This is a genomic window from Arthrobacter sp. 05N425, from assembly GCF_056397125.1.
Genome location: NZ_JBFTMU010000011.1, coordinates 1 through 55523, shown reverse-complemented (window position 1 = coordinate 55523; position 55523 = coordinate 1). Strand labels below are relative to the sequence as shown.

General features: G+C 68.0%; 55 protein-coding genes (1 of these 55 running past the window's edge). 31 read left to right on the top strand and 24 right to left on the bottom strand.

The window, feature by feature from the left end; translation table 11 throughout:
* Both gluQRS and AC1DGE_RS13500 read left to right on the top strand, forming a co-directional pair.
* On the top strand, positions 1-321 hold the 3' end of the coding sequence (gene gluQRS / locus AC1DGE_RS13505; protein WP_476893409.1) for a tRNA glutamyl-Q(34) synthetase GluQRS. 576 nt of this gene lie to the left of the window's left edge; only the last 321 of its 897 coding nucleotides appear in the window; its start codon lies off the left edge, out of view; its stop codon occupies positions 319-321.
* A 9-nt stretch (positions 322-330) separates the two neighbouring features.
* The gene (locus AC1DGE_RS13500; RefSeq protein ID WP_441419255.1) at positions 331-948 is read left to right on the top strand and encodes an HD domain-containing protein; all 618 of its coding nucleotides are present in this window, start codon (positions 331-333) and stop codon (positions 946-948) included.
* Here the strand turns inward: AC1DGE_RS13500 and AC1DGE_RS13495 are convergent.
* From AC1DGE_RS13495 to AC1DGE_RS13465, 7 genes are all read right to left on the bottom strand, one after another.
* Positions 945-2243, bottom strand: a complete 1299-nt coding sequence (locus tag AC1DGE_RS13495; RefSeq protein ID WP_441419256.1) for an ATP-binding protein — start codon at positions 2241-2243, stop codon at positions 945-947. The genes AC1DGE_RS13500 and AC1DGE_RS13495 overlap by 4 nt on opposite strands.
* A 194-nt stretch (positions 2244-2437) precedes the next feature.
* A complete protein-coding gene (locus AC1DGE_RS13490; protein WP_476917624.1) occupies positions 2438-4024 on the bottom strand; it encodes an amino acid permease in 1587 nt (528 codons plus the stop codon).
* 27 nt (positions 4025-4051) lie between these two features.
* Positions 4052-5467 (bottom strand): aspartate ammonia-lyase, encoded by a 1416-nt coding sequence (locus AC1DGE_RS13485; RefSeq protein ID WP_441419258.1) that lies wholly within the window; start codon positions 5465-5467, stop codon positions 4052-4054.
* 8 nt (positions 5468-5475) lie between these two features.
* Positions 5476-6516 (bottom strand): asparaginase, encoded by a 1041-nt coding sequence (locus AC1DGE_RS13480; RefSeq protein WP_476917623.1) that lies wholly within the window; start codon positions 6514-6516, stop codon positions 5476-5478.
* A 70-nt stretch (positions 6517-6586) separates the two neighbouring features.
* Complete coding sequence (locus AC1DGE_RS13475) at positions 6587-7294, bottom strand: FadR/GntR family transcriptional regulator (protein WP_476909654.1); 708 nt, start codon at positions 7292-7294, stop codon at positions 6587-6589.
* Between the two features lie 134 nt (positions 7295-7428).
* Entirely contained in the window at positions 7429-8025 is a 597-nt protein-coding gene (locus tag AC1DGE_RS13470; protein WP_476917622.1) for a DUF305 domain-containing protein, read from the bottom strand.
* Between the two features lie 112 nt (positions 8026-8137).
* A complete protein-coding gene (locus AC1DGE_RS13465) occupies positions 8138-8602 on the bottom strand; it encodes a hypothetical protein (protein WP_476917621.1) in 465 nt (154 codons plus the stop codon).
* Between the two features lie 139 nt (positions 8603-8741).
* Here AC1DGE_RS13465 and AC1DGE_RS13460 point away from each other — a divergent pair, with 139 nt between their 5' ends.
* A complete protein-coding gene (locus tag AC1DGE_RS13460) occupies positions 8742-9077 on the top strand; it encodes an ArsR/SmtB family transcription factor (RefSeq protein WP_476917620.1) in 336 nt (111 codons plus the stop codon).
* A complete protein-coding gene (locus tag AC1DGE_RS13455; RefSeq protein WP_476917619.1) occupies positions 9074-10171 on the top strand; it encodes a cation diffusion facilitator family transporter in 1098 nt (365 codons plus the stop codon). Before AC1DGE_RS13460 ends, AC1DGE_RS13455 begins: the two co-directional genes overlap by 4 nt.
* Positions 10172-10177: 6 nt before the next feature.
* Here AC1DGE_RS13455 and AC1DGE_RS13450 read toward each other — a convergent pair whose 3' ends face one another.
* From AC1DGE_RS13450 to AC1DGE_RS13435, 4 genes are all read right to left on the bottom strand, one after another.
* Positions 10178-11134 (bottom strand): L-lactate dehydrogenase, encoded by a 957-nt coding sequence (locus AC1DGE_RS13450; RefSeq protein WP_476917618.1) that lies wholly within the window; start codon positions 11132-11134, stop codon positions 10178-10180.
* Positions 11135-11155: 21 nt separating this feature from the next.
* Positions 11156-11899 carry a glucose 1-dehydrogenase gene (locus AC1DGE_RS13445; protein WP_476917617.1) on the bottom strand — a complete coding sequence of 248 codons (744 nt, stop codon included), beginning with the start codon at positions 11897-11899 and terminating at the stop codon, positions 11156-11158.
* A 181-nt stretch (positions 11900-12080) separates the two neighbouring features.
* On the bottom strand, positions 12081-12698 hold the full coding sequence (locus AC1DGE_RS13440) for a uracil-DNA glycosylase family protein (protein ID WP_441419267.1): 618 nt from the start codon (positions 12696-12698) through the stop codon (positions 12081-12083).
* A gap of 335 nt (positions 12699-13033) precedes the next feature.
* On the bottom strand, positions 13034-14422 hold the full coding sequence (locus AC1DGE_RS13435) for an HNH endonuclease (protein ID WP_476917616.1): 1389 nt from the start codon (positions 14420-14422) through the stop codon (positions 13034-13036).
* Between the two features lie 107 nt (positions 14423-14529).
* Between AC1DGE_RS13435 and AC1DGE_RS13430 the strand changes: the two genes are divergently transcribed.
* The gene (locus AC1DGE_RS13430; RefSeq protein WP_476917615.1) at positions 14530-15054 is read left to right on the top strand and encodes a hypothetical protein; all 525 of its coding nucleotides are present in this window, start codon (positions 14530-14532) and stop codon (positions 15052-15054) included.
* A gap of 21 nt (positions 15055-15075) precedes the next feature.
* Here AC1DGE_RS13430 and AC1DGE_RS13425 read toward each other — a convergent pair whose 3' ends face one another.
* Complete coding sequence (locus AC1DGE_RS13425) at positions 15076-16626, bottom strand: amidohydrolase (RefSeq protein WP_476917614.1); 1551 nt, start codon at positions 16624-16626, stop codon at positions 15076-15078.
* A 360-nt stretch (positions 16627-16986) separates the two neighbouring features.
* Between AC1DGE_RS13425 and AC1DGE_RS13420 the strand changes: the two genes are divergently transcribed.
* The 9 genes from AC1DGE_RS13420 to AC1DGE_RS13380 all read left to right on the top strand — a co-directional run bounded on the left by AC1DGE_RS13420 (position 16987) and on the right by AC1DGE_RS13380 (position 24753).
* Positions 16987-17367 (top strand): DEAD/DEAH box helicase family protein, encoded by a 381-nt coding sequence (locus tag AC1DGE_RS13420; RefSeq protein WP_476917613.1) that lies wholly within the window; start codon positions 16987-16989, stop codon positions 17365-17367.
* Positions 17364-18419 (top strand): zinc-dependent alcohol dehydrogenase family protein, encoded by a 1056-nt coding sequence (locus AC1DGE_RS13415; protein ID WP_441419272.1) that lies wholly within the window; start codon positions 17364-17366, stop codon positions 18417-18419. Before AC1DGE_RS13420 ends, AC1DGE_RS13415 begins: the two co-directional genes overlap by 4 nt.
* Positions 18416-18865 carry a flavodoxin family protein gene (locus AC1DGE_RS13410; RefSeq protein WP_441419273.1) on the top strand — a complete coding sequence of 150 codons (450 nt, stop codon included), beginning with the start codon at positions 18416-18418 and terminating at the stop codon, positions 18863-18865. The genes AC1DGE_RS13415 and AC1DGE_RS13410 overlap by 4 nt, the downstream gene beginning before the upstream one ends.
* The gene (locus AC1DGE_RS13405) at positions 18862-20568 is read left to right on the top strand and encodes a DUF4389 domain-containing protein (RefSeq protein ID WP_476917612.1); all 1707 of its coding nucleotides are present in this window, start codon (positions 18862-18864) and stop codon (positions 20566-20568) included. The genes AC1DGE_RS13410 and AC1DGE_RS13405 overlap by 4 nt, the downstream gene beginning before the upstream one ends.
* 194 nt (positions 20569-20762) lie before the next feature.
* Positions 20763-21599 (top strand): DUF4397 domain-containing protein, encoded by an 837-nt coding sequence (locus AC1DGE_RS13400; RefSeq protein ID WP_476917611.1) that lies wholly within the window; start codon positions 20763-20765, stop codon positions 21597-21599.
* Between the two features lie 76 nt (positions 21600-21675).
* Positions 21676-22458 carry a class F sortase gene (locus AC1DGE_RS13395; protein WP_476917610.1) on the top strand — a complete coding sequence of 261 codons (783 nt, stop codon included), beginning with the start codon at positions 21676-21678 and terminating at the stop codon, positions 22456-22458.
* Positions 22459-22508: 50 nt separating this feature from the next.
* A complete protein-coding gene (locus AC1DGE_RS13390) occupies positions 22509-23084 on the top strand; it encodes an RNA polymerase sigma factor (RefSeq protein WP_476917609.1) in 576 nt (191 codons plus the stop codon).
* Positions 23071-23877 (top strand): anti-sigma factor domain-containing protein, encoded by an 807-nt coding sequence (locus AC1DGE_RS13385; RefSeq protein WP_476893420.1) that lies wholly within the window; start codon positions 23071-23073, stop codon positions 23875-23877. The genes AC1DGE_RS13390 and AC1DGE_RS13385 overlap by 14 nt, the downstream gene beginning before the upstream one ends.
* Before the next feature lie 96 nt (positions 23878-23973).
* Positions 23974-24753 (top strand): SDR family NAD(P)-dependent oxidoreductase, encoded by a 780-nt coding sequence (locus AC1DGE_RS13380; RefSeq protein WP_476917608.1) that lies wholly within the window; start codon positions 23974-23976, stop codon positions 24751-24753.
* A gap of 46 nt (positions 24754-24799) precedes the next feature.
* Here AC1DGE_RS13380 and AC1DGE_RS13375 read toward each other — a convergent pair whose 3' ends face one another.
* The 4 genes from AC1DGE_RS13375 to AC1DGE_RS13360 form a co-directional block, all read right to left on the bottom strand.
* Positions 24800-25897, bottom strand: coding sequence for a sulfite oxidase (locus AC1DGE_RS13375; RefSeq protein WP_476917633.1), 1098 nt, complete (start codon positions 25895-25897; stop codon positions 24800-24802).
* A 138-nt stretch (positions 25898-26035) separates the two neighbouring features.
* Positions 26036-26890 carry an SDR family oxidoreductase gene (locus AC1DGE_RS13370; RefSeq protein WP_476893421.1) on the bottom strand — a complete coding sequence of 285 codons (855 nt, stop codon included), beginning with the start codon at positions 26888-26890 and terminating at the stop codon, positions 26036-26038.
* 3 nt (positions 26891-26893) lie between these two features.
* Positions 26894-27898 (bottom strand): aldo/keto reductase family protein, encoded by a 1005-nt coding sequence (locus AC1DGE_RS13365; protein ID WP_441419281.1) that lies wholly within the window; start codon positions 27896-27898, stop codon positions 26894-26896.
* 40 nt (positions 27899-27938) lie between these two features.
* Entirely contained in the window at positions 27939-28562 is a 624-nt protein-coding gene (locus AC1DGE_RS13360; protein WP_476917607.1) for a hypothetical protein, read from the bottom strand.
* Between the two features lie 273 nt (positions 28563-28835).
* Here AC1DGE_RS13360 and AC1DGE_RS13355 point away from each other — a divergent pair, with 273 nt between their 5' ends.
* Positions 28836-29264, top strand: coding sequence for a YchJ family protein (locus AC1DGE_RS13355; RefSeq protein WP_476917606.1), 429 nt, complete (start codon positions 28836-28838; stop codon positions 29262-29264).
* Here the strand turns inward: AC1DGE_RS13355 and AC1DGE_RS13350 are convergent.
* The 3 genes from AC1DGE_RS13350 to AC1DGE_RS13340 form a co-directional block, all read right to left on the bottom strand.
* Positions 29261-30205, bottom strand: a complete 945-nt coding sequence (locus AC1DGE_RS13350) for a YrzE family protein (protein ID WP_476917605.1) — start codon at positions 30203-30205, stop codon at positions 29261-29263. The genes AC1DGE_RS13355 and AC1DGE_RS13350 overlap by 4 nt on opposite strands.
* Positions 30206-30372: 167 nt before the next feature.
* Positions 30373-32388: an acyl-CoA dehydrogenase family protein gene (locus AC1DGE_RS13345; protein WP_441419285.1), complete on the bottom strand. Its 2016-nt coding sequence runs from the start codon at positions 32386-32388 to the stop codon at positions 30373-30375.
* Between the two features lie 64 nt (positions 32389-32452).
* Positions 32453-32767: a hypothetical protein gene (locus AC1DGE_RS13340; protein ID WP_441419286.1), complete on the bottom strand. Its 315-nt coding sequence runs from the start codon at positions 32765-32767 to the stop codon at positions 32453-32455.
* Between the two features lie 303 nt (positions 32768-33070).
* Between AC1DGE_RS13340 and AC1DGE_RS13335 the strand changes: the two genes are divergently transcribed.
* Genes AC1DGE_RS13335 through AC1DGE_RS13325 form a run of 3 tightly spaced genes read left to right on the top strand, consistent with a single transcriptional unit; the run spans position 33071 to position 38939 of the window.
* Positions 33071-34519: a DUF3375 family protein gene (locus tag AC1DGE_RS13335; RefSeq protein ID WP_175324001.1), complete on the top strand. Its 1449-nt coding sequence runs from the start codon at positions 33071-33073 to the stop codon at positions 34517-34519.
* 2 nt (positions 34520-34521) lie between these two features.
* Entirely contained in the window at positions 34522-35457 is a 936-nt protein-coding gene (locus tag AC1DGE_RS13330; RefSeq protein ID WP_476917604.1) for a DUF4194 domain-containing protein, read from the top strand.
* Positions 35454-38939 (top strand): ATP-binding protein, encoded by a 3486-nt coding sequence (locus AC1DGE_RS13325; RefSeq protein ID WP_476909635.1) that lies wholly within the window; start codon positions 35454-35456, stop codon positions 38937-38939. The genes AC1DGE_RS13330 and AC1DGE_RS13325 overlap by 4 nt, the downstream gene beginning before the upstream one ends.
* Before the next feature lie 34 nt (positions 38940-38973).
* Here the strand turns inward: AC1DGE_RS13325 and AC1DGE_RS13320 are convergent, their stop codons facing one another.
* Positions 38974-39468 (bottom strand): FBP domain-containing protein, encoded by a 495-nt coding sequence (locus AC1DGE_RS13320; protein ID WP_476917603.1) that lies wholly within the window; start codon positions 39466-39468, stop codon positions 38974-38976.
* Between the two features lie 523 nt (positions 39469-39991).
* Between AC1DGE_RS13320 and AC1DGE_RS13315 the strand changes: the two genes are divergently transcribed.
* The 6 genes from AC1DGE_RS13315 to AC1DGE_RS13290 all read left to right on the top strand — a co-directional run bounded on the left by AC1DGE_RS13315 (position 39992) and on the right by AC1DGE_RS13290 (position 45972).
* The gene (locus AC1DGE_RS13315) at positions 39992-41023 is read left to right on the top strand and encodes an iron-siderophore ABC transporter substrate-binding protein (RefSeq protein WP_476917632.1); all 1032 of its coding nucleotides are present in this window, start codon (positions 39992-39994) and stop codon (positions 41021-41023) included.
* 9 nt (positions 41024-41032) lie between these two features.
* Positions 41033-42109 (top strand): FecCD family ABC transporter permease, encoded by a 1077-nt coding sequence (locus AC1DGE_RS13310; RefSeq protein WP_476917602.1) that lies wholly within the window; start codon positions 41033-41035, stop codon positions 42107-42109.
* Positions 42106-43134 (top strand): FecCD family ABC transporter permease, encoded by a 1029-nt coding sequence (locus AC1DGE_RS13305; protein WP_476893426.1) that lies wholly within the window; start codon positions 42106-42108, stop codon positions 43132-43134. The genes AC1DGE_RS13310 and AC1DGE_RS13305 overlap by 4 nt, the downstream gene beginning before the upstream one ends.
* 1 nt (position 43135) lies before the next feature.
* Positions 43136-44002, top strand: a complete 867-nt coding sequence (locus AC1DGE_RS13300) for an ABC transporter ATP-binding protein (RefSeq protein ID WP_476917601.1) — start codon at positions 43136-43138, stop codon at positions 44000-44002.
* Positions 43999-45069 (top strand): siderophore-interacting protein, encoded by a 1071-nt coding sequence (locus tag AC1DGE_RS13295; protein ID WP_476917600.1) that lies wholly within the window; start codon positions 43999-44001, stop codon positions 45067-45069. The genes AC1DGE_RS13300 and AC1DGE_RS13295 overlap by 4 nt, the downstream gene beginning before the upstream one ends.
* Positions 45070-45147: 78 nt before the next feature.
* Positions 45148-45972 (top strand): SGNH/GDSL hydrolase family protein, encoded by an 825-nt coding sequence (locus AC1DGE_RS13290; RefSeq protein WP_441419295.1) that lies wholly within the window; start codon positions 45148-45150, stop codon positions 45970-45972.
* Between the two features lies 1 nt (position 45973).
* Here the strand turns inward: AC1DGE_RS13290 and AC1DGE_RS13285 are convergent, their stop codons facing one another.
* Positions 45974-46261 carry a YciI family protein gene (locus tag AC1DGE_RS13285; RefSeq protein WP_476917599.1) on the bottom strand — a complete coding sequence of 96 codons (288 nt, stop codon included), beginning with the start codon at positions 46259-46261 and terminating at the stop codon, positions 45974-45976.
* Positions 46262-46352: 91 nt separating this feature from the next.
* Between AC1DGE_RS13285 and AC1DGE_RS13280 the strand changes: the two genes are divergently transcribed.
* Genes AC1DGE_RS13280 through AC1DGE_RS13265 form a run of 4 tightly spaced genes read left to right on the top strand, consistent with a single transcriptional unit; the run spans position 46353 to position 50985 of the window.
* Positions 46353-46841, top strand: coding sequence for a MarR family winged helix-turn-helix transcriptional regulator (locus tag AC1DGE_RS13280; RefSeq protein ID WP_476917598.1), 489 nt, complete (start codon positions 46353-46355; stop codon positions 46839-46841).
* Positions 46842-46886: 45 nt separating this feature from the next.
* Positions 46887-48704, top strand: a complete 1818-nt coding sequence (gene glsA / locus AC1DGE_RS13275) for a glutaminase A (RefSeq protein ID WP_476909631.1) — start codon at positions 46887-46889, stop codon at positions 48702-48704.
* Between the two features lie 56 nt (positions 48705-48760).
* Positions 48761-49522 carry an SGNH/GDSL hydrolase family protein gene (locus AC1DGE_RS13270; RefSeq protein WP_476917597.1) on the top strand — a complete coding sequence of 254 codons (762 nt, stop codon included), beginning with the start codon at positions 48761-48763 and terminating at the stop codon, positions 49520-49522.
* A gap of 50 nt (positions 49523-49572) precedes the next feature.
* Entirely contained in the window at positions 49573-50985 is a 1413-nt protein-coding gene (locus AC1DGE_RS13265; protein WP_476917596.1) for a GH1 family beta-glucosidase, read from the top strand.
* A 52-nt stretch (positions 50986-51037) separates the two neighbouring features.
* Here the strand turns inward: AC1DGE_RS13265 and AC1DGE_RS13260 are convergent, their stop codons facing one another.
* From AC1DGE_RS13260 to AC1DGE_RS13250, 3 genes are read right to left on the bottom strand one after another with little or no spacing between them, the layout of a single operon-like run.
* On the bottom strand, positions 51038-51844 hold the full coding sequence (locus AC1DGE_RS13260; protein ID WP_476917595.1) for an FAD:protein FMN transferase: 807 nt from the start codon (positions 51842-51844) through the stop codon (positions 51038-51040).
* On the bottom strand, positions 51828-52325 hold the full coding sequence (locus AC1DGE_RS13255; protein WP_476893433.1) for an FMN-binding protein: 498 nt from the start codon (positions 52323-52325) through the stop codon (positions 51828-51830). The genes AC1DGE_RS13260 and AC1DGE_RS13255 overlap by 17 nt, the downstream gene beginning before the upstream one ends.
* Complete coding sequence (locus AC1DGE_RS13250; protein ID WP_476917594.1) at positions 52322-53764, bottom strand: ferredoxin reductase family protein; 1443 nt, start codon at positions 53762-53764, stop codon at positions 52322-52324. Before AC1DGE_RS13250 ends, AC1DGE_RS13255 begins: the two co-directional genes overlap by 4 nt.
* Positions 53765-54237: 473 nt before the next feature.
* Between AC1DGE_RS13250 and rpmB the strand changes: the two genes are divergently transcribed.
* Genes rpmB through rpsN form a run of 3 tightly spaced genes read left to right on the top strand, consistent with a single transcriptional unit; the run spans position 54238 to position 54951 of the window.
* The gene (rpmB, locus tag AC1DGE_RS13245) at positions 54238-54474 is read left to right on the top strand and encodes a 50S ribosomal protein L28 (RefSeq protein ID WP_011693744.1); all 237 of its coding nucleotides are present in this window, start codon (positions 54238-54240) and stop codon (positions 54472-54474) included.
* On the top strand, positions 54474-54641 hold the full coding sequence (rpmG, locus tag AC1DGE_RS13240; RefSeq protein WP_056737121.1) for a 50S ribosomal protein L33: 168 nt from the start codon (positions 54474-54476) through the stop codon (positions 54639-54641). The genes rpmB and rpmG overlap by 1 nt, the downstream gene beginning before the upstream one ends.
* A 4-nt stretch (positions 54642-54645) precedes the next feature.
* Positions 54646-54951 (top strand): 30S ribosomal protein S14, encoded by a 306-nt coding sequence (rpsN, locus tag AC1DGE_RS13235; RefSeq protein ID WP_043485315.1) that lies wholly within the window; start codon positions 54646-54648, stop codon positions 54949-54951.
* The last annotated feature ends 572 nt before the right edge of the window (positions 54952-55523 follow it).

Here is a 55523-nt window from a genome sequence, read left to right as displayed (position 1 = left end):
GTGGTCCGCGGCGATGATCTGTTGCCATCCACTCCGCGGCAGGCCTACCTGGCCTCCCTCTTGAATATTCCCGTTCCGGAATATGCCCACGTGCCGCTGGTGTTGAACGCCGACGGCGCCCGGCTGGCCAAGCGTGACGGTGCGGTGACGCTCGCGGATCTTGCTGCCGTGGGGGTCGCCGTCGATGAGGTGCGGGACGCGCTGCTGGAATCCCTGGGTTTGCCTGCGGGATCCCTGCGGCAGGCGCTGGCCGTGTTCGATCCCGCGGGCCTGCCGCGGGAGCCGTGGGTGTGGCCGGGGATGGGCGGCCCCGACGCGTAGGCTGGAAGCATGTCAGAACCAGAGTTCATGGAAGCGGCCGCGCCGAAGACCGGGTTTACCGTCGAGACGGCCAGGGTCCTCGCCGAGGTGGCCCACAACCGGCAGAAGGACAAGCTCAAGCGGCCCTACCGCGAGCATGTGATCGCCGTCGGCGATGCGCTGGCCGACTTCGATGACGACATCCGGATCGCCGGATACCTGCACGACATCGCCGAGGACACTCCGATGACGCGGCAGGCGCTGCTGGAGATGGGGGTCCCCGAACGGGCCGTGGACATCATCGAGCGGGTCACGAAGCGGCTGCACGAGAACCCGGACGACTACCAGGCCGGCATCCGCTATATCGCCGAGGACCACGATGCCACCCTGGTCAAGATCGCCGACAATGCGCACAACTCCCTGCCCGAACGGGTCAAGGCGCTGGCGGAGAAGTGGCCGGACAAGCCGCCGGTCACCCGCTACGACGAGGCCCGGCCGGTGCTGTACGCCGCGGTTCCGGTGGAGGAAACCCGCAAGATCCTGGCCCGGATCAACCCGTGGTTGCTCGAGGAGCTCGATGACATGCTCGACGAGGCCGACGACACCGACTACGAGAACCTCTCCTACGACGGCAACCCGGAGGGCTAGACCCGGCCCAGCAGGTCGATGTCCTCGAGGAACTCCTGCTGTACTTCCGCGCTGACGGTGGTCCGGGTGTCCGCGATCGCGTCGAGGTAGTCCTGCGTCGCCGGGCCCTTCCGGACCGCCTCGCGGACGGACGCGCCGCCGTCGTCGTACACGGCTTTCTCAAGCGCACGCTGGGAGGCGCTGCGGGCGGCGTATTCGATGTCGGCGGGAGAGAAGCCCTCAGTGCGATCCACCAGCAGCTCCACGTCCACATCGTCCACCACGGTGGCGGGGATGAAGCGCTGCCACATGGCCTCGCGGGCCAGGCGGTCCGGCAGGCCGATCGGGATGACGTAGTCGAAGCGGCCGTGGCGCAGGAACGCGGAATCCAGGGCGCGGATGAAGTTGGTGGCGCAGACCAGCAGCCGGCCGGGCTGTTCGCGGAAGGCCGGAATGATCTTCAGCAGCTCGTTGGTGACGCCCTGCAGCGGCGACGGCGGCTCGCCGGAGCGCTGCGAGGCGATCTCCTCCACCTCGTCGATGAACACGACGGCATGCTCCAGCTCGGCAATCTCCAGGAAGGTCTCGCGCAGGGCCCCGGCCAGTCCCAACGGGTCGGCGGCGAGCCGGGAGGGGAAAACCTCCACAAAGGGCCACTCCAGCCGGGACGCAATCGCCTTGGCGAAGGTCGTCTTGCCGGTGCCCGGAGGGCCGAACAGCACGACCGCGCGCGGTGGGACGACGCCATACTCGTCGGCCAGGTCGGCTTCGGCCAGCGGCAGGACGAGGCGGCGCTCCAGGAGTTCCTTCTCGTTGCGCATGCCGGCGACGTTTTCCCAGAGGTCGCGGGCCAGGATCCGCCCGCCCAGCTGGCTCAGCGGCTCGAGTTCCTGGCGCTGCACCGGGATCTTGCGTTCAAAATAGCGCAGGTTCTTCTTCAGCACGAAGCCGCGGCTCAGGAAGGCCTCGACGCGGGTTTCGGACTCCGGCATGAGGGCGGAGAGCTTGTTCAGCCCGTGCGGGGCCATCCGGTTTTCCACGGAGGCCAGCAGCGAGGTGCCGATTCCGCGGCCGCGGAACTCGGGCAGGGTGGCCAGGAAGACGATCCAGCCCTGGTCGTGCGCGGCGCGGCCGACGGCGGCACCCACCACCTGCTCGCCCTGCACCGCGACGACGGCGTGGTCCTTCTCGCACGAGGCGAGGACCTCGGAGAGCGCGTAGACCGGCTCGACATTAGTGGCCTTGAGGGATTCCCAGAGGTGCAGGATCCCGTCCAGGTCGGCCGAATGGAAATCCCTGATCCGCCAGTTGGTCATGAGGTGTCTCCCGGGTGGTTCGTCGCTGAGCCAAGTGGAACTGTTGTTCCGAGCTTAGGCGACAGGCACCCGGCGGGAGCGCTCCGGTACTCTCCGTTACGCCGCCCGTCCACCCAACTAGCTCGCAGTTGTTGTCGTTTTGAGCCCTGAAAACGACAACAAGTGCGAGCTAGTTGGGCGGCGGCGGCCCGGTTCTATTCGTTCCCGGAGTTCCCGGAGTTCCCGGAAGGCCGGTTGGCCACCAGCGGGTACGGCCCGGTGAAGCCGTCGCGGACCGCGGCGATCTCCAGGATGCGGTGCCGGCAGAGCCGCCACCCGAGCATCAGAAGCGGGACGATGACCACAAGGGACGCTATGGTCCAGGTCCCCACCGGCGAGTCGAACGCCATCAGGACCAGCACCGCGAGCAGGAACGCGAGCGTAATCCAGCCTGTGACGGGTGCGCCGGGCATCCGGAACGCGGGCCGGAGCAGTTCCCCGCGGGCTGCCAGCCGGGCAAGCTGCATCTGGCACAGGACGATCATGGCCCAGGTGCTGATGATACCCAGCGACGCCACGTTCAGGACGATCTCGAAGGCCTCGGACGGGACCACGGCGTTCAGGATGACGCCCAGCACGGCCACGCCGGCAGTGAGGGCGATGCCGCCGTAAGGCACGCCTGCCTTGTTCATCCGGGCGGCGAACTTCGGCGCGGACCCTGAAACGGACATGGACCGCATAATCCGGCCGGTGGAGTACAGGCCGGCGTTGAGCGAGGAGAGGGCCGCGGTCAGGACCACCAGGTTCATGATGGCGTCCACGCCGTCCACACCAATGGAACCGAAGAACGTCACGAACGGGCTTTCACCGGCCTTGTAGGAGCTGTAGGGGAGCAGCAGCGAGAGCAGCACGAGTGAGCCGACGTAGAACACGGCGATGCGTACGATCACGGTGTTGATGGCGCGCGGCATGATCTTTTCCGGGTTTTCCGTCTCGCCCGCCGCCGTGCCGATCAGCTCGATCGATGCGTAGGCGAACACAACGCCCTGCATCACCACGATTGCCGGCAGCAGGCCGTTGGGGAACAGGCCGCCGTTGTCCGCGATCAGGGTGAAGCCGACCTCCTGGCCGGCGACGGGGGTGCCGAAGATGACGAAGTAGATGCCGACTATCAAAAAGGACACGAGCGCCACGACCTTGATGAGCGCGAACCAGAATTCGAGCTCGCCGAACACCTTCACGCTGATGAGGTTCAGGCCCAGCACCAGGATCAGGGCGGCAAGGGCCCAGGTCCATTGCGGTACATCTGCGATCGGCGCCCAGTACTTCTTGAAGAAGTTCATGTACAGCGCGACGGCGGTGATGTCCACGATCGCGGTCATGGCCCAGTTCAGCCAGTACAGCCAGCCGGTGACGAACGCGGCCTTCTCGCCGAAGAATTCGCGGGCGTAGGAGACGAAGGAGCCTGATGACGGCCGGTGCATCACGAGTTCGCCGAGTGCGCGCAGGATCATGAACGCGAAGAACCCGCAGAGGGCGTAGCTGATGATCAGGGCCGGTCCGGCGGTGGCGAGTCGGCCGCCGGCGCCCATGAACAGGCCGGTGCCGATGGCGCCGCCGATCGCGATCATCTGGACCTGCCGTGGTTTCAGGCCTTTGTGGTAGCCCTGGTCTTCGGCATGGAGTGCGGCCTCGGAGGCGTGGGCATGCGCCGGAATAGTGTGGTCGGAGATGCCCTGCTGCGGGGTTGGCTGTTCCTGGGCCGGCGGTTTTTGGGCGCGGGCAGTTTCTGGATAGGTCATGGGGGTCCTTCGGGGTTCGAGGGGGCGCTACTTGCTCAGGTTGGCCAGTCGCTGCGGGCTGAGCAGTTCGGTGAGCTGCTCGGCGGTGAGCAGCCCGTGTTCGAGTACGAGTTCCGCGACTCCCTTGCCGGTGGCGAGGGCTTCCTGCGCGATCGCCGTGGCGGTCGCGTAGCCCAGCTGCGGGTTGAGGGCGGTGACGAGGCCGATTGACTGTTCCACCGTCAGGCGGAGCCGTTCGGTGTTGGCGGTGATACCCCGGACGCAGCGGGCCGTGAGGGTGCGGCAGGCCGCTTCCAGGTGCGAGATGCTCTTGTGGAGGCTGTGGACGATGATCGGTTCGAAGGCGTTGAGCTGGAGCTGGCCGGCTTCTGCGGCCATGGTGATGGTGACATCGTTGCCGATGACCTCGTAGGCCACCTGGCTGACCACCTCCGGGATGACCGGGTTGATCTTGCCGGGCATGATGGAGGAGCCGGACTGCACGGCCGGAAGGTTGATTTCGCCGAAGCCGGCGCGCGGGCCGGAGGAGAGCAGCCGGAGGTCGTTGCAGATCTTGGACAGTTTCACGGCCACCCGCTTCAGCACCCCGGAGAGATGCACGAAGGCGCCGACGTCCTGGGTGGCCTCGATCAGGTCCGCCGCCGTGACCAGTGGCAGGCCGGTGATCTCGGCAAGGTGCCGACAGGCGGCCTCTGCATAGCCCGCCGGGGCGTTCAGGCCGGTGCCGATCGCTGTGGCGCCGAGGTTGATCTCGTGGATCAGCAGGTCGGCTTCGGCCAGGCGGAGCCGGTCCTCGCCGATCGTGACGGCGTAAGTGCCGAACTCCTGCCCCAGCGTCATGGGGACGGCGTCCTGCAGCTGGGTGCGGCCCATCTTCACCACCGTGCGGAATTCGACGGCCTTGGCGGCGAAGGCCTCTTCCAGCTCGGTGAGGGCTTCCAGCAGTTCCCGGGCGGCGAAGATCGTGCCGAGTTTGACCGCGGTGGGGTAGACGTCGTTCGTGGACTGGCTGAGGTTGACGTGGTCGTTGGGGTGCAGCCGTGCGTAGTCGCCCTTCGGGTGTCCAAGGATTTCCAGGGCCCGGTTCGCGATTACCTCGTTGGCATTCATGTTCGACGACGTTCCGGCACCGCCCTGGATGACGTCCACCACGAACTGCTCGCTGAGTTTGCCGCTCATGACATCGGTGCAGGCGTCCTCGATGGCCCGGGCGCGCTCGGCGTCGAGCAGCCCGAGCTCGTGGTTGGTGCGGGCGGCAGCCAGCTTCACGGCGGCCAGCCCCCGGACCAGGTACATGTTGGAGGACAGCGGCTGGCCGGTGATGGGGAAGTTCTCTACGGCCCGAAGGGTGTGGACACCCCAGTAGGCGTCAGCGGGAACATCCCGGTCGCCCAGGAGGTCATGTTCGGAGCGGAAGTCGGCGGGTTCGTCGAGCGGGGTCATGGCGGTCCTTATAGGGCGTGGGGGTCGTTGAAAGTTACGGGGGCGGCGAGGAAATCGGTGACCTGCAGCAGTCCGACGGGCCGGCCGCCGCCCAGCACAGCTGACGTGGCGAGCCCCGTCAGAGGCGAGGTGTCGACGTCGAGCGCCTCCAGCAGGCGCACGGTGACAGGCATCCGGGCGCGGTCCCCGCCGTCGGAGATTTTGACGGCGACGGCGCGGCCGTCCGGAAGGCCCACGAGCTGGACGCCCTCAAAGCCGTCCTTCGCGAGGAGGCCGGGGACCAGGCGCATCAGCGCGGTGACATCCCGGTCCTCGCCCGCCACCATCCCGGGGTGGCAGCGCATCGCGTGGGCCACGGCAGCCTCCGCGCTGTCGGATCCCTTTGCCGAGGCCAGCTGGCCGAAGGCGCGGGCCATGCCGCGCAGGGTCAGGGCGAACAGCGGGGTGCCGCAGCCATCGGTGGAGGCGCGCTCCGGCTGCTCGCCGGTCAACTCCGCCACGGTCCGGGCCACGAGTTGCTGCAACGGGTGCGCGGGGTCCAGGTATCCCCGGACGGGCCAGCCGTTGACGAGGCAGGTGGCAACCATCGCGGCGTGCTTTCCGGAGCAGTTCTGCGCCAGCCGGGTGGCCTGGCCGCCGCCGCCGAGCCATTCCTCGCGTTCGCGGACGCCGTAGGGGAGGTCGGTGCTGTTCTCAAGGTCAGCGGGGTTGAGGCCGTACAGGTCCAGGATGCGCAGCGCGCCGTCGCGGTGGACGGTGGCTCCGGAGTGGCTGGCGGCGGCTAGCGCGAGGAGCTCCTCCGGGAGGTCGAGGCCGGCGCGGACCATGGCGACGGCCTGCAGGGGCTTAAGGGCGGAGCGCGGGTAGAACGGGGCGAGCGGCTCGCCGGCGGCCAGGAGGGTGCGGCCGTCCGCCGCGGTGGCGATGGCCGAGCCGTAGTGGACGCTCTCGGCCACGCCGTTGCGGGTCTGGACCGCAAGTGGGACATGCTGCGGGAGCCTCGCGGGGGCCGCTGGAGTTGGAATGTGCGCGACGGCAGGGGAAATCATTGCGTCCTTAGCAGTGGAGGTGTTCGTTGCTGGTCAAGGTGCTGTTGCTGGGTCTGCCCGCTGGGCCGGATCACACGCCGGCGTGGGGATGCAGGATCGAGGCGAGGGCAAGACCAACGGCGTGCAGGTGCTGGCTCATGGCGATTCGCGCCGTTGCTGCGTCGCCGGCCTCGATGGCGGCCAGGATGCGCCGGTGCTCTTCATCCGAGGCGTGCTGGCGGTCCGCCACCATATTCAGGGTCTCCGACTGATGTGCCAGGGCCTCGCGGATGTCCGCGACGACGTTCTCGAAGACCTTGTTCCGGCTGGCCTTCGCGATCAGGGCATGGAAATTCGAATCCAGGCCAACCCACACCTCGGGGTCGTCCTCGGCGGTCATGGCCGCGACGATGTCCCGCATGGTGTCCAGTTCCTCCGCCGAACGGCGTTCCGCGGCGAGCCCGGCGGCCGGAACTTCGATGTGGGGGCGGGCCTCGGTGAGGTCCAGGGCGGAATACTGGCCCAGGACCAGGTCTTTGGCCACATGGTCGGCGACGACGAAGGTGCCCCGCCCGGTCCTTGTGACGGTAAGCCCCAAGGCGTTGCAGGAACGCAGGGCCTCGCGGACCACGGAGCGGCTCACGCCGTACTGCTGGGCGAGCGTGGCTTCGGAACTCAGTTTGGCGCCGATGCCGAGCTTGCCGGATTCGATCTCGGAGCGCAGGACGTTAAAGACGGCCTCGGCCGCGCTGAGGCGGGCGAGTGGTTGTCCGGCTGTCCGGCTGTCTGACAGGTTCACCCCTCAAATATGGCAGAGGTCACACTGGGGTGTCAACCGGCTCCCACGCCCGGGAGCCGGCCGAGCGGACACTTGGGCACACTCCGAGGGCCCGGTCAGGGCTACAAGTGTCCGCTCGGCCCCGGCAGCTGAGCCTAGAGGCCGGCCAGCAGTCCCTTCATTTCCTTGATTTCGTCCGTCTGGGAGGCGGCGATGTCCCTGGCCAGTTTGATCGCGTCCGGGTTCTTGCCGCTTCGGACCTCCGCGTTGGCCATCTCGACGGCGCCCTCGTGGTGGGCGATCATTTGGGTGAGGAACAGCTTCGCGGCCTCGGTGCCCGTGGCGGCGTCGAGCTGGCGGATTCCGTCATCGCTCACCATGCCGGACATGACGTGGCCTCCCGGCATTTGGGTGGATTCGTTCCAGCTCCGGAGCCAGCCGGTCATCCGTTCGATCTCCGGCCCCTGGGCAGCCTTGATGCGGCCGGCCAGGGCGGTCACCTTGGGGTCGATGCCCTGCTCCTTGAGCATCATCTCGCTCATTTCGACAGCCTGGGCGTGGTGCGGGATCATCCCCTGGGCGAACATGGTGTCCGTGCCGTTGTGGTCCGCGGCTGCGGGCGCGGAACTCGATCCCGCGCTGCCGTGGTCCATGCCGGGCATGCTGCTGCCGGAGCCGGTGCTGGCGGAGCAGCCGGCCAGGGCGATGATCGCGGAGAGGGCGGTGGCGGAGATTGTCAGTGCTTTGTTCATCAAAATTCTGTCCTTTGGGAATCCGGCGTGCGCCGGCGGCGGACGATGCGAGCCTAAGGGGTGCGCACCGTGTGGGGGCGTGGGTGCCGGCGAAGCGCGGCACGGATCCCCTTTACGTCCGGCTAATGGACAGCTCGTTCGGCGTTGGCGTGGAGGGGAGGTAGGAGTTGGCGGCGAGCTGGTCCACTTCCGCCGCGCTCCGTGGCCGGAACGTGAGCAGTGTTGTCCCGGGCAGGGGCGCGCTCAGGGACGCGCCCGAGGGGGCCGGGGTGCACGACGTGTGTGCCGCGTGCTGTTCGCCGCAGCCTCCACCGCAGACGCACGACGGCGGCGTCGGAGTTTCGTGATGGATCGCCTGGCCGGTGTGCGCGGGTGCAGTATGGTCGGCAGCTGCGTGGAAGGATGCAGAATGGCCGGACGCTGGGGCGGTCTGGACGTGCTCAGCCGAGGCGTGCGCTCCCTGGGTGCCGGCGAGGACGTGCATGCCGAGAAGCCCGGCAAGCACGGCGAGGATGCCGGCCAGCAGGGCGAAGCGGAGGAGGCAGGCGGCCGGATCATGCTTCGATGCTTCGGTCACGTCGCACCTCCTTCCAGGCTGATGTCCCGCAGTTCAGGCTACCGGTGTTCAACGATGGCTCCGCTGATTGTGTTCCAGCCACCCGCGGCGAGCCCGGTTAACAGTTGGACCGACGCGGCGGGTGTGAAAGTATCTGCGTATGAATGCAGATATGCGGGTTGATGTCGACAGCCCCCACGTGGAGCTGGCCGTCGAAGTATTTTCCATGCTGGCCGACGCCACGCGGGTCCGGCTGATCCTCGCTCTGGGGAACGGTGAGCTGCCGGTAAAGGCCTTGGCGGAGCAGGTCGGGAAACCGGCCTCTGCCGTCTCGCAGCACCTGGCCAAGATGCGGCTGGGCGGTATGGTCGCCACCAGGCAGGAAGGCACCAAGGTCTTTTACCGGTTGCAGAATGATCACGCCCGCCAGCTGGTGATGGATGCGATCCACCAGGCCGAGCACGCGCTAGGCACTGCCCCGGGACACGGCGCATGAGCGGGCCGGGGAACGCTGTGGGCCACAACCGCCACGGGGAACACGACGGCCACGATCATCCGCACGATCACGACCACGAGCACGACCACCCGCACGATCATCCGCACGATCACGACCACCCGCACGATCACGACCACCCGCACGGCCACACCCACGCCCCCGGGCTGAAGGGTTGGCTGCACGAGCTCTTCGTCCCGCATTCCCATGACGCCGCGGACTCCATCGACGAGGCACTCGAGTCCAGCGCCCAGGGCATCCGCGCAGTTAAAGTCTCGCTGCTGGGCCTGGGCGCCACCTCGCTGTTCCAGCTGGCGATTGTGCTGATCAGCGGATCGGTGGCGCTGCTGGCGGACACCGTGCACAATTTCTCCGATGCGCTTACCGCGGTGCCATTGTGGATTGCGTTCCTGCTCGGCCGGCGCAAACCGACGCGTACCTACCCGTACGGCTTCGGGCGCGCCGAGGACCTGGCCGGACTCTTCATCGTCGCCATGATCGCCCTCTCCGCGGTCGTGGCCGCCGTCGAATCCATTCGCCGCTTCTTCGAACCGCAGCCCGTGCAGAACCTCGGCTGGGTCCTCGCTGCAGGCCTCGTCGGCTTCGCGGGCAATGAGCTGGTGGCGATCTACCGGATCCGGGTCGGCCGGCGGATCGGGTCCGCGGCGCTGATCGCCGACGGCGTGCACGCCCGGACTGACGGCTTCACGTCCCTCGCCGTGGTGGCCGGTGTCATCGGCGTCTGGCTCGGCTTCCCGTTGGCGGATCCGATCGTGGGGCTGCTGATCTCGGTGGCGATCATGGTGCTGCTCTGGGGCACCGTGCGCGACGTCGGGCGGCGACTCATGGACGGCGTCGACCCCCAACTGAGCGATGCGCTCGCTGGCGTCGTCCGGGAGCACTCGCCACTGGGCGGGACCTCCCGGCTGCGCTGGTCCGGCCACCGGCTGCACGCCGAGATCACGGTCCCCCTCAGTCCGGACGCCCGGCTGGCCGATCTTTCCTCGGTGGCCGCGGACCTGGAAGAGGGCGCCAAGGCGGCGCTGCCGCACCTCGGCTCGGTGACGGTGGTGCCGTCCATAACGCAGTCCGCTTAGCCGGGGTCAGATCCCCAGGGAAGCGAGGCTCTGCCGCAGGGTCTCGGCCGAGTGGTGGAGGGAAGCGAGTTCGCCCTCGTCCATGGGTGTCTCCAGGACCGCGCGCACGCCGCCGTTGCCCACGATGCTGGGCAGTGAGAGGGCGATTCCGTCGATCCCGTACTGCCCGCCCAGCACCGTGGAGACCGGGAGCACCGCGTTTTCCGAGCGCAGCAGCGCCTCCACGATCCGGGCACCGGAGAGGCCGATCGCGTAGTTCGTGGCGCCCTTGCCGGCGATGACTTTGTAGGCGGCCTGCGTGACTTCGCGGGCGGTTTCGGTGAGGTACCCGGGGGTGAAGATGCGCTCGCCGTCGACCTTCCAGTCCCGGATCGGCACCGGGCCGATGGTCGCACCGGACCAGACCGGGAATTCGGTGTCGCCGTGTTCGCCGACCATGCTGGCGTGCACGCTGGTCACGGACACGCCCGCGCGGTGCGCCAGCAGCCAGCGCAGCCGCGAGGTGTCCAATACGGTGCCGGAGGAGAAAACCCGGGCGGTCGGCAGCCCGGTGATCTTTTGCGCGGCCACGGTCAGCACATCACAGGGGTTGGTGACAAGCACGTAGACCGCGTCCGGGGCGTGTTCGAGCAGTTGCGGCATGAGCTGCTCGAGGATGCGGACGTTGGTGCCGGCCAGGTCCAGGCGGGTCTGGCCGGGCGCCTGTTTGGCCCCCGCGGTGATGACGACGACGTCGGCGCCTTCGGTGACGCTGATGTCCCCGCCGCCGTTGACGGTTGCCGCCGCCGCCGTGAACTGGGTGCCGTGCGCCAGGTCCAGGACCTCGGCCTCGGCCTTGGCCGCGTTGACGTCAAAGAGCACGACGTGGCTGGCCGAGCCGCGGATCAGGGCGGCGTAGGCCAGCGACGTGCCGACGCTGCCGGCGCCGACGACGGCCAGTTTGGATCCGGAGCGTGCGGTCATAAGCCTCTCCATCTTGCGCGGTCAGCTACCGGGCGGCACGACGGTGCCCGCGGTTTCGCCGCCATCAATGACGAATTCGGCACCCGTGACGAAGGAGGATTCCTCGCTGGCCAGATAGACGGCGAGCTGCGCGATCTCGGCGGGTTGGCCGATCCGGTGCAGGGGCACATGGCCGGTGTCGAAGGTCATGCCCTCGGTCATGGGGGTCTGGATGACGCCGGGGTGGACGGAGTTGACCCGGATCCCGTCCCGCCCAAGGTCGAGTGCGGCCGCCTTGGTCAGGCCGCGCACGCCGAATTTCGACGCGGTGTAGCCTGCGAGGTTCTCGTAGCCGCGCATCCCGGCGATGGAGGAGACGTTGATGATGGAGGAGGAGCCCGCCCTGGCCAGCGCTGGGGCGGCGGCCTTGATGCCGTTGAAGACCCCGGTGAGGTTCACCTCGATGATCCGGGCCCATTGTTCGTGCGGGTAGTCGTCGATCCGCCCGAAGTTCACGATGCCGGCATTGTTGACCAGGATGCTCAGGCCGCCGAAAGCGGACACGGCCTCGTTAACTGCTGCGTCCCAGTCCGCCGGGCTGGTCACGTCCAGGTGAACGTAGCGGACGCCGTCGCCGAGTTGAGCCAGTAACTGGGCGCCGTCGTCGTCCAGCACATCGCCGACGACGGCCGTCGCCCCTTCGTCAAGGAAGCGCTGCGCGATCGCGGCGCCAATGCCGCGGGCGCCGCCGCTGATCAGTGCGACTTTGCCGTCCAAACGTCCCATACCGTTGTCCCTTCGAGCTGCACCAGTCAGCGCTGTATCCGTCTGCGCTGCATCCGTCTGCGACGGGCCGGCCGTGATGCGGTCAGCTATCCCAGCTTGGCTGGGGGAGACGTGGTTGGGCAGGGCCGTTGGGCCCAAGGGCGACGTCGGCAGGCGGCGGCGAGCCGGCGTCGTGTGGCGCCTAGAGGTGCTGGATCCCCGCCCGCTGCATGGCGTCCTTGTAGACCGCGACGTTCTTGGCCAGGAGTTCTTCCTGCTTGGCCGGCGATACGGCAAAGGCGCGGCCACCCAGCGCGGTGGCTTTGTAGATTTTCACGCCGCGGTTCTTCAGTGAGGAGTGGTAGGTCTTTTCGAACAGCGTCAGGAAGGCGTGGGCGTCGGCACCGTGGGCGATGATCGCGGAGGTCCGCTTGTTGATCTTCATGAACTGGCGGAAGGGCCGCAAGCCGTCGGTCTTTTCCTGGACGTTCAGGGCTGACGGGAGCTCCGGGTCGCGGACCCAGGGATAGGCGTTCCACGGCATCACATAGCGCGGGTCGAGTTCGACGGCTTCGTAGATGGAGGTGGCGCGGCGGGCTGCCTCGTCCTCGTTGAAATGCGAGACGAACCCCGATTCGCAGCCCTTGCCGGGCGCAATATGGAGGGTCACGATGCGGCACTCGTCCTCATCATGGACGGGGTCGATGTACGGGACCACAGATCCCGGCTTCTTCTCCATCAGTTCGTCGCAAAGTTGGGTCACGGCCGCGATGTTCGGTTCCTGCAGCAGAGTCTTCTTTTCGTCCCAGTCAATCGTCACGATTTCTCCCTCAGCACTCGGCGTCCAGAATCAGGCGTCTTGTTCCACTCTACGCTTCTGTGCCGGAGGGTGTTTTCGTGCGGCCCGGAAGAGGCGACGGACCCCTAGCCTCGGCTTCTGGGCAGGCGTACGCTTAAAGCGCCTGCAGGTAACCACTTGATTAAGCCGGGTCGTTCTGGACATGAAAATGTCCGAGCCGTCTCATAGCGAGATCGCGAAGGTACCTGCAGGTCCTGTGTTTAACGGATTTTTGGCGTTTAGCGGATACATGGCGGCCTGCCGCCCTCCCCGAAGTCCCTCAGCAGGCCGCGGACGGCCAACCTCGTCCCTAAGTCTCAGGCCGCAGTCCTGACCCGCCCGAGCTTCAGCACCTTGACGAGGTGTCGAATTTCCCGACGCTGGCCGAATGTCGCAGTCGATCCATATGCCCCTCCCGGCAGCGGCGGGGCGGTGGAGTGATAGCTGTGGCCGGTGGGTGTGGTGAGTTGGAGGGTGTGCCGGGGTCCGGGGCGTGGGTGTGCGTTCCAGCCGGGGGTTTCTTTGGTGTGGTTGCAGGCTTCGCAGAGTCCGGCGCCGTTGTCTGCTGTGGTTGCGCCGCCGGTGTGCCAGGGGATGATGTGGTCCAGGTGTCGGATGGGTGCGTCGCAGTAGGGGGTCCGGCAGGTGTGGTCCCGGGCCTGGATTAAGCGGCGCAGCCCGGGCGGGAAGATCCGGGCGCGGGAGTCCATGGCCACGAGTTCGCCGGTGGCCGGCGCGGTGTAGAGCCTGCGGACCCAGAGGGCGAAGGCGCGTTCGGCGCCGGAGCCGCCCGCAGTGCCGGTGCCCGCGTCCCTCAGCAGGGCCCTGGCCCAGCCTGCGGGGACGATGCCGTAGCCGGGGAGGCGGGCGGGTTCGCTGTCGGCCTGGAAGAGGGTGCGGTCGGTCATGATGAGCTGGATGTCGATGCCGCTGATCCCGCCGGCTTTGCCGGTGGTGCGTTGCACCAGGGCGTCGGCCATCAGCTGGCCCCGGGAACGGGGATCCCCGGCGGCCCGGGCAGCGTCTGCGTGCCGGGTGAGGGCGGCGTGCACGGCCACGCCCTGGCCGACCGGCAACAACGCCGTCAGGTAGCACATGGTGTCGGGGGCCGGGCGGAGGCTGACGTGGCGGTCGGTTTCGGCGTGGCCGGCGCGCTGGGTGATGGAGCGCGGGTCCCGCCGGTACGCGGCGGCACGGGCCGCGGCGATGATGGCGCGGTCCCCGGCGCCGGTGAAGGTCTCGGCGTCGGGGGCGAGTTCTTCGTCGACGGCGGCCCGGTCGGCGGGGGACAGGACGGCGGTTTCGCGGGCCAGGAGGGTTGCGCGCCATTCGTTGAGCTGGCCGGTTTCCAGGGCGGCGAGGGTGTGCGGCATTTCGGTGACGAGTGCCTTGGCGAGGCCCAGGAGTCTCCCGCCTTTGGCCGGGGATTCGCGGCGGGCGAGGGCGAGCTGCGCAGCAATGCCGGTGCCGAGCTGGTCGGCGGGAACCCCGGCCAGGGATTGTTCGCGGCGCTGGGCCAGGTCGAAGGCGACGGCGTCCCGGGCCTGCCGGGCGGCCAGGACGGACTTCAGGTCCTCCAGCTCGCGTGTTTCGTCGATGAGGGCCGCGGCGCTGGCCGGGGCCGGGATCCCGGCCAGGATCCGCGCGAGGTCCGCGACCGTTACGCTGTCCGCCGGAGCCACGTAGGGCCCTTGCTTGCCGTCCATGGAATCCAGTCAATCAGGCACCTGTGACAATTAAGGCGGCCGAGAAACCGCCGCCTCCGTAGGCACCAAGAGCACCGCCACGCCCAAAAGCCCAAGCCAAGGAACCCATGCCGATCAACAGACAGTCACTGAAGCAGGACGGCTTCACCGGGTTCCGGGCGCTAACGGAGCTGGACATCAACCGGATCCCCCAGAAACCCGGCATCTTCGCCGTGCTGCTGCCCGAGAGCCCCGGGCCGGGCAGCGCCCGGCCTCAGTTCCTCGCCAAGAGCACGGCTGGCATCTTCAAGAAAAAGGATCCAACCCTCAAGCCCGAGGCGCTCGACGTCGAATGGGTCGACGGTGCCGACGTCCTCTACGTGGGCAAGGCCGGGCCGGGCAGCAAAGGCAACCGGGGGCTGCGCCGGCAGATCCAGGAGTTCGTGGACTTCGGCAAGGGCAAGCCGCCGGGCCACTGGGATGGGCGGCTGATCTGGCAGCTCGCCGCCGCCAACAAGCTGATCATCGCGTGGAAGGAGCTACCCGTGGACCAGCTAGCCGCGGCCGAAGCCGGCTACCACGCCGCGTTCATCGCAGACCACGGCAGGCTGCCTTATGCCAACCTGGTCCAGGCCCGCGTCAAGGGCGCCTAGCCGGTTGCGCCGCGCGCCCAGCTAAAACCCGCCGCGGTGCGTGAACCGCCCCGCCACCAGCGTCGCGGCCACCGGCATCGCGGCAAACTCGGCGTCGGAGGCGGCCAGCGGGTCGGCGTCGAGCACGACGACGTCGGCCGGGTCGCCGACGCTGATCCGGCGCCGTCCGCGCGACGACGCAGCCAGCGCCTCCTGCCGGGTCAGCGCCTGCTCCGGGTGCCACGGACCGCGGCCGTCCTGCCGGGCCCGGGTGGTGGCCGCAGACATGGCCGTCCAGGGTTCCAGCGCCGCGACCGGAGCGTCGGAGCCAAGTGCCAGCGTGGCCCCGGCGTCGAGCAGGGAGCGCAGCGGGAACGCCCGCTCCGTCCGGCCGGCCCAGTTGGAGTCGGCCGCGTCGCGGTCATCGAGGGCGTGGGCGGGCTGCACGCTGGCGGTCAGGCCCAGTTCGCCGAACCGTGCGAAGTCTTGCTGCCGGACAAACTGGGCATGCTCAATCCGGCCCCGTACTCCGGCCGCCTCGAAGGCGTTCAAAGCCACCTCGTTGGCGCCGTCGCCGATCGCGTGTACCGCGGGGACGAACCCGGTGTCGCGGGCCCGCACCAGCAGCTCCAGCAACTCCGGCTCGCTGACCGTGAGCAGGCCGCGGCCGCCGTGCGGGTAGGGGTCCACGCAGTACGCCGTGCGCGTGTTCAGTGAGCCGTCGATCAAGACCTTCAGCGGACCCACCCGAAGGAGTCCGCCGCCCTCCGGAACCTGCTGGCCGGTCCGCATCCCCGCGCCGACGGCTCGGTCCAGATCCTGCGGATAGACCCCCGCATCAACGCGGAAGGAATCGAACCCCGCCGCGATCCGCCGCAGCCACGTATCCCGGTTCCAGACCATCTCGAAGTCGACAATCCCCACGATGCCTCGCGCAGCGGCTGCCTTCCCGGCGTCGCGGACCATGGCGTCGACCGCGACGTCGGGCAGTCGGCCCAACTCCCTGGTGAGTTCAAAGGCCGGATCCTCGCGGAGCAGTCCGTCCGCACCCACGGCCACGCCGTAGCGCCCGGCGGCCGCGGTGTTGAGCCACACGCAGTGCAGATCGTGGCTGATCAGCGCCGTGGGGACGCCGGCGGTTGCGCCGTCGAGCAGTTCAAGACTGGGCATGTCCGCCCAGACAGCGTCGCGGAATCCGACGCCGACGAGCGTCCGGCCGCCGGCCGCGGCGCCGCCGTAGCCTCTACCTTCCGCCGCCCCGGAACCCTTTTCATTCAGCTGGGATTGCACGACGGCGGCCGCTTCCCGAGCGGAGCCTGCGCCGGAAAGATCGATCCGGCCCGCGGCCAGGGCCCACTGGGTCATGTGGACATGCTCGTCCCACAGCCCCGGCATCACGAAGCGCCCGTCCAGGTCCACTACGTCGAGACCGCCCGCCGAAGCCTCCGACGACGGACCCCGCGAGCCCGCGGGCACAATCCGAGCAACAATGCCGTCCGTAATGAAAATGTCACACAGCGTCATTTCCCCCGGCTGCCGGACCGAGGTGAGGGCAAGACCCGGCTGAGCGGCGGAAACGGCATTTTTCGGCATAGGAACAGGCTAGGGCCACCTGGGGGTGGCAACAATTCGCGCACCACTGGTCACTGCCAACACACGCCTCCCAGTCGCCCGAGCCCCGGCGCGTGCAAGGGACTTTCGCCCCCTTGCCCGCGAACAGCACGGAGGTCATTCTGGAATTGGGGCGGTTCCTGCACGGCCATGGGGGATGAACCGCCTGCAAGCATTTTCGGTCTCGCTAGGACCCTGGGGTGAGGAAATGGCATTTGCACTTTCCAGCTTGGGCAGGAAAGGCAGGAGACCATCCAACATGTCTAGTCAATATTCTGTCGCAGCCGATGCGCACACGACGACCGCCACCACGGCTGCGCAGCGGGGGAGCTCTGAGAACGCATGAGCCCGCTGCGACACTTGAACCAAGCCAGCCGCGCCCGGTCTTTCCACGCACACCCCTCCCACGGCGATCCGCGGATTAAGGTGGTCATCCGGATCGACCCCGCGGAGGAGTCCGCGCGCGTCGAGGTGCGCGGCGTCGTCACGACCGCCAACATCCGGGCTCTCTACGTGGTGTGCCGCCGGGTGACTTCCAGACTCGCAGGCTACGAGATCATCGTGGACCTGGCGCACGCCCGGGTCACCGCGGCAGCTTTCGAGGAACTCCGCGAGCACGCCCGCCAGTCCATCGTTTCTTCCGGCATTGACTCGTCTGTCACCCCCTGCCGCCTGCGGATCGTCGATCCGCAGGTCATCCTCAGAACCAAGGAGCTCGCATGAAAGCCCTCGTGTACGGCGGCCCCGGCCAGAAGTCCTGGACGGACGTCCCGGATCCGAAGATCCAGAATCCCAGCGACGTGATCGTCAAGGTGGATACCACCACCATCTGCGGCACGGATCTCCACATCCTCAAGGGCGACGTGCCCGCCGTAACCAAGGGCCGGATCCTCGGCCACGAGGGCGTAGGAACCATCACCGAGACCGGGTCCTCCGTGACCGGACTGAAGGTGGGCGACCGCGTCATTATTTCCTGCATCAAGTCCTGCGGGCACTGCGCTAACTGCAAGACCGGGCTCTACTCGCACTGCATGGGCGAGGAAGGGCAGTCCGGGATCGGCTGGATCTTTGGACACCTGATTGACGGCACACAGGCCGAATACGTCCGCGTCCCCTACGCTGAAAACTCGCTCCATCTACTGCCGGAGGGTGTGAGCGACGAGCAGGCAGTGATGCTGTCCGACATCCTGCCCACCGGGTTTGAGATCGGCGTGCAGTACGGCCGGGTCAAGCCCGGCGACACCGTGGCCGTGGTGGGTGCCGGCCCGGTCGGGCTTGCAGCAATCGCCACCGCGGGCCTCTATGGCGCCGCCACCATCATCGCCATCGACCTCGACGCGAACCGGCTGGAAAAATCACGCGAGTTTGGCGCCACTGACGTCGTGCTTTCCGGGGACGCCGACTGGAAGGACCAGGTCATGGTGCTCACCGACGGGCAGGGCGTGGACGTGGCGATCGAGGCTGTCGGTATCCCGGCAACCTTCAGCATGTGCACCGACATTGTCCGTCCGGGCGGCAACGTGGCCAACGTGGGAGTGCACGGAAAATCCGTGGAACTTCACGTGGAGGACCTTTGGATCCGGAACATCAACATCAGCATGGGTCTGGTCAATGCCAACACCACCCCGATGTTGCTCAAGCTGGTAGCCCAGGACAAGGTGCCGGCAGACAAGTTCGCCACCCACCACTTCAGTTTCGACCAGTTCATGGACGCCTACGACACCTTCGCCAGAGCCGCGGAAACGAAGGCCCTGAAAGTGGTGATCACCGCATGAAAGCCCACGTTGTCTACGATTCGGCGTTCGGCAACACCAAATCCGTGGCGGAAGCCGTCGCCGGCTCGCTCGGCGAACTCCACGCCACACCCGTGCCGGTCAACGAGTTTTCCCCCGACGACCTGGCTGCGGGGGACCTGCTCGTGCTTGGAAGCCCCATCAACGGCTGGCGTCCGACGCCGAAGATCACGGAGTTGCTCTCGACGCTTGGGGACGGCCATCTTAACGGGGTCAAAGCGGCAGCTTTCGACACCCGCGTCCGGATGTTCGTCCACGGCGACGCGGCGAAGAAGATGGCGCACGCGCTCCGGGACAACGGCGCCGACATCATTTCCGAGCCTATGCCCTTTTACGTCCAGGGCAGCGAGGGGCCGTTGCGGCCCGGCGAAATCGAGAAGGCCGCACGATGGGGCAAGTCACTGCTGGAGGCGTTGGAACGGCCATGAAACCGGGCCGGATTGTCATGCTGGTGCTCGGCACGCTTGCGGCGCTGCTGGGACTGGGACTTCTCGCCGGGGCCGGCTTCACCGGTTGGGCCAATTACCAGCAGCGCGACGGCGGCTATTTCACCACCCCGTCCGAGCGCTACACGGTGGACTCTTACGCGTTGACCTCGCCGCGGCTGAATGTCATGACCGACGCCGGACCCGCCGGAGTCGACCCGGCCGCGGCGGCCGGCAGCGTGATGCTGCGCGGCTCCGCTGCGGACTCGGCGCAGCAGATCTTCATCGGCATTGCTCCGCAGGCAGACGTGGCCGCCTATTTGAGCGGCGTCAAACATTCCGAGCTGACCGAGGTCCGCTTCTCGCCTTTCCGGGCCGAGTACCGTGATGTGTCCGGAACCAAGCCTCCCGCCCGGCCTGCGGATCAGAAATTTTGGACGGCGTCCGCCACCGGGGCCGGCAGCCAGGAACTCAAGTGGGACCTGCGCTCCGGGAACTGGGCGGTCGTGATCATGAACGCCGACGCGAGCAGCCCGGTTTCTGTCGACCTCCGCGGCGGTGCCCGCTCGGACCTCCTCTGGCCAATCTTCCTCGGGCTACTGATCGGCGGCATTGTGTTGCTGGCGGTGGGTGTCCCCCTGATTGTGGCCGGCGCAGCCGGGCTGGGACGCGGCAGGCCGCCGCAGGGTCCCGGGCAGCAGCCTGGGGCTCCTTACGCCGGCGCTCCACACGCCCCGGCTCCTTACCCAGGTGCTTCCTACGCCGGCGCTCCCTACGCAGGTGCCCCGTACTCGGCGGGACCGCTGCCGTCCGGCGCCCCTCCCGGGGGTTATGTCTATCCGGCCCGGCTCAGTGGCTATCTGGACCCGCAACTGTCCCGCTGGCTGTGGCTGGTCAAGTGGTTCCTGGCCATCCCGCACTACATCGTGCTGTTCTTCCTTTGGTTCGCCTTCGTCGTCACCACAATCGTGGCCGGCTTCGCGATCCTTTTCACCGGCCGCTATCCGCGCTCGCTGTTCAACTTCAACGTGGGCGTGATCCGCTGGAGCTGGCGGGTGGCGTTCTACTCCTACGCGGCGATCGGCACGGACCAGTACCCGCCATTCACGCTGGCCCGCACCGGCTATCCGGCGGACTTCGACGTCGACTACCCGGAGAAACTGTCCCACGGCTTAGTGCTGGTGAAGTCCTGGCTGCTGGCCATCCCGCATCTGCTCATCGTGGGGGTCCTCACCGGCACCACGAGAGTCTGGGGCAGCCGCGAGGGTTACTGGGACGACGGGCAGTGGGTCCAGCAGAACGCCGGCATCTCGCTGATCGGGCTGCTGGTGCTCATCGCGGGCGTCATCCTGCTGTTCACCGGCCAGTACTGGCGCGGGCTGTTCGACCTGCTGATGGGCCTGAACCGCTGGATCTACCGCGTCATCACCTACGTGGCCCTCATGCGGGACGAATACCCGCCGTTCCATCTGGACATGGGGCCCACCGATCCGGGCGACCTCCAGCCGGTGCCGACCGCCGGCCCTCCGCCGGCCCCCGCGTACGGCCAGCCGGCACCCGGCCCGGGCCAGACTGCGGCCCAGGCCGGAACGCCCGAGCAGCAACCCGGGCCGCCGGGCTTCTATGGGATCGGCGGCCCGTCCGCGGCTGTTCCTCCGGAAGTTCACGAGGGGAGAGGCGGCCCGGAGGTCCCTCCGCGTCCCTAGGCCACCCCAGATCGTCTCCTGCGGCAGCCGGGCACCTCACTGAGGAACCCGGCTGCTGGACTACGTCCGCTGGGCACGCACAGTCCTCCTGCAAAACATTTCTACATGCATCTGCATCCAAACGGCCCCTCGCGCCGGTAGTAGGGGTGTAAGCAAGTAATCGCCCGCTCCCCGGGCCGTTGAAGGAGATGTAAATGCGTACCAGCCTTTTCAGTGCAGGCGCCGTGGCAATCGCGGCAGCACTCACCCTTGCCGGCCCCGCCCAGGCAGCCGAGCCCGACGCCCAGCTTTCCGTCCTCCACGGAGTGCCGGGGTTGACCGTTGACGTATGGGTCAACGGCGAACGCACCTTGGATGACTTCGCCCCGGGGACCCTGGCCGGTCCGCTGGCCCTTCCTGCCGGGGCCTATGAACTTGCCATCACCGCCGCAAATGCCAAGGACGCCTCTGCCCCCGTAATCGGTCCCGTGAAGGTCAACCTCGCCGCCAGCGGCAACTACACGGCCGTTGCCAACCTCGACGCTGCGGGCAAACCGACGGCCAACTTCTTCACCAACGACGTGTCGCAAATCGGTCCCGGCAAGGGCAAGCTCACTGTCCGCCATACGGCAGCGGCGCCGGCCGTGGACATCCTTGCAGGCGGCGCCCCCGTCATCTCAAACCTGGCCAATCCCAAGGCGAAGACGCTCACCCTTGACCCCGGGACCCTGTCCGTTGCCGTCGCCGCCGCCGGCACCACGGCTCCGGTGATCGGCCCGGCCAACGTGACTGTCGCCGAAGGCACCCACACCGTGGTCTACGCATGGGGCAGCCTCGCGGACAAGAACCTGAAACTGGCCGTACAGAAGATCGAGGGGCTGCACTCCGCTCCCGGCGGCGTTCCGGGCGGACGCTCCGGAGCCGCCGACGCCGGCACCGCACCCTTCGGTCAGACAGCCGCGACTGTAGGCATCGGTGCCGCAGTGATGCTGCTGCTTGTCGGCGGTGTTGTTGTGGCCCGCAGGCAGCCGGCGTTCCGCCGCACCCGCTAGGACGCGAACGCCCACGCCGGCCGCCCGGACACCCCGGGCGGCCGGCCCTTGGGCTCACTACGGGAGGAGGAAGAACATGCTGCGCAAGACGGCGAAGGCCACCTGGCGTCTCCACGCCGATGTTCCGCAAAGGTCCGCCCAGCGCTCCGCCGCGCGGATCGCGGCATCCGCCGCCACGGTGGCGCTGCTGATCGCCGGTTGCGCCGCCCCCCAGTTGAGCTCCGCTCCGCTGCCTTCGGAGACAGCCGGCCTGGGGACTGCAGCCCCCGGCGCCGGCCAACCCGGCGTCGAAATACCGCCGCAAACCCAGCCCAAGCGGCCTGTGCAGGTCGCGCCGGCTCCCGCCCGAAAGTCAGCGGTCCCGAAGTCACCCATCCCGGTCCGGCCGGCGGCCCCGGTGGCCAGCCCGGCCAAGGATCCGGCCCCGCGCTTCCTGACTGTCGCTGGAACCACCATCAACATGCCCATTGTGGAGGTGGGGGTCAGCCCCGACGGGGCCATGGAGATCCCGGAGCCCTTCAACCAGGCCGGCTGGTACCGCTTCGGGCCTGCTCCCGGGGCCGCCGCCGGCACTGCCGTGGTGGCGGCGCACGTCGACACCACCTCCGAGTCGGCGCCGTTCTCCCAGCTCAAGTCGTTGCCGGCCGGCTCCATCGTCACGGTCCAGCGGCACGGTGCCGCGCCCCTGGCCTATCGGGTGATCCGGGTGGAGCTGATGGCCAAGGACGCGTTCGACGGCGCCTCCGTGTTTCGGCGCGACGGGCCGCCGCAGCTGAAGCTCGTGACCTGCGGGGGCAGATGGCTGGACGAACAACAGGACTACGGCGACAATGTGATTGTCACGGCGGTGCCGGCGTGATCCAGGACGCAGCGCTCATTGTCGCCGCCAGCAGGGGGAAGGAGCCGGGCTTGGCACCTTTCGAGTCCCCCTCCGCCTGGGACGCGCGACTGAACGAGGCGTTCGCTGCCGGGGACGAAATCGCGCTGGCAGAGGCGTACCGGCAATTCTCACCCCTGGTGCACACCCTGGCCTTGCGCTCGCTGCGCGACAGCGCCGCGGCCGACGATGCCACCCAGGAAGTCTTTATCCGGGTCTGGCGCTCGCGGTCCGCGTTCGATCCCTCGAAGGCGCGGCTGCCGGCGTGGATCGTCGGCATCACGCGGAATGTCATTGCGGACGCCCAGGCGGCTACAACGCGGGAAACCCGGAAGGTCCTGGCCGCCGTCGAACACTCACCGGACCCGGGCCAGGCCGCCGGGCACGCGGCGGCCGAGCTGCTCGCCGACCGGCTGCTGCTGGATGGGGAACTCGAGCGGCTGGGCGAACCGCAAGGATCCATCCTCAAGCTCGCTTTTTACGACGACCTGACGCACTCGCAGATCTCACAGAAACTGGACCTGCCGCTTGGTACCGTCAAGAGCCACATCCGCCGCAGCCTGTCCGTGCTCAGAAGCCGATTGGAAGTAGACCGTGCAACATCTTGATCCGGAGTCCCTGAGCCTGCTGGCACTTGGCGAGGAGCTCGGGGACGACGCCGCGGACCACCTCCGCTCCTGCGCCGGCTGCGCAGCGGACTTTGCGGGGCTCCGCCGTGCCGTGGTCGCGGCCAAGCCGGGACCGGACGCCGTCGCGCTCGAAGCGCCGGGACCGCAGGTGTGGGCAGGAATTCACAGCGCGCTGGGGCTTTCCCCCGCCGTCGCCGCAAACCCGCTCGCGGCCTCCGATTCGCCGGCGCCGTCGCCGTCGCCGTCGGCGTCGTCGGAGTCGCCGGTGTCACCGTCACCGGCGCCGCTGCCCTCCAGGGAAGAGCGCGCCGCCCGGAAACGGAAGCCCGGCGGGGGCGCGGGCTGGATGCGCCGCCCCGGGGTGTGGCTGGCGGCCGCCGCCGCCACAGTCCTTCTGGCGGCGGGAGCCTTCTGGTCCGTACAGCAGAACCAGGCGCAGGTGACCCCGTTGGCCCGCGCCGAGCTCGCCCCGGTCGATCAGCACTCGGCCACCGGATCGGCCCGCGTCGTCGAGGCCAAGGACGGTCAGCGCACCCTGGAAGTTCAGGTCAACAAGAATGAGGCCCGCGGGTACCAGGAGGTCTGGCTGATAGCGCCGGACCTGTCCCGGCTGGTGAGCCTTGGGGTCATGACCTCTGATTCGGGCACCTTCCCGGTGCCGGCGGGCCTGAACCTGAGCGAGTACCCGATCGTGGACGTGTCCGACGAACCGGTCGACGGCAATCCCGCGCACTCCAGCGTGAGCATCGTGCGCGGAACCCTCGTGTCCTGAGCCGTTCGTCCCGTTGCCACCTGACCCCTTGTCACCTGACCCCAGCGAGAACATAGTTGAGGGAATTCACCACTCCGCGGCGGGAGGCAGGGAACGATGCTCACTAACCAAGTGCCGGCTGGCGGCCTACTGCAGGGCAAGACCGCGCTGATCTACGGCGCCGGCGGTGCGATCGGCGGAGCGGTGGCACGGGCCTTTGCGGGCGAGGGCGCGACGGTGTATCTCGCAGGCCGCACGGAATCCAGGCTGGAGAAAGTCGCGCGGGACATCAGGGAGCAAGGTGGAACGGCGGAAACCGCCGTCGTCGATGCCCTGGACGAGGAGCAAGTGGACGCCTTTGTGGACTTCGTGGCGAAAAAGTCCAAACGGATCGACATCTCGTTCAACGTCATTTCCTTCGGCGATATCCAGCAGCCCCTGATGGAAATCGACGTCAATGACTTTGCCCAGCCCATCACACTGGCCACCCGCACCCACTTCCTCACCACCAGGGCCGCAGCGAGCTACATGATCAAGCAAAAGTCTGGCGTCGTGCTGATGTTCGGCGGCTCGGGCCCGCAGACCCTCGCCGGCCTCGGCGGCTTCAAGGTGGCCTTGGATGCGATGGAGGGCCAGCGGCGGCAATGGGCCCTGGAACTGGGGAAGTCAGGGGTGCGCGTCGTCACCATGGTCACCGGCGGAATCATCGAGACCATTCCCTGGCAGGTGGAGGAGCGCGAGGAGATCGTGGTGGAGATCGCCAAGACCGCGCACCTGAACCGAACCGCCACCCTGGTGGACGTCGGCAACGTGGCGAGCTTCATCGCCTCGGACAAGGCCGGCGCCATCACCGATGCCACCATCAACATCTCCAGCGGCGCGATCGTGGACTACTAGCGGTTCCCGTCCCGCTCGTCAGGATCTGTGCTGATTCGTCCGGCGGCTATTCCACCGTGACTTTGACCCGCTGGACCACATTGTTGCCCATGCCCTGGTGGTTCCAGACCGGCTCGAGCGGCTGGGTGGCGCCGCTGGAGTCCGTCGCGCGGCAGGAAAGTTCGTGCTGTCCAGGGTCCGCCACCCACGGCATCGACCATGCGGACCAGGCGAATGGCGCCGCGGGATGTTCCAGCTGCGCGGGGGCCCATTTGCCGTCGATTCCCACCTCCACCCGCTGGACGGCGCCGTGGCCGGACCAAGCCCGTCCGGTCAGCATCACCGGGCCCGCGGGCAGGAACCGCTGCCGGGTGAAGAAGTCCGGGATACCCGGAGGAACCATGAGCGAACGCACCTTGATCCACCTGACCGGAGTGCCGGCGTCGTCCGCGTCCTGCTGGTAGCGGTACGCGACGGACTGCTGGAACCCGTCGAAGGGCTTGGTCAGCACCTTGATAGCAGACAGCCACTTGACGCTGGCCATGCCGTACCAGCCGGGGACGACGAGCCGCAGCGGATAGCCGTGCTGCGGCGGCAGCTCGGCGCCGTTCATCCGGTACGCCAGCACGACGTCGGGCCGCAGCGCTTCGCTGACCGGCAGGCTGCGCGCGTACTGCTGGCGCAAGCCGCCCTGGATCCCGGCGTCGGCCCCGGTGAACGCGACCTCGACGGCGTCCTCGTCCACGCCGGCCTGGGTCAGCAGGTAGGCCAGCGGCACCCCGGTCCAGACGGCGGTGCCGACGCCCTCCATCATCCAGGGCTGGCTCAGCGGCCGCGGTTTGAGCAGGGCCCGGCCGTTGCCGGCGCACTCCAGCGTGACCGGGACGCTGATGCTCGGTGCGCGGCGCAGGGCCCGGAGGTTCAGTTCCAGCGACCGCTGCACCGCGCCGCCAATCCTCAGGTGCCAGCTGTCCGCGTCGATGGCCGGGATGTCGAAGTGGTCCAGCAGGTAGTGCAGCCCGGGCGGTGTCACGTCGTTCCGGAGGGCCTCCAACGGCATCGAGTGGTTCCGCACTGCAAGCTGCAGCTCTTCGGCCGTGAGCGGCCCATGGCTGGGCTCACCGGGGTGCGCCGCCAGCTCTTGCGTTTGCCGGCGCCGTGCCATGACCGGTGAAGTGTGCTTGGACAGTTGTTTGGGCATGGGACTGCGATTCTGTGTGCTCTTCGCGTTCCTTCAGGTCTACGCCGCCGCCCGGTATGCGTCAATACCGGGCCGCGCGCCGGCCCGCCTAGGGCCTGCCGCCTAGAGTGAGTGCGCTTCGGCGAGGAAGTCCGCCAGTCCCAGCGGCTCCCGCCCGGTCAGTTCGTGCACGGCCGACGTCGGCCCCGCGAGCTCGCCGGCGGCGATGGCGGTGTAGGTGCTGACCCAGGCGTCCACTTGCCAGGGCGGCGCTCCATAGGGTTCCCGGGAGGCGTACGCCTCTTCGAGGGTCTCGTTGTGGTACCTGATGGTGCGGCCGGTGCCGGCGGTCAGCAGGACGGCGGCCGCGGTCAGCGAAAGGTCCTTCGGGCCGGTCAGGTCATAGCTCCGGCCCACGTGCAGCGCTGGGTCCCGCAGCACAGCCAGCGCGGAACGGGCAACGTCCGCCCGGGCCACGGCTGCCATCACGCCGTCCCCGGCGGGGCCGCGGATCACACCGTCCGCGCCGGCCAGCAGCGGCAGGAAGTCCAGGTAGAAGTTGTCCCGCAGGATCGTGTAGTCCATTCCGGAGGCCTTGATCCGCTCCTCGGTGGCATAGTGGTCCCGTCCCAGCGTGAAGGTGCAGTCCGGGGCGGCGCCGAAGAACGAGGTGTACACGATGTGCTGCACGCCGGCCTCAGCCGCCGCGTCGACGAAGGTGTAGTGCTGCTGGAGCCTGTCCTCGGCCTCCGCCGCGGAGACCATGAAGAGGGTCTTCACCCCGGCCAGGGCGGTTCGTGCCTGTGCGGCGTCCGCGTAGCTGGCGAGGACGGGAACGGCGCCGTCCAGTTCCGGTGCCCGGCCGAGGTCGCGCACGAGCAGCCGTTGGGCGCTTCCCGCGGCGGCCAGCAGCCGGGCCACCTGGCCGCCGAGGTGGCCGGTGGCACCGGTGACAGCGAGATCCGGCAGAGTCTGCACGGGCTAGGCCTCGCGGGAGGCCGGCGACTTGGTCTGCGCCGGGTCCCGTTCGGCGAGGGAACCGATGGCGGCGTCGATCTTGTCCATGATGGCCGGGTCCAGTTTCACGCCGGCGGCGGCCACGTTTCCGGCGATCTGCTCCGGCCGGGACGCGCCCATGATGGCGGATGCCACATTCTTGTTCTGCAGCACCCACGCGATGCTCAGCTGTGCCATGGTCAGCCCGGCCTCCTCCGCGATCGGCTTGAGCTGCTGCACTCCGGTCAGCACCTCGTCGGACATCCAGCGCTCGATCATCCGGGCGCCGCCCTTGGCGTCCGTGGCGCGGCTGCCCTCGGGCGCGGGTTTGCCGGGGTGGTACTTGCCACTAAGCACGCCCTGGGCCATGGGGGACCAGACGATCTGGGACAGGCCCAGCTCCTCCGACGTCGGGACCACCTCGGCCTCGATGACCCGCCACAGCATGGAGTACTGCGGCTGGTTGGAGATCAGCTGGAAGCCAAGGTCCTTGGCGAGGGCATGGCCGTCGCGGATCTGGTTGGCCGTCCACTCACTGACGCCGATGTACAGCGCCTTGCCCTGCCGCACGATGTCGGCGAAGGCCTGCATGGTTTCTTCCAGCGGCGTCTCGTAGTCATAGCGGTGGGCCTGGTAGAGGTCCACGTAGTCCGTCTGCAGCCGGGACAGCGAGCCGTTGATGGATTCCATGATGTGCTTGCGGGAAAGTCCAAGATCGTTATGGCCCTTGGGCCCGGTGGGACCGAATACCTTCGTGAAGATTTCCAGCGACTCCCGGCGCTCGTCCTTGAGCGCCGCACCCAGAACCGTCTCGGCTGCGGTGTTGGCGTAGACATCCGCCGTGTCAAAGGTGCTGATCCCGGCGTCGAGCGCTGCCCGCACGCACTGGGTCGCGACGTCGTTCTCCACTTGCGAGCCGTGGGTGAGCCAGTTGCCGAAGGTGATTTCCGAAATCTTGAAGCCGCTGTGCCCGAGGTATCTGAATTCCATGGGTTCCAACGTAGCCCAGATGCCTGCCAGGGGTAAGGGTTCAGCTGGCCTTGCGTTCTGTGTTCTGCCCCTGGGCCGGCCGCGGGCTTTGCCGCTGGCCCGGCTCGGCCGGCTGGTGTTTGAGCATGGCGAGCGAGCCGGTGTCCAGGATTGGGCTCGTGGCCGGAACCGGGGGCTTCTTAAGGGCCAGTGGCGCGGCAGCCGGGACGCCGTTCCGGTCCATCGCGGACTCGACCAGGGGTCCCACTTCCTTGATGTCGCGAGCCGGGGCCTTGGGGCTCGGGAGCTCGCGGACTGAGACCTTGATTTCCGGAGCGGCTTCGGCCTTGGCCCGCGCCCTGGCACGGGCATCGGCACGCTCGACGGCGGCGGCCCACTCCGGGGACAGCTGGGGCTCCTTGCGGGCCGGTTTGGCTGGCTTAGCCGGCCTCGCGGCCTTGCCGGCGGCGGCACTAGGTTCGACGGCGATCGTCTGGCCGGCCGGTTCGCGTGCTGACTTCAGGCCGCTGGCGAGGGCCGCGACGGCGATGGCCAGCAACCGGCCGATTCCGGCAAGCAGCAAGGTGATGACGAGGGCAAGGAAGAGGCCGAAGAACATGACGAGGGCAACACCAAGGGTGCCGAAGAAGGTCAGGTTCATGGCGATCGTTGTCGGGTCTTCCACTTCGCCTCTCCAATCCAGCCTGCAGTGAGGTCCGTGCCGCAATCGTTCCGCCGGGCAACAGCCCTTCTTAACCATACGGACAATTTCGAACTGACACGCAGGTAATGGCCTTACCGGGCACTATGTGTCCAAGCTGATACCTTCGGCAACCCGCACGGGGACTCCCGTGTCCCCGCCGCTGCGAATGCCGCCGTCGGAATCTCAAATCCGGCCGGGCGTCTATAGTCGGAAACAGACCACGCCGGACCCGCCCGGCCCGCCGGAAGGATCCCTTTGACGCACGCCCAGGCCGCCAGTTCGGAGCCCCACGACGCCCCGTACCAGGGCAACTGCCCGTGCCTATCCGGCGAGCAGTATGGCGACTGCTGCGGCCGGTTCCACCGCGGCGACGCGGAGGCCCCCACCGCGGAGCAGCTGATGCGTTCCCGCTACAGCGCGTTCGTGGTGCTTGATGCGGCCTACCTGCTGCGGACCTGGCATCCGGACACACGGCCGGCCCAGCTGGAGCTGGATCCGGCCGTGGGGTGGCGGCGCCTGGACATCGTGTCGACGGGCCGCGGCGGCCCGCTGGACACCGAGGGGACCGTCGAGTTCATAGCGTATTACCGGCACGACGGCGAACGCGGGGTCCAGCACGAAACGAGCCGTTTCCTGCGCGAGGACCGACGCTGGTACTACGTCGGCGCGGTCACTCTCGCCTAGCGCTCCTCGACGGTTTCTATCGGGGCGAAGCCTGCGCGGTCCACCTTGCGGTGGAAGCGCATGCCGGCAAGGCCGCCGAGCATCGCGCCGATGAGGGCCACCACGGCAATGACGACCGCGGCGATCATGCTCGTGGCGGTGAGGTCGCCCTCGTTGACCGGGATGCGCGGGAAGCTGTTCAGGTTTGCGAGGACGTTGAACTGCTGTCCGGCGGTCATGGCAAGGATGGCGACGACGATGGCCGCGATCAGTGCCCAGATCCACACCATCAGGCCCTGGCGGGCGCCGTTGAAGCGGGCCATCCGGCCGGCCACGTAGCCGCCGCAGTAGTAGGACACAAAGAGGATCACGAGCAGGGCGATGATGCCTGCGATTCCCACACTCTGGTTCTGCGAGGCCTGGTTGACCGCCTCGTTGACGTTGGTGTTGGTGGCCAGGCCGACGGCGGTGCCGGCGGCGGCGACCAGGGCGGTGAGCAGCACGGCCATGCCGGTGGCGGCAAGCCAGCCGAAGAACGCGGAGCCGATCTTGACGCCGCCGAACTGCTCCTTCTCGCGGGCCACCACGGTTTCGCGGGTGGGCACCTCTTCAACGACGGTGTCGTCTGCGAGGCGGTCATCGCGAGTCCCGTGGACCACCCGGTCGTCGCGGCTGGCTGTGCCCGCTGCGGCGGCGCCGGTAGCAGCGGTGCCCGCGAGCGGAGCGGCGGGGAAGGGGCGGGTGTCGTTCGCGCGCTCGGCCCGTGCCTCCGCCCGGTCCTCGGCGCGGTTTTCGGCTCGCGCCTCGGCGCGGCGTTCCGCCTGCCGGTCGGCCGTGACGGGCTGTTCCGCAGTCACGCCGTCCTGGCGGGCGTCGTGGATCCGGGGATCCCGGTCAACGATTGCGTCTTCCTCGCGTGCGCGGCGGGGAAGGCGGTCTTCGGGGCCTGCTGTGCTGCTCATGATGGCTGCTCGCTTTCATTGGTTGACCCGAACCCATAATTTGAACCGGGCACTGCAATGCTTCGACCGTCATCAGGTCTTGATTCCACCTAACCACGGCAGCCGCGCCAATAGCAAGGATGCTTACTATTCATGCCAGAGCGTGGCCGCACCGGCATCGCCCCACGTCAGCGGTACTTTCGGTGCAGGTTCTCCTTCACCGAGGCGCGCGGGCTGGCATCCGCAATCCAGGGGCCGGTCCCCTCCGACTGGTCCAGCACGCCCGCCTCAAGCCATTCGAAGTCCCCGGCGAGGACCTGGCGCGTGAGGGCGCGGTCGCCGTCGTCGGTGTTGCGCCAGAGTTGGTCGAAATACTCCTCGACGCGGACCCGCGCCTGCTCGCAATAGGCGTCGGCGAGCTCGTAGGCCGAGGCGCCTCGTTCCGGGGAGGTCCGGAGCAGCATCTCCGCCCGCGAGCAGCAGGCGGCCATCGCGAACAGCTCCGCTCCGATGTCCACGATCCGGCCCAGGAACGCCTGCTTGTGTTCCAGCTTTGCCTGCCAGCGGCCCATTCCGTAGAAGGTCTGCCGCGCCAGCCGCCGCGACGCGCGTTCCACGAAGCGCAGCTGCCTGGCGAGCCGGCCGAAGTCGCCGTAGGAGCGCGGATCCATCCCGGTACCGGCCACCAGCTTCGGCAGCCAGCGGGCGTAGAAGCCGGAGGCGCCCACCGCGGCCTTCGCCTTTTCGGACAGACTGGCGTCCTCGGAGGCGAGCGCACCCGCGGCGGCCAGATGGGCGTCCACCGCCTCACGTGCGATCAGGAGCCGCATGATTTCCGAGGAGCCCTCGAAGATCCGGTTGATCCGCAGGTCCCGCAGCTGCTGTTCGGCCGGTACGGCGCGCTCGCCGCGCGCCTCCAGCGAATCGGCGGTTTCGAAGCCTCGACCGCCGCGTATCTGCACCAGTTCGTCGGCGATCCGGCAGCTGATTTCGGTGGACCACAGCTTGGCGAGGGCGGCTTCGATCCGGACGTCCTTCTGCCCGGCGTCGGCCAGCTCCGCGGACAGCTCGAACACGGCGTCCAGCGCGAAGGCGCTGGCGGCGATGAAGGCGATCTTCTTGCCCACCGCCTCGTGCTCGCCCACCGGGCGGCCCCACTGGGTGCGGGCGTTGGACCATTCCCTGGCGATTTTCAGGCTCCAGCGGCCGGAGGCAACACAGAGTGCGGGAATGGAGAGGCGTCCGGTGTTGAGCGTGGTGAGGGCGATTTTCAAGCCCTGTCCAACACGCCCCAGCCGGTTGGCGGCCGGCACCTGGACCTGGTGGAAGCGGGTGACGCCGTTTTCGATGCCGCGCAGGCCCATAAACGCGTTGCGGTTCTCCACCGTGATGCCGGGGGAGTCCATTTCCACCACGAAGGCGCTGATGCCGCCCTTGTGCGCGGTTCCGTCCGCGTCGGTGTGCGCGGGGACGAGCGCCATCACCACCACGAGTTCGGCGATCACGCCGTTGGTGGTCCAGAGCTTCACGCCGTCCAGCGTGTACGACCGGCCGTCCTCGGAGGGGACGGCGGTGCTGCCCATCCGGGCCGGATCGCTGCCGACGTCGGGCTCGGTGAGCAGGAACGCCGTCACAGCGCCGGAAGCGCAACGCGGCAGGTACTCGCGCTTTTGCTCCGGCGTGCCGAACACCTTGACCGGTTCCGGGACACCGATCGACTGGTGCGCGGACAGGAGGGCACCGAGGCTGGGGTGGACCGAACCCAGCAGGGCCAGCGCCCGGCCGTAGTACACGAGGGAAAGGCCCAGGCCGCCGTATTCGCGGGGGATCTTCATGCCAAAGACGCCCAGGGCCGCCAGCCCGGAGAGGTATTCGTCGGGGATCTTGGCGTCGCGCTCGATAGTTCGGCCGGACATGGTCCGGCAGAATGTGGTGAGCCGCTCCATGAACGCTTCGCCGCGTTCGACGTCGTCCGCCGGCGCCTGCGGCCAGGGGTGGATGAGACTGAGGTCGAAGCTGCCGAGGTAGAGACCCTTGGCGAAGCTGGGGCGGTCCCAACTGGTTTCGCGGGCGGCTTCGGCGATGGCCCGGGCATCTGCCGCGGTGGCCTCGGGACCGATCTTTTGCGCGGCCACCGGAACTTCGGCGGCGGGGCTGTCGGTGGCCGGATCTTCGGTGGCTGGGTTGTCGACGGCGGAGCTCATTGGGCATCTCCTCTAACCGGGTTGTCCGGCTCGAGCCCTGGATCCGCCGCGGGTGGAGGACCCTTCAGCTGTCCCGCAATACTACCCGCGGGTAGGTGCCCGTACTAGGGGAGGACTGCCCTATTAGTTCGCCGGGGAATTCTCCCGGGAGCTCCACCGTTGCGGCGTGGTGCAGCAGCCGGTCCCAGCCGGCGTTGATGCCATGGACCAGGCCGAGCAGGACACTGGCAGCCACGAACCAGGACAGCCGGGCTGCACCCACCAGCATCAGGGCCGCGAAGGCCGCGGCCATGATGAAGAGGGCTATCACGAGGGCGAAAACCAGCGTCCCGACGAACACCATGGTGGCCGTTTCCACTGCGCTTAAATCGAATTGCATTCTTCCTCCTGCACCGACGCTCCGGCTGAACCAGTAGCCCGAGCGTAGGGTGCCGGAGGGGAACCCAGCCAGAGTCTTGAGGCGCGTCGTGAGGCCTTGATACGGGATCGAAATGCTACCCGGGCGTAGGTCACGGAGTGGTCGCGGAAACCTCACCCGCAGCCCGGTCCTCGCGCCGGCTGACCCGCTGCGCGAGCGGTTCAGCAGGGATCAGGGATTGGGAGGCCCTGCGTTAACCTTGTAGTTGGCAGTTTTCTTAGATCCGCTGCCCGACCCCACCTACGGCAGCGATTGGAGAATTGCGTGTCCCGTTCCGCTGTGTCCTCCGCCGACGCCATCAGCGCCCGGCTCCGGGACCTCGAACTCCTTACGAAGGGGCCGGCCTGGGCGCTGACCCGGTCGGCGCCGTGGGTGATCGCCGTGTTGCAGGCATCCTTCACCCGCACCCGGCCGCAGCTGCCGCTGGAACAGTTCCACGCCGACGTCGACGCTTTCCTTGAGCAACTCCGGCGCCAGGAGCCGGGTCTGGGCGGATCCGCCAACGGCAAAGGATTCGGCGACGAGTGGACCCGCAAGAACTTCCTGACCCGGCGGAACCAGTCGGGCCAGATCGTGTACGAAGTCACCGAGCCCGCCGCCCGCGTCCTTGCGTTCCTGGACAGCCTGTCCAGTGAACGTTCCACGCTCAACGGCTCCCGGCTCGGCACGCTGCTGGGCGACGTCGAGAAGCTCGCCAACGAGACCAACCCGGACCAGAGCGCCCGGCTGGAATCGTTGGAGGAGGAGATCGGCGAACGCCGCCAACTGATCGAGGAGATCAGTTCCGGCGAGTTCGACGGACTGCTCGACGACGAAGAGGCCGTCGAAGCGGCCGGCAACATCCTGGACCTCGCCGCGAGCCTGCCGGCGGACTACAAGAAGATGCGTGACCGGATCGAGGAGCTGGTGGGCGAGCTCCGGAACCAGATCATCGAAGAATCCCTGAGCAAGGGCGCCACCATGGCGCAGGTGCTGGAGGCTGACAAGCGGCTCCGGCAGAGCCCGGAGGGCAGGACGTTCCGGTCCTTCACCGCCTTCCTCGAGGACCCGCAGCAGCAGCTTCGCTTCCGTTCCGCGATCGGGGAGGTGCTCAGCCGGCAGTTCGCGGACGAACTCAGCCAGGACGAGCGCGAGACGCTGAAGAACCTGGTGGCCGAACTGCGCAGCCAGCACAGCCAGATCCAGCGGATTTACGGCAAGCTCAGCGAAAGCCTCAACACCTATGTCCAGAGCGACGACTACCGCCAGTCCGTCCGGCTACGAAAAGTTCTGCGGGAGGCCGAGCAGGCAATCCGATCGCTGCCCTACGAGCGCGAACGACCCGGCCTGGTCCGCGGCCCGGTGCTCTTCAACGCCGGCTTCGAATCCCTGGCCATGGTCAAGCTCTTCGACCCGGACGAGTTTGCCGCGCCGCCGAAGCTGGCCGACCCGATCGCGTTCAGCGACTCGGACCGGGTGCGCTCGCCGCGGACCGGCAAGGCCAGCCCCGAGGCGATCCGCGCCGCGTCCGCCGGCGCCTCCACGCTGGCCGAGGCCTGGGCGCAGCTGCCGGAGGGGGAACGCCACATCAACTCCATCCGGGCCCTGCTCTCGCACGCCCTGCACCAGGGCGCGGGCTTCGACCGCGAGGCCTGGGAGCCGCTGGACTTCGAACAAATCGACGGCTCCACCCGCACCGCCTACCTGCCCGTCGTCACGCTCAAGAAGGATTGAAGATGACCGAACTTTCCCAGGAAGTGCACGAGACGGAGCCGGACCAGGAGCCGGAGCAGGAGCCGCAGCACGCGCCCGCCGAACCCTTCACCGTCACCCCGCGGGACACCTTCGTCGACGGCGCCGCCCTCTTCCCGGGGGACACCGGCGTGCTCCCGATGAAGGTCCGCCAGGCCCTCGTGAAGCTCCTCAAAGGCCCGTACATCGACGGCGGCCGGGACGAGAAGCTGTGGACCACCTTGCTGGACAACCAGCTGATCCTGCGCAGCAGGCTCTCCGAGCTCTTCCTGACGCTTCAGCTGGACCACGAACGCAAGGTCGCGGTGCTGCGCCCGGTGGACCCCGAGGCGATCGGCGGCAGCACCCGTTCCAGCATCCTGCGCCAACAGCGGGCCCTGAGCCGGGTCGAAACCATCGTGCTGCTCCGCCTGCGCTTGCTGCTGGACCGCCATGTCACGGCCCAGACCGACCCCACGATCACGCGGGAGGAAATCGCCGACCTCGTGGCCCACTACCAGCCCTCCGGCCAGCAGGACGCCCTGCGCGATTCCGACGTCGTCAATCGCGCCATCACCAAGCTCCTGGCCCGCCAGCTCCTCCTCACCACCGGCCTGGACGAGGTCTACACCATCTCCAACGCCCTCCCGCTCGCCCTCCCCTTCGAAAACATCGGCGACATCCCGGCCCAGATCGAGGCCCTGATCGCCGCCTCCACCGACCCCTCCGGCACCGAACCCCTTCTGGAACTCGACGGCGAGCATCCGGAGGAGGACGACTCGGACGACGACGGCGACGCCGCTCAAGGTGACCGGACCAGCGGCGACGCCGGGGACATGCGGCAGCATGCGTCTAAGCGAGGAACGAGCGAGCATGCAGAGCATGTCGCCGGTGGGGCCGCGCAAGGCGACCACACTGAAGAAGCGGAGGAAGCCAAGTGAGCATCGCGACCATGCTGCCAATGGGTGAGCTCACCAACCCCGGCCAGATGCGCCTCGCCCTCGTCCAGGTCGTCAACTGGGGCACGTTCCATGGCGCCCACACGATGCACGTGGACCGCAACGGCACCCTGCTGACCGGCAACTCCGGCGTCGGCAAGTCCACGCTGTTCGACGCCATGCTGCGGGTCTTCGACGCCCGGCCGCGCTCCAACGAGGCCGCCGCCCAGCGTGCCGGCGGCGCGGTCGAGGACAAGCGGACCACGTTCACGTACATGCGCGGCAAGGTGGGGGACAAGGCCGTCGGCGAGGGCTCGGCGAGTGCCTTCCAGCGCCCCGGGGCCACCTGGTCCGCCGTCGCACTGACCTTCGACAATGCCGCGGGCACCCGCGTGACCATTTCCGCGTTGTTCGACCTGCCGAAGAACGGCACCGAGTCCAGTGTGGGCCGGTACTACCTGATCGATAACAGGCCGCTGGACCTGGCCGCGCTTGAGGGCATTGCGGAGAAGCGGTTCACCAAGTCTGCGCTGGACGCGCTCTTCCCGGAGGCGCAGATCTTCGACGTCCACAAGGCCTTCGCGGAGCGCTTCCGCCGCCTGCTGGGGATCAACTCGGACCAGGCGCTCCCGCTGCTGCGCGTCATCCAGGCCGGAAAGGGCCTTGGCGGCAGCGTCAACACCTTCTTCCGCGACCAGGTCCTGGATGCGCCCGCCACGCTGGCCGCCGCGGACGACGTCGTCGAGGAATTCAGTAACCTGATGTCCATCCGGCAGCGGCTCGAGGACGTCCGGCAGCAGCGCGACCAGCTCGCTCCGGTCCCCGGACTGAACAAGGAGTATGCGCAGTCGCTGCTCGACGCGAACCGGCTCCGGGAGCTCGCGGGCGAGGAATTTGAGGCCTATAAGCAGCAACTCGCCGTCACCGTGCACGAGAAGACGCTCGCCCGGTTCAAGGACCTGGCCCAGGCGAAAGCCAAGGAACTCGGGGCTGAACGCGGCGTCCGCGACGGCCTGGCCAAGGAACTGCGCCAGCTCGAGGCGGACTACAACAACCAGGGCGGCAACGCGATCTCCGCGATTGAGCAGTCGCTGGAGAACGCCCGGGTGGGCCTCAAACTCCGCCAGCAGGTGGAGGAATCCGCCCGCAAGGCCCTGACCGACGCCGGTCTGGAGCTCGAATGGACCGCCGCCGGCTGGGAGCAGGCGCACGAGCACGCCGCCGCCCGCTCGGCCGAGCTCAAGGACGACTCGGAAGCGCTCAAGGAGCTGCGCTTCGAGGCCTTCGACGGCCACGCGACCAGGAAGCGGGAACTCGCCGCGGCCCAGCAGGAACTGGTCTCGCTCAAGACGCGCAAGTCCCTGCTGCCGCCGTCGAGCATCGAAAACCGCAGCGCCATCGCGGCCGCCACCGGTGTTCCCGAGGAGCAGATGCCCTTCGGCGGCGAGTTGATCGACCTCGCCGAGGGCCAAGAGCAGTGGCGTCCGGCGGCCGAGCGCGCGTTGCGCAGCCTGGCCACCACGCTGCTGGTTCCGGGCGAGCACTTCGCCGCCGTCACCCGCTACCTCAACGACCACCCGGTCCGCGGCGCGCTGCGCGCCGTGGACGTCTCGAAGCCGCTCGCCGGCGGTGCGCTGGCCGTGCAGGACGCCGCCGACGGCGAGCTGCTGACCAAACTGGACATCCTTACCGCCGGGCCGGCCGCCGAGCCGGGCGAATGGATCCGGGAGCGGATCGCCCTCGATTTCGCCTACCCCTGCGTCGAGGACCCGGACGAGCTGGCCCGGCTGGACAAGGGATTGAGCCTGGGCGGCGTGGTCAAGCGCAACCGCCACACGGTGGAAAAGGATGACCGCTTCACCTCCCGGCAGGACTACGTCCTCGGCTTCGACAACGCCTCCAAGCTCGAACTTGTCGCGGCGCAGGTCGAGGACCTGCAGCAGGAACTCGCCAAGGCGGCCGAACTGGCCCAAAGCCGGGAAGAATCCCACCAGGGCATGACCCGACAGCTCGACGCGCTGCGCCGCGTGGCGGATGACCACCGGACCTGGGAGCAGGTTTCGGCAGCGGTCGCGGCGGACGAGCTCGCCCGGATCGAGCAGCGGCTCAAGGACGCCCTGGCCGCGCAGGCCGATCTCGAACCGCTGCGTGCCAACATCGAGGCCGCCCGGCAGAAGCACCAGTCCAGCACCGAGGCCGCCGCCGTGCTGCAAAGCGAGTACAAGGCCCTCGATGCGCAGCTCACCTCGGCTGACTCCCTGCTGGACGCCGCACGGCAGCGCCTGGCCCAGCAACCGCCGTCGGACGCCACGGTCGAGGCGCTGGCGCCGTACTTCACGGACTTCGGCGAGGTGCTGGAGATGCACGAACTGGACAACTTGGCCAACCAGGTCCGGACCCGGCTGCTGGCCGAGCTGCACGCGGCCGACTCCCGCGGGCAGGCCACCTCGGAACGGCTCACGCGCATCTTCGAGGGCTTTGTCCGCGAATGGGGCACGGCGATCTCCGCGGACCACGGCACTTCGATCGGCGCCGCGGGGGAATTCGAGGCCCGCTACCACGCGATTGTCAGCGACGGACTGCCCGCGCAGGAGGCCGAGTTCCGGCAGTTCTTCAACCAGCGCACGCACGAATCCTTCAGCACGCTGCTGCACCTGCTGGACGAGGAACGCCGCTCCATCACCAGCCGGATCCTGCCGCTGAACGGCATCCTCTCCGAGGTGAACTTCCACGAGGGCAGTTTCCTGGAACTCGACATCAAGCAGACCCTCCCCGCCACGGCGAAGCAGTTCAAGGACGCAATCCAAAACGCGCTGAAGGTCCGCCACACCCGGACGGGGAAAGCTGCCGTGCCTGCCGCCGGGGCGCCCGGGACGGAGACGGACGAGGACGCCGAGCTCACCAGCCGCTACAAGTCACTCGAAACGCTCGTGAAGCGGCTCGGTTCGCAGACTCCCGAGGACCGGCGCTGGCGCGCCGAGGTGCTGGACGTCCGCGGCCATCTCTTTATCCAGTGCAAGGAGCATCGCGAGGTGCAGGGGTCCGGTTCCAAGGCGGCGGCGAAGGGCGGGAAGAAGAAGACCGAGGTCTTCATGCACGCGGACACCGGCTCGATGTCCGGCGGCGAGCGGCAGCGCTTCACGGCTTTCATCATGGCCGCGGCACTGAGCTACCAGCTGGGGATCGCGGAGCAGGGCTTCACCACGTACGGCACGGTGATGATGGACGAGGCCTTCGTGCTGGCCTCGGAGGAATTCGCCGGCGCCGGCATCAAGGCGCTGCACGAGTTCGGGTTCCAGCTGCTCCTGGCCGCGCCGGAAAACGTGATCGACCTGTCCCGGCACCTCGGCTCGGTCACCGAGATCCTCCGGGACAAGCGCACCAACCGCTCCGGCGTCCTGACGGCGCCGGTGATCGCCCCGGGGTCCGCCTCGGAGGGCACATGGCGCTCCGAGGCGAACCCGGTGGACATCGTCCTGCGCTGACCTGTTAGGGCAGCCGGCGCTGCGGTTGCCGGCGCTACGTTCCCCGGACGCGGTCCAGGAACTGCGCGGTCCGTCCCGCCAGGCCGTCGATCTGTCGGCGGACGACGGCGGCCGGATCCGGGTTGATCTCGTTCACCGGAGGTTCTACCCGCACATTGCGGCAGCAGCCGAATTCGGCGCAGATCAGGGTGCCCACCGTGTTGCCGTTGCGGCCGGACTGCCCGGCACGCTTGGCCACCCAGAGCAGGACGTCGTCCTTGGAGAAGATGTCGCGGCACAGCTCGCACAGGACCGAGCGGTTTTTCTTGGCGCCGCCTTCAGGGGCCCGGAGCATGATTCCGGTGGGACCGTTCGCGCCGGGCAGCACCAGGTAGCCGCGCAGCGGCATCTTCCCGTCGCGCCAGCCGAGGAAGTCCAGGCTTTCCCAGTCCAGGGTGTCGAAGTTCTTGGGCAGGTTGAGTTTGGCGGCTTCTGACCGGCTCGCATTGATGAAGGACGTGCGGATCTGCTGGGCAGTGAGTTCTTGCATGACGGAATCTTTCGGAATCGGATGGTTCCAGCCAGGCGGGGAAGAAGTGCGCCAGGGCCGGTAAGTGGGCAGGGGACTGCCAGCCTTCGACTCCGGTTGGGACCGGGCGTTACCGCGGAATCAGTCCGCGCCGGGACCGGATTGCCGGGGAAGGGCTGGCAACTGTGCGGCCGCGTAGCAGGCCAAAGAGGCCACCCCGCTGACCGTGGCAGCAGTCATCATTGCGATGCGCATGCTCACTTCCCCTATCCATCAAAGTTCACAATTCCACGGCCGGTTCGGATTCACCGGTCGGGCCAATCCTTGCAAACCTCCCTGACGCCTGTCCAGTTTCAAGCCACACCCGCGCAGCGGGCCCTCAGGGTGATTAGGTTACTGAAGTCTTGCGTAATTAGACAAAGGATAGGCTAGCCTTACTTAGGTTCGCATCACTTACCTAAGGAGTTCCGTGGCTTCCGCCGACTTCCCCCGCCCCTCGGGCCGCCCCACCCTCCGTCGCCTAAGCCGCCAAGCACTCAGGGCCGTGGCGCTCCTGGCCGCCGTGGGGCTGGGCCTGGCGGCCTGTTCCACCGGACCGGCGTCGACGACGGCGACCGCCCCCGCTCCGGCCGCCGGCCCGGGGTTCCCGGTGACCATCAAGCACGTCTTCGGCGAGACAACCATCAAGGACCAGCCCCAGCGCGTCGTCACGGTTTCCTGGGTCAATGACGACGTCGCCCTGGCCCTGGGCGTGGTCCCGGCAGGGGTGCCCAAGAACGAATGGGGCGGCAACGCCCAGGGGTCCACGCCGTGGAAGGACGCGGCGCTGGAAAGGCTGGGCGCCGGGTTCGGCTCGGCGAAAGCCCCGGCCCAGTACTCCGAGGCGGACGGCATCAACTTCACCGAGATCGCCAAGCTCAACCCGGACGTCATCCTTGGCGCCTATTCGGGCCTGACGGAGGAGGACTACAAGAAGCTCAGCGAGATCGCGCCCGTCGTGGCCCAGCCCGAGGTCGCCTACGGCACGTCGTGGCAGGATTCCACGGCCATCATCGGCAAGGCGCTCGGCAAGGAGACGGAGGCCTCCAAGCTCATTGCCGACACCGAAGGAACCATCAAGGACAAGGTCTCGCAGTACCCCCAGCTCGCCGGCAAGACCTTTATCTATGGCAACCTCGAGCCAGCCAAGAGCGACGGGATCAATGTCTACACCGCCAATGACAACCGCCCGCGCTTCCTCAGTGAGATCGGCATGAAGCTGGCGCCCATCGTGGCGGACAAGTCCAGGAACTCCAAGGAATTCTTCATCCCTTGGTCGGCCGAGAAGGCCAACGAGCTCAGCTCGGACGTCTTCGTGAGCTGGGTCCCGGATGCGAAGACCGCAGATTCCATCAAGAACGACGCCCTGCTGGGCCAGATCCCGGCCATCAAGAACGGCGCGCTCGTCGCCGACTCGGACAACACGCTCACACTGTCCATCTCGGCGTCCTCTCCGCTGAGCCTGCCCTGGGCGCTGGACACCTTCCTGCCGCAGCTGGCCGGCGCAGCGGACAAAGCCGCCGGCGCGGGGAAATAGGTCCCTTCGATGACCATGCCCACGACGACGGCGCGTCCCGACGCGCCTGCCGCGACGGCCGGGGCGGAAACACCGGCATCGTCCGGTGGCTCCGGTGCCCGCCGGGGCGCGTGGCTGCTGGCCGCCGTCGTCGTGCTGGCGATGGTGGCCGCCGCATCGCTTGCCATTGGCGCCCGAGGCCTCAGCCTGGGGACCGTGTGGGAGGCGCTGACGGCGTTTGATCCAGCGGACGGCGACCACGCGGTCGTTCATGCCCGCATCCCGCGCACCGTCCTTGGCCTCCTCGCGGGCGGGGCCCTGGGGCTTTCCGGGGCGGCGATGCAGGGGGTGGCCCGCAACCCGCTCGCGGACCCGGGGATCATCGGCGTCAATGCCGGCGCGGCCCTGGCGGTCGTCACCGGGATTTACGTCTTTGGGATTTCGGCGCTGTCCGGATACATCTGGTTCGCGTTTCTTGGCGCCGCCGCGGCCGCCGCCCTCGTGTACGCGATCGCCTCGCTGGGCAGGGACGGTGCGACGCCGGTCAAGCTTGCCCTGGCGGGCGCCGCCCTGAGCGCGGGGCTGTATTCGCTCATGAACGTCATCCTGGTCTCCAGCCAGGACACGCTGGACCGTTTCCGGTTCTGGCAGGTGGGCAGCATCGCCGGGCGTGACTGGTCCGCGATCCACGCCGGATTGCCCTTCCTGCTGCTCGGTACGGCCATTGTGCTGGGGACTGGCCGGCACCTCAACGGGCTGGCCCTGGGCGAGGACCTCGCGAGCGGCCTCGGCCAGCGGGTGGGCCTGACCCGGGGCATCACGGCCCTGGGTGTTGTGCTGCTCTGCGGTTCGGCAACGGCCCTGGCGGGGCCCATCGGCTTCGTGGGGCTCGTGGTTCCGCATGCCGTCCGCTTCCTGACCGGACCCGACTACCGCTGGATCCTGCCATTCTCCCTGGTTGTGGCCCCGGTGCTGCTGCTCGCCGCCGACATCGCCGGCCGGGTGGTCCTGCTGCCCGGCGAGGTTCCAGCCGGGATCATGACAGCCCTGGTTGGTGCGCCTGTTTTCATCTGGCTGGTCCGCCGAAGCAAGGGGGCCGGGCTGTGAAGACCGCACCACGCACGGCCCTCCTGGCCCTCGCCGTGGCAGGAATTTTCGCCGCAGCCGTCCTGCTGGGCAGCTACACCGTCACCGTCCCGGACTTCTTCCGGATTCTGGCCGCCCACCTCACCGGCGGAGCCAAGATCCCGGGCGCGAGCTTCATCGTGATGGAGCACAAGCTGCCGCGCGCCGTCGTGGGCGGCCTGGTCGGTGCGGCGTTTGGCCTATCCGGCGCACTCTTCCAGACGATGCTGCGCAACCCCTTGGCCAGTCCGGACGTGATCGGAATCAGTTACGGCGCCAGCGCCGCGGCGGTTACCGCGATCGTTCTCTTCAGTGCGTCCGGGGCCATGGTTTCGGGAGCGGCACTCGCCGGGGCGCTCGCCGTTGCCGGCATCATTTACGCAATCGCCCGGCGCGGGGCACTCGGCGCCGCGGCAGACCGCGGGGACGCGGCAGGCAACCGGCTGATCCTGGCCGGAGTGGGCATTGCCGCCGCACTGCAGGCCGTGGTCAGTTTCCTCATGACCCGGGCGGACATCCGGACGGCGGCCGACGCGCTCGTCTGGCTCAACGGATCGCTCAACTCCGCCAGCTGGGGGCGGGCCGGGGTCCTCGGCCTTGCCCTGCTCGTGCTGGTCCCCGCAGCTGCGGTCCTCGCGCGGCCGCTGCGCATCCTGGAACTCGGCGAGGACACCGCTGCGGGCCTGGGCGTCCGCGTCGGCCGCACCCGGCTCGCCGTCGTCGTCGCCGCCGTTGGCCTGTCGGCCGTGGCGACCGCAGCAGCCGGACCCGTCGCCTTCGTGGCGTTCCTCGCCGGTCCGATTTCCCGCCGCTTTGTGCGCAAGGCGAGCCTGCCGGCCTCGGCCCTGGCCGGGGCGCTGATCGTCCTGGCCGCAGACTTCCTTGCGGCGAACCTCGCACCGCTCGTGCTCGGCGGGACCGTACTGCCCGTCGGCGTCGTTACCGGCGCCCTGGGTGCACCGTTCCTGCTGTGGCTCCTGGTCACCGCCAACCGAAAGGACGCCTGAGATGGCAACCCTGAACGCCTCCGGCCTGACGCTGAAATACGATCAGCGGACCGTCATCGAGGACCTGAGCACCGAGATTCCCGAGGGCAAAGTCACCATGATCGTCGGAGCCAACGCCTGCGGAAAATCGACGCTGCTCCGGGCACTGTCCCGGCTGCTCAAACCCGCGTCCGGCACAGTGACTCTTGGCGGCAAGGACATCCACACGAGGCCGGCCCGCGAGGTTGCCCGCGTACTCGGCCTGCTCCCGCAGCACCCGACTGCGCCCGACGGCATCACGGTCCGGGACCTGGTGGGCCGCGGCCGCTTCCCGCATCAGGGCTTCTTCCGCGGCTGGTCCGGCGGGGCATCCCCGGACGATCAGCGCGCGGTGCTCAACGCCATGTCCGCCACTGACACCCTGGACCTGGCGGACCGCTCCGTGGACCAGCTCTCCGGCGGCCAGCGTCAGCGTGCTTGGATCGCGATGGCGCTGGCCCAGGAGACCGAGGTTCTGTTGCTCGATGAACCCACCACCTACCTTGACCTCGCGCACCAGGTGGAAGTCCTGGATCTGCTGACGGACCTGAACCGCCGGCGCGGCACCACCGTGGCGATCGTGCTGCATGACCTCAACCTCGCAGCCCGCTACGCGGACCACGTCATCGCCATGAAGGGCGGCCGGATCGCGGCCGAAGGGGACGCCGAGGCGGTTATCACGGAGGCCTTGGTCCGCGACGTCTTTGGACTGGAGTCCCGGGTGGTGCCCGACCCCGCCTCCGGCACACCGCTGGTCGTCCCCCTCGGCCGCCACCACACCGCACCCGCCACGTCCGCCCATGCCCCGTCCGCCGCAGCACCGAACCCGCAACTGGAGCTGATCCCATGACTGAAACGCCTTCCCCGTCCCCTGCCTCCGCGACGGTGACAGTTCTGCCCGCCGCCGAGCCCATGACCAGGGCGTTCGACGTCCGCGTCACCGCCGTGGAACAGCTCAGCCCGAACTTCCGCCGGATCACCTTCGGCGGCTACTCGCTGCGGCACTTCGGCGTGCACGGAAACACCCTGGACCTGCGGATCAAGCTCATGATTCCCTCCCGGGCCGCCGATGGCCGCGACATCCCGCTGCCCGAATTCCGGACCGAGAAGCCCGCCTGGTACAGCGAATGGCTGGCCCTCGACCCGGCTGTCCGCGGCGCCATGCGCACCTACACCGTGCGGCAGGCACGCCTGGATGCCGTCTTCCCCGAGATCGACGTCGACTTCGTGCTGCACCTCGACGCGGCCGGCCACGGCGGCCCCGCCGCCGAGTGGGCAGCCCGGGCAAGGCCGGGTGACGGCTTGGTCCTGATCGGACCCAACAACCGGGCTGCGCACTGTGTCACGGCGGAAAGTTACGCCGGCATTGAATGGCGTCCGGGACTGGCCCAGCGGGTGCTGTTGGCGGGGGATGAAACCGCGGTTCCGGCGATCGGGGCCATCCTGGAAAGCCTCCCGCCGTACCTAAGCGGCCAGGCCCTGCTGGAGGTGCCCTCCGCCGCCGACTTCCAGGACCTCGTCTCGCCCGCCGACGTCGCCATCACCTGGCTGGCCCGCGGGAGTGCGCACGGGCGCCTGCCGCACGGGGCGCGCCTCCAGGCGGCTGTTCGTGCGGCCGTGCCGCTGCCGGGCTGGGTGGCTGCCACCGCGCAGCCCCCCTCTGTCGGACCGGACCCCGAGGACGTCAACGTGGACCGGGACATCCTCTGGGAAACCCCGGCACGGCTGGACGCGACGGCCATCAGGACCGGCCGGAACCCGGACAAGCCGGCCGGTGCCCTGCCGTTCTACGCGTGGATCGCCGGTGAGGCGGGCACCGTCAGGGAGTTGCGGCGCTACCTGGTGCGGGACGTGGGGATCGACCGGAAGCAGGTCGCGTTTATGGGGTACTGGCGGCTGGGGAAAGCGGAACTCTAGGCCGATTCCCCGGACCGCCGCACCCGTTGTGCCCCCCACGTTAACCCCGACGTCGTCCGGCGGGACTACCGTGGCGCCATGGCCGAGAACCTTCCAGCCCCGGGCACTCATGGACGGCGGCTCTTCGTCGCCCTGGGGGACTCGTTCACCGAGGGCGTGGGGGACCACAGCAAGCGCCTGCCCAACGGGGTCCGCGGCTGGGCGGACCGGGTTGCGGAGAAGCTGGCGAAGGCGGAGCCGGGCTGGGAGTACGCCAATCTCGCCATCCGGAGCAAACGGCTTCGCCACATCATCGGCGAGCAGCTGGAACCGGCGCTTGCCATGGAACCGACCCTGGTGACCCTGTACGCCGGCGGCAACGACATCCTGGACTTCGGAACGGACATCGAAGACCTGATGGATGATTACGAATTCCTGGTGGCGAAGCTGGCCGCCAGCGGAGCCACGGTGGTGCTGTTCACGGGCTTTGACGTGAAGGTCTCGGTGCTGCTGGAGCCGCTGAAGCGGCGCAACGCCCTATACAACCGGCGCGTCCGGGAGCTGGCTGCCTGGTACGGTGCGGTGCTGGTGGACTACTGGTGCTTTGATGCCTTCCACGACCCGCGGATGTGGGATGCGGACCGGCTCCACATGTCCAAGGCCGGCCACAAATACCTTGCCGCGCAGGTCCTGGACCAGCTCGGCGTGCCGCACAACATCAGCCCCAAGGAATGGGGGCCGCCGGACCGGCTCGGGCTCCGGGACTGGGAACGCCGGCAGCGCCGCTGGGTGCACGACTGGGTGCTTCCCCTCTTTGGCCGCAAGCTGCGCGGCGTCACGCTGGGGGATGAGCTCAAGCCGCGCTGGCCGGACCCGGTGAGAGTCCCGCGCAAAGGCGGGCTGAAAAAGCTGCTGGCCGGCTGAGCTAGCTGTCCAGCAGGTTTTCGTACCCGGGGGCGACACGGCTGGCGTGGAACTCTTCGACGTCGAAGTCGGCCACGCCGTTGACGTAGAAGGGGTCCTTGGACAGTGCCGCGTCCAAGTCGGCGCGGACCGCGTTGGACAGCAGGAGGCCGCCGGTGCGGGGGATCTTGCGGCCTGCCACCATAAAGACGCCGCGGTCGAACGCATCCTGCAGCCAGGCGACGTGCGCCGGCAGGTGGAAGTCGACGATCTCTTCGGGCACCTTGTAGGTCAGGGAGACTACGTACATAGCGCCAGCCTACCGCCGGGCGGCAAGAAGGCAGGAACCAAAACCGGCCCGATGTTGAACCGTCAAGCATCGAGGCTCCTAGAATGGAGCCATGACCGAACCGCGCTGGCTCAATGCCGACGAACGCCGCGCCTGGCTGGCCCAGCTGAGCATCAACACGCTGTTGCCCGCCGCGCTGGACACGCAGCTGCATGCGGCCGGGAAACTCTCCCTGTTCGACTACAACGTCCTGGCCATGCTCTCCGAAGCCGAGGGCCGGTACCTGCCGATGAGCGAACTCGCGGCGCGCACCAGCGCCTCGCTGTCCCGGCTCTCGCACGTGGTCACCAAACTCCAGAACCGCGGATGGCTTGAACGGCGGCCGCACCCCGGCGACGCCCGCGTGACCACGGCACACCTCACCGAGGCCGGCATGGCCACCATCGAGGGGCTCGCCCCGGGTCATGTCGAAGCGGTCCGCGCACTGTTCCTGGACGCACTCGACCGGGACGACATCGCGGCCTTGGCCCGTATCGGCGAAAAGATCGTGTCCCGGCTCGACGCCGGCCACTGGATCCTGCGGGAGAACAAACGGGCCTGAGACCCCGGGGCGGCCAGCGGCCCGGTGTCCCCTAGTCTTGGCATTATGGAATCGCCGATCGACAGCTATCTCCGCCAGATCCACGCCGAGATCTCGCTGCTCAAGGACGGCAAGCCTTACAGCAGCATTCCGGCCATGGCCAACGTGGATCCGGACAACTTCGGCATCGCCCTCGCGACCGTTGACGGCAAGGTGTACGAAATCGGTGACACCCGCGAGGAGTTCACTATCCAGTCCATCTCCAAGCCCTTCACCTACGGACTGGCACTCGAGGACCTTGGCGCCGAGGCCGTGGATGCCAAGGTCGACGTGGAACCGTCAGGTGATTCCTTCAACGAGATCTCCCTCGCCGAAGGGACGGGGCGGCCTGCCAACGCGATGATCAACGCCGGGGCCCTCACTGCCACCTCCCTGATTAGGGGATCAGGCGGGCAGTCCGGGTTCAAACGGATACTCAGCACGTACTCCGGGTTCGCAGGCCGTCAGCTCTCGGTCAACGAGCAGGTCTACGAATCCGAGCTCAAACACGGCCACCGCAATACAGCCCTCGCCTACCTGCTTCGCTCCTTCAACATCATCGAAGACGACCCGACACCGGTTCTGCAGGATTACTTCCGGCAGTGCTCGGTCCTGGTCAACTGCTTCGACCTCTCGATCATGGCGGCCACGCTGGCCAACGGCGGCCGGAACCCGCTCAGCGGCAAACAGGTGCTTGAGATCGGGCCGGTGGAGCGAGTCCTGTCCGTCATGATGACCTCTGGCATGTACGACGACGCCGGCGCCTGGATCAGCAGCGTGGGGATGCCGGGCAAGAGCGGGGTAGCGGGCGGCATCATCGCCGTGCTGCCCGGCCAGGTGGGCCTGGCGGTCTACTCACCGCCGCTGGATGAGCACGGCAGCAGCGTCCGCGGGCTGGCCACCGCGCAGCGACTCTCCCGCGACATGGAACTCCACTTCGTCCGGGCGGCCCGGGCGGGCCGGTCCGCCATCCTCGCCGCCTACGACGTCACCGAAACACCCTCGGGCATCCGCCGCAACGACGAGGCCGCCGATGTCCTGCGTGCCCACGGCCACCGGGCCCGGGTGATCGAACTCAACGGCGACCTTCTCTTCGCCGGGACTGAATCCATGGTGCGTGAGGTCAGCGGCCTGGCCGACGACGTCGAGCTGGTGATCCTGGACATGCGGCGCACGGACCAGGTCAGCGAGGTCGCAGTGCGTACGCTGGCCAGAATGAGGCAGGGGATGGCCGACGCCGGGCGCGACCTGGTGCTGGTTGAGGCGGACGGGTCGGTCACCGAAGCCCTGGCAACGTCAAGCGAGCGCCCGGTTCCGTCCTTCACAACACGGAGCGCCGCCGTCGAATACTGCGAAAACCGCCTGCTGGAGCGCCACGGGGACCATCTGCTGATCCCGGACCACGTTCCCGTCACCGCCTCGCCCGCGCTGGCGCCCCTGGAGGAAGCGGAGGCGGCGGCGCTGGAAGCGCTGATGACGCCGAAATCCTATGGCGACGGCGACGTAATCCGGCGTGTCGGTTTGCGGTTCGGCGGGGTCTACTTCATCACCTCCGGAAAAGTCAGCAGCACGTCGCCCGGGCCCACCGCGGACCGGGTCAAGCTGAACACCCTCAGCGCCGGGATGACCTTTGGCGAACTGGCGCTGGGCAGCGGCAACCGGCAGGAAACCACCGTCCGGGCAGTGGGGCCGGTAGAGGTCATGGTGCTCAGTGTGGAGGCGATCGCCGAGCTGGAAGCCGCCGACCCTCACCTGGCCATTGCCTTGTGGAAAGCCCTGACCCGGGATGCTTACACCCGGGTGGAGCAGTACCTGCGAGAAACGGCGGTCCGGATCCGCGAGTAGCAGCTGCGGCGATTCCCCGGTGTGACCCACCCGGGGGGCTCTGGCAGACTGAATCCATGGATTTCACAGCCCGCTACGTTGCACTCGGAGACTCCTTTACCGAAGGCGTCGGCGACGACGACCAGGCCCGCCCCAACGGCGTGCGGGGCTGGGCCGACAGGGTGGCAGAGCAGCTGGGCGCGGCCGACCCGGGCTTCGGCTACGCCAACCTCGCCATCCGCGGGAGGAAGCTCCGCCAGATCATGGCCGAACAGGTGGACGCCGCGGTCGCACTCAAACCCACCCTGGTGAGCATCTACGCCGGCGCGAATGACATCCTCCGTCCCAAGATCGACATCGATGACCTGCTGGTGGAATACGACGCCGGCATCCGGAAACTGAAGGCCACCGGTGCCACCGTGGTGATGTTTACCGGTTTCGACGCGCGCGGCTCCAAAGTCTTCGGGACCATGCGGGGGCGGACCGCCATCTACAACGAACTTGTCCGCGGCATCGCCGGAGACCACGATGCCCTGCTGGTGGACTACTGGCGCTTCAACGAGTACTACGACTGGGGCATGTGGGCGACCGACCGGATGCACATGTCCGCTGCCGGCCATGCCAACATGGCCAGGCGCGTCCTCACCGTGCTGGAGCACGACCACTCGATCGATGTGCCGCCGATGACGCCGGTCCCGGAGCTCGGCCGCTCCGAGGCGCTCCGTGCGAATGCCCGCTGGGTGCGCGAGTTCGCCGGGCCCTGGGTGGTGCGCCGGGTCACCGGCAAGTCCTCCGGCGACGGCCTCTCGCCGCGGTATCCTCAGCTCACCCGTCTCTAGCACGACGCCCTCTGGCCCGACGCCCTCCCGCCCCAAGGAGCAGTAACAGGATGAACAGCAGCCCCCTCACCTTTCCTGCCGGCTTCCTGTGGGGCGCTGCCACCGCGGCCTACCAAATCGAGGGCGCCGCCCACGAGGGAGGCCGCGGGGAATCCATCTGGGACGTCTTCTGCCGCGTGCCCGGGGCGGTCGCGGATGCGCACAACGGCGATGTCGCCTGCGACCACTACCACCGTTCGGCCCAGGACATCGGGCTCATGCGGGACCTGAACCTGGCCGCCTACCGCTTCTCCATCTCCTGGGCCCGCTGCATGCCCGACGGTGTGACGCCGAACCCCGAGGGCATCGCGTTTTACTCGCGGCTGGTCGATCAACTGCTCGCTGCGGGCATCACGCCCTGGATCACGCTGTACCACTGGGACCTGCCGCAGGCGCTGGAGGACAATGGCGGCTGGGCTGCGCGGGAAACGGCTGAGCGCTTTGCCGACTATGCCGCGGTGATGCACGAGGCCCTCGGTGACCGGGTCCGGATCTGGACCACGCTCAACGAGCCCTGGGTCTCGGCCTTCCTCGGCTATGGTGCGGGCATCCACGCCCCCGGACGGCAGGACCCCGCCGCGGCGCTCGCGGCGGTCCACCACCTGCTGCTGGGCCATGGCTTGGCCGTCCGCGCGCTCCGCCGGCAGGATCCTGAGGCGACCCTGGGAATCACGTTGAACCTGACGGTGGCCGATCCGGCCGACCCGGGCCGGGAAGGGGACCTCGACGCCGCCCGGAGAGTTGACGGACAGTCGAACCGGATGTTCCTGGATCCGCTGTTCCGGGGCGAATACCCGGTCGATGTGCTTGCCGACGTGGCGCACCTCGGCATGGCCGAGGTCGTCCGGCCCGGGGATCTCGACATCATTTCGCAGCCCCTCGATCTGCTGGGCGTCAACTACTACCACGGGGACGCATTCACCAAGGATCCGGCGCCGCACCCCGGACCGGCCGGAGGAGCTCCCGCGTCACCCTTGGTCGCGGCCGACGGCGTCCGGCAGGTGCCCCGCGGACTGCCCGTCACCGGAATGGGCTGGGAAATACAGCCCGAGGGCCTCCGCCGGCTGCTGAACCGGCTGCAGCGTGAATACACCGGGCCGGCCGGGGTCCCGATCTACATCACGGAAAACGGCGCCGCCTTCGAAGACGTTCCGGACGCAGATGGCTTCGTGGATGACCAGGCACGGCTGGCGTTCTTCGATCAACATCTGCGGGCAGTCCACGAGTCACTGGCGGACGGCGTGGACGTCCGCGGATATTTCGCATGGTCCCTGCTGGACAACTTCGAATGGGCCTTCGGCTATCACCAGCGCTTCGGGTTGGTCCGGGTGGACTACGAGACGCAGCGCCGCATCCCCAAGGCGAGCGGTCTTTGGTACTCGCGTGTTGCGGCGTCGAACGCGCTGCCAGCCGCGGGCGGGTAGCCGGCCCGGTCAACAGCGACGGGTGGGGGGGAGCGCCCGCGCCGAACCCAAGTCAGGCGCGGAACCCCGGCGTCGCGAGGATGCCCCCGTCGGTCCGAATGGCGAGCACCTCAACGTCCCAGCCGCTCGTCGCCCGGTTGAGCATGCGGACCCCGCCCGCCACGATGGCGGTCGCGAGCACATCGGCGGTGAGAATGTCCGCCGCGGCGACCGAGACTTGGCTGAACTCGCTGACGCCGGAGCCGCGGGTCCAGATGTGGTCACCTCGTTCGGCGGAGCCGGAGGTGGCCAGGGCCCCGATGCCGGTGCTGCCGCCCAACGGGTAAGCGGCGATCAGGGTCGTGCGGTCCTGCGGATCCACGACGCCGGCCTGCCACGCCGCCCGGCTGCCCACGATGGGTGAACCGGCCACCAACACGTCACCGCCGGCGTTCAGGCACCAGTCGGCCAGCCCCCGTGACTGCAAGAGGGCCCCCGCTTCCTTGATCGCGAGCCCTTTCACCAGCCCGGAAAGGTCCGGCACTCCGTCCGGACGTTCCGGCGTGAACGCGCCCTCCGTCTGGAGGCGCCATTCGGCCGCGTCGGCGTAGCAGTCCCGGAGTTCCTGCGAGGCCTCCCGCAGCGAGAGCTCCCCGGCCGCCAGCCTGCTGGCCTCGGAACCGGGCCGGTAAAGGCTGAAGCGGGCGTCGAGTTCCCCGAAACGCCGTTCGACGACGCCGGCGGCCTCCGCCAGCGCCGCTTCGGCGTCCGCCGTCCAGTCCTCTGGTCCGAGGGGAACGGTAAGGCTGACGACCGTCCCCATGCACCGGAAGGTCTTGGCCTTCAGCTCCGGCCGGACCAGCTCAGACGTGGGCTGCATCGAGGGCCGCCTGGAGCGAGGTCAGGTAAGCATCACTGGTGACGGTGGCTCCGCTGATGGTCTGCACGTTGGCCGACTGGGCCTGGAGCACCTCAGCGCGCAGCAGGGGTGCGGCGTAGTTGCTGATCTGTACCGACCGCCCGCCGTCGTCGGTGAGTTGGAGTGCGGTGACATCCGAGATGGTGCCGCCGCTGACGGTGATTTGCACCTGGACCGGACCGAAGCGGGTCTGCACGACGTCGCCGGTAAAGGTTCCTCCGGCCTTCGCTGCCGCGCCGGTCGAGCTGGAGGAACCCGTGGTTCCCGTGGCTCCGGAGGACGGCGCGGAACTCCCCGCCGAACCGCTCGAGCCCGACCCGGTGGTGCCCGCCGTGGTGCCGACGGCGCTGGCCGTGTTCGCTACATGCGCTCCCGACTGCCAGCCGGCCACAAGGATCCCGACCGAGGCCAGGGTTGCTGAAACTACAGCGCGAATTCTCACCAGTCGAACCTTTCGTAGTGGAGTTGCTCTTCCCGCACGCCCGCCCGGCGCGCGTCATCCAGGACGTTTCTTGCCCAGTCCGCGGGGCCGCAGACGTAGACGTCTGCGTCGGCGAGGTTTGGTGCGTAGCTCGCCAGCCGGTAACCGGAGCGAGCCTCGGTTTCCGGTTGCCAGGTTTGGACGCCCCGCGGCCGGCGCCCGGTCAGATGGAATAGGGTCGCGCCACGGCGTTGGCAGAGCTCGAGGATTTCATCGCCGAGGTACAGACCGGACCGGCTGTGGCCGCGGAGGATCACGGTCGCATCGCCCGGCGCGAACGGAGTGCTCTCCAGCAGGGCGCGGATGGGGGTGATGCCGATGCCGGCACCAATCATCACAACGTGCTGCCGGCTGCGGGCGGCGGTGCTGAAGAGCCCGTACGGGCCTTCGATCGCCACCCGGGTACCGGGCTTCAGCCGGGCCAGGCTCGCGGAGCCCCTGCCAAGGTTCCGGACCGTAATCCGCAGCCGGCCACCGCCGTCGGCGTCGAACTGCAAGGGCTCAGCGGAAAGGCTGAACGGGTGCGGGTGCCACCACTGCCCCGGGGCGAGAAAGCGCCAGATGAAGAACCGTCCACCGCTGCCGGCCAGCTCGTCGAGATGCCGGCCCGTCATTTCGATGCTGACCACGCCGTGACCGGCGGCCACCACCCGGCTTACCCGCAGCTGATGCCGGACCGTGGCGACAATGGGCTCGAGAACCCGGTAATGCAGCAGCGCGGCGCCCGTCGCGATGCAGATCGCAAGCCAATACCAGCGCTGCCAGGTGCCTTCGGCGAAGAGTCCACCAACGCTGAACTGGTGCGGCAGTGAGGTCAGCACGGCGGCGTAGGTCAGCAGATGGACGACATACCAGAACTCATAGGGAAACCGACGGCGGACGGCGACCAGGGAGGTGACGACGACGGCGATAAAAAGTGCCATGGACACGAACGCCAGCCACATGTCGGGGACCTTGACCCACAGGGCCACTGACTCGCTGATCGGGTCAAGCCCCTCTGCCAGCCCGTAGCCGATCGCGATCAGAACGCCGTGCGCCAGCAGCAGGTACAGGGACGGCTTGCCGAGTTTTCGGTGGAATTCAAGGGCGCGGTCATGGCCAACAGCCCCGTCGATGACGGGGAGGCGTGCGGCGAGGAGCAGCATGAGCAGCACCAGGTCCATACCGGCGAGCCCCGCGACGATCCCCATCGCCGTGAACGCTCCGGCGACGCTTGAGAATCCGGCGACGCCGCCGTCGGCCAGCCACAACGCCACGGCACCGGCCACCGACGCCCATGCGATCACGGTGAGCAGGTCTGCCTTGAACAGCCGTTTGCGGTACTGCCCCTTGAAGGGGTTGCCGGCGGCAGGCGCCCGTCGGGCCGCGGGCTGCAAGGCAGTCTGGGTTGGTGTGTTCATGGATCCAGAATCTGCCCGTTGCCTTTCATTTTGCTGTGAAAGGACTGCGCCGCTGATGTGACTTGCCTGCGCGGGGACGGCCGCCGCTTATACACCCTGCGGGCCCGGATTGGTCTTTAATTCGCCAAGCTCGTAGACTTGGTAGGCGCTAGGTGGCGCGGAGCGTGTGCAATTGCTCCGGTTGGCGGAAATGGCTGAGGAATCAGGCACTCCCGGTGGCCGGTAGTTAGGGGCTCAAGTTGCGTGCACTCCTGTATTCGCCCAGTATCCCGGCACTTCGCAGTGATTCCTTTTGGTTATCGCCGCCCGGTGCCTGTGACCCACAATCTTCGCCGCAGTGAGGACTGCAGCCGGTTCAGCCGGCTGTCGGACTGCTGCGGAACGCAGGTGGGGCTGGCTACGGACGCCGCCGATCGCACGGCTATGCGGAACTCCGCCAGCCGTTTCATATTATTTTCATTAGGAGAGTCGTCATGGCAGCACACTGCCAGGTGACCGGAGCCGAGCCGGGCTTTGGACACAGCATTTCGCACTCGCACCGCCGCAACAAGCGCCGGTTCGACCCGAACATCCAGAAGAAGCGCTACTGGGTTCCGTCCCTGCGCCGTAATGTCACCCTGCAGGTCTCTGCACGTGGCATCAAGACCATCGACGTACGCGGCATTGACGTAGTCGTCGCCGCCATCCTGGCACGAGGAGTGAAGCTCTAGTGGCAAAGGACAAGGACGTACGTCCGATCATCAAGCTCAAGTCGACCGCGGGCACGGGTTACACCTACGTGACGCGCAAGAACCGTCGTAACGACCCGGACCGCATGGTCCTGCGGAAGTACGATCCCAAAATCCGCCAGCACGTCGAATTCCGAGAGGAGCGCTAAACACATGGCTAAGAAGTCAATGATCGCTAAGAACGAACAGCGTAAAGTCATCGTCGAGCGTTACGCTGCAAAGCGCCTCGAACTGAAGAAGGCTCTGGTTGACCCCAACTCAACCGACGAAGCACGCGAAGCTGCACGCCTCGGCCTGCAGAAGCTGCCCCGCAACGCCTCGCCGGTCCGCCTGCGTAACCGCGACATCATCGACGGCCGCCCCCGCGGCACGTTCCAGAAGTTCGGTATCTCCCGTGTTCGCTTCCGCGACATGGCTCACCGCGGTGAGCTCCCGGGCATCACGAAGTCTTCCTGGTAATTCAGCACTGCTGAAGCCAGTGGCTTGAAGAAGGGCCGGCAACCATTTGGTTGCCGGCCCTTCTTGCGTTTAAGCCGGTGTTGCGCACGCCGGCTCCTCGTCCCTCGGCCTCCGCCCACCGCCGCCCACGGTGTCGGCACCACGCGTGGCCCCGGTGACGGAGCCCACACCGACACTTTCGATGCCGGACCTCGACTTCCCGCGCCCCGCGGGCCGTTTTGGCGCGGATTTCTGGGGTTTGTGGCGCGGGGAGGTGCTTGCGGGGGCCGATTTGTATGGGGTCGGGTTGGTGTGTAAAGTAGTTCGAGTCGCCGCCGCTGAAGCGGAAAGATAGCGACCGACCCCCTGATAAACGGCCTGGAAAATGGCGTGGAATGTTGCGCGCTTTATAAGGGTGGGGACCTCCTGTGGAATTGTGAATGGCGGAAACGCCGGTTTGCAAAGCTTCATGGATTCGGGTAAGTTTGAAAAGTTGCTCCGGAGCGATCCTGGACCGTTGGGTTTGGGTGGTGCCGGGTGTGTCTGTTGTTTGAGAACTCAATAGTGTGCCAAGTTTGTTGATACCAATTTTG

Excerpts from the sequence above, each read along its gene's own strand:
- AC1DGE_RS13285 (WP_476917599.1), bottom strand. The coding sequence starts at position 46,261 with ATGTACGTAGTCTCCCTGACCTACAAGGTGCCCGAAGAGATCGTCGAC.
- AC1DGE_RS13290 (WP_441419295.1), top strand. The coding sequence starts at position 45,148 with ATGGCCGAGAACCTTCCAGCCCCGGGCACTCATGGACGGCGGCTCTTC.
- AC1DGE_RS13280 (WP_476917598.1), top strand. The coding sequence starts at position 46,353 with ATGACCGAACCGCGCTGGCTCAATGCCGACGAACGCCGCGCCTGGCTG.
- glsA (WP_476909631.1), top strand. The coding sequence starts at position 46,887 with ATGGAATCGCCGATCGACAGCTATCTCCGCCAGATCCACGCCGAGATC.
- AC1DGE_RS13480 (WP_476917623.1), bottom strand. The coding sequence starts at position 6,516 with ATGATTTCCCCTGCCGTCGCGCACATTCCAACTCCAGCGGCCCCCGCG.
- AC1DGE_RS13430 (WP_476917615.1), top strand. The coding sequence starts at position 14,530 with ATGCCGATCAACAGACAGTCACTGAAGCAGGACGGCTTCACCGGGTTC.
- AC1DGE_RS13405 (WP_476917612.1), top strand. The coding sequence starts at position 18,862 with ATGAAACCGGGCCGGATTGTCATGCTGGTGCTCGGCACGCTTGCGGCG.
- AC1DGE_RS13495 (WP_441419256.1), bottom strand. The coding sequence starts at position 2,243 with ATGACCAACTGGCGGATCAGGGATTTCCATTCGGCCGACCTGGACGGG.
- AC1DGE_RS13340 (WP_441419286.1), bottom strand. The coding sequence starts at position 32,767 with ATGCAATTCGATTTAAGCGCAGTGGAAACGGCCACCATGGTGTTCGTC.
- AC1DGE_RS13470 (WP_476917622.1), bottom strand. The coding sequence starts at position 8,025 with ATGAACAAAGCACTGACAATCTCCGCCACCGCCCTCTCCGCGATCATC.
- AC1DGE_RS13310 (WP_476917602.1), top strand. The coding sequence starts at position 41,033 with ATGACCATGCCCACGACGACGGCGCGTCCCGACGCGCCTGCCGCGACG.
- AC1DGE_RS13435 (WP_476917616.1), bottom strand. The coding sequence starts at position 14,422 with ATGGACGGCAAGCAAGGGCCCTACGTGGCTCCGGCGGACAGCGTAACG.
- AC1DGE_RS13265 (WP_476917596.1), top strand. The coding sequence starts at position 49,573 with ATGAACAGCAGCCCCCTCACCTTTCCTGCCGGCTTCCTGTGGGGCGCT.
- AC1DGE_RS13420 (WP_476917613.1), top strand. The coding sequence starts at position 16,987 with ATGAGCCCGCTGCGACACTTGAACCAAGCCAGCCGCGCCCGGTCTTTC.
- AC1DGE_RS13250 (WP_476917594.1), bottom strand. The coding sequence starts at position 53,764 with ATGAACACACCAACCCAGACTGCCTTGCAGCCCGCGGCCCGACGGGCG.
- AC1DGE_RS13380 (WP_476917608.1), top strand. The coding sequence starts at position 23,974 with ATGCTCACTAACCAAGTGCCGGCTGGCGGCCTACTGCAGGGCAAGACC.
- rpsN (WP_043485315.1), top strand. The coding sequence starts at position 54,646 with ATGGCTAAGAAGTCAATGATCGCTAAGAACGAACAGCGTAAAGTCATC.
- AC1DGE_RS13345 (WP_441419285.1), bottom strand. The coding sequence starts at position 32,388 with ATGAGCTCCGCCGTCGACAACCCAGCCACCGAAGATCCGGCCACCGAC.
- AC1DGE_RS13270 (WP_476917597.1), top strand. The coding sequence starts at position 48,761 with ATGGATTTCACAGCCCGCTACGTTGCACTCGGAGACTCCTTTACCGAA.
- AC1DGE_RS13350 (WP_476917605.1), bottom strand. The coding sequence starts at position 30,205 with ATGAGCAGCACAGCAGGCCCCGAAGACCGCCTTCCCCGCCGCGCACGC.
- AC1DGE_RS13415 (WP_441419272.1), top strand. The coding sequence starts at position 17,364 with ATGAAAGCCCTCGTGTACGGCGGCCCCGGCCAGAAGTCCTGGACGGAC.
- AC1DGE_RS13500 (WP_441419255.1), top strand. The coding sequence starts at position 331 with ATGTCAGAACCAGAGTTCATGGAAGCGGCCGCGCCGAAGACCGGGTTT.
- AC1DGE_RS13410 (WP_441419273.1), top strand. The coding sequence starts at position 18,416 with ATGAAAGCCCACGTTGTCTACGATTCGGCGTTCGGCAACACCAAATCC.
- AC1DGE_RS13330 (WP_476917604.1), top strand. The coding sequence starts at position 34,522 with ATGACCGAACTTTCCCAGGAAGTGCACGAGACGGAGCCGGACCAGGAG.
- AC1DGE_RS13490 (WP_476917624.1), bottom strand. The coding sequence starts at position 4,024 with ATGACCTATCCAGAAACTGCCCGCGCCCAAAAACCGCCGGCCCAGGAA.
- AC1DGE_RS13400 (WP_476917611.1), top strand. The coding sequence starts at position 20,763 with ATGCGTACCAGCCTTTTCAGTGCAGGCGCCGTGGCAATCGCGGCAGCA.
- AC1DGE_RS13365 (WP_441419281.1), bottom strand. The coding sequence starts at position 27,898 with ATGGAATTCAGATACCTCGGGCACAGCGGCTTCAAGATTTCGGAAATC.
- AC1DGE_RS13425 (WP_476917614.1), bottom strand. The coding sequence starts at position 16,626 with ATGCCGAAAAATGCCGTTTCCGCCGCTCAGCCGGGTCTTGCCCTCACC.
- AC1DGE_RS13320 (WP_476917603.1), bottom strand. The coding sequence starts at position 39,468 with ATGCAAGAACTCACTGCCCAGCAGATCCGCACGTCCTTCATCAATGCG.
- AC1DGE_RS13260 (WP_476917595.1), bottom strand. The coding sequence starts at position 51,844 with ATGCAGCCCACGTCTGAGCTGGTCCGGCCGGAGCTGAAGGCCAAGACC.
- AC1DGE_RS13395 (WP_476917610.1), top strand. The coding sequence starts at position 21,676 with ATGCTGCGCAAGACGGCGAAGGCCACCTGGCGTCTCCACGCCGATGTT.
- AC1DGE_RS13375 (WP_476917633.1), bottom strand. The coding sequence starts at position 25,897 with ATGGCACGGCGCCGGCAAACGCAAGAGCTGGCGGCGCACCCCGGTGAG.
- AC1DGE_RS13460 (WP_476917620.1), top strand. The coding sequence starts at position 8,742 with ATGAATGCAGATATGCGGGTTGATGTCGACAGCCCCCACGTGGAGCTG.
- AC1DGE_RS13455 (WP_476917619.1), top strand. The coding sequence starts at position 9,074 with ATGAGCGGGCCGGGGAACGCTGTGGGCCACAACCGCCACGGGGAACAC.
- AC1DGE_RS13300 (WP_476917601.1), top strand. The coding sequence starts at position 43,136 with ATGGCAACCCTGAACGCCTCCGGCCTGACGCTGAAATACGATCAGCGG.
- AC1DGE_RS13445 (WP_476917617.1), bottom strand. The coding sequence starts at position 11,899 with ATGGGACGTTTGGACGGCAAAGTCGCACTGATCAGCGGCGGCGCCCGC.
- AC1DGE_RS13450 (WP_476917618.1), bottom strand. The coding sequence starts at position 11,134 with ATGACCGCACGCTCCGGATCCAAACTGGCCGTCGTCGGCGCCGGCAGC.
- AC1DGE_RS13295 (WP_476917600.1), top strand. The coding sequence starts at position 43,999 with ATGACTGAAACGCCTTCCCCGTCCCCTGCCTCCGCGACGGTGACAGTT.
- rpmB (WP_011693744.1), top strand. The coding sequence starts at position 54,238 with ATGGCAGCACACTGCCAGGTGACCGGAGCCGAGCCGGGCTTTGGACAC.
- AC1DGE_RS13485 (WP_441419258.1), bottom strand. The coding sequence starts at position 5,467 with ATGACCCCGCTCGACGAACCCGCCGACTTCCGCTCCGAACATGACCTC.